The organism is Pseudomonas sp. Irchel s3a10, assembly GCF_900187525.1.
GTDB lineage: Bacteria > Pseudomonadota > Gammaproteobacteria > Pseudomonadales > Pseudomonadaceae > Aquipseudomonas > Aquipseudomonas koreensis_G.
The window spans coordinates 341,439-395,519 of sequence record NZ_FYDR01000005.1 but is presented as its reverse complement, the minus strand read 5'-3'; the positions used below and the strand labels follow the sequence as shown (position 1 = coordinate 395,519).

Sequence of the window (54,081 nt, the reverse complement as noted above, 5' to 3'; positions counted from 1 at the left end):
CTTCCACGCCCGCTCCGAGGTGGTCGAACAGAAGATGCGCGAAGTCTGGCGCAAGAGCCTGGAAATCGCCGGCGTCAGCTACGCCCTGTGCCGCCGGCATACCCAACTCAAACCTGATCAGGCGGCGCTGGGCGGGCTGGTGCATCAGATCGGCGTGCTGCCGATCCTGACTTACGCCGAAGATCACTACGAACTGCTGTCGGACCCGGTCAGCCTCAACCATGTGATCGACCACATTCACCCGCTGCTGGGCGACAAGTTGTTGCGGGTCTGGGAATTTCCCGAGCAACTGGTGGCGTTGCCGGGGCTGTATCTGGATTTCAAACGCGACTCGGCGCACCTCGATTACGTCGATCTGGTGCAGGTGGCGAGTCTGTATTGTCACAAGGACAGCGATCATCCGTTTGCGCGGATTGATCCGCACAGTGTGCCGGCGTTCAGGAAGCTTGGGATCGATACGGAGAACAAGGAATTGTGCGCGGATCTGGAAGAGTCGCGGACGATGTTTTACTGACCTGTGGCGAGGGAGCTTGCTCCCGCTGGGCTGCGAAGCGGCCCCAAAACCAGGCGGCCTCCCTTCATCAGGCAAACCCTGCACTCAAGGATCACGACTGCTACGCAGCCGAGCGGGAGCAAGCTCCCTCGCCACAAAAGCCACCTCGGCTGCTATCCCGCAATAAAACTCACCCGAACCTTCAAACCGGCCTGCTCGCCATCGTGCAAGGTAATCTGCGCCAGATGCGCCCGGCAGATCTCTCCGACAATCGCCAGCCCCAACCCTGAGCCTGCAACCTGCTGATTGCGCCGATAGAAGCGTTCAAATACCCGATCCCGCTCTTCCAGCGGAATGCCCGGCCCATCATCTTCAACCTCAAGCACCGCCGGCGGCGCGACCCGCAGAATCACGTTGCCGCCGGGTGGCGTATGCGCCAGTGCGTTGTCCACCAGATTGCTCAGCAGCTCATTGAGCAACGTCGGCTCACCGCGCAGCCACACCGGCTCATCCGCCTCCAGCGCCAGCGCGACTCCGCGTGCATGAGCCAACGGCGCCATGGCCATGCCCAGTTCGCGGGCCAATTGACTCAGATCGAGCAACTGCGCACCACCCTCGGCTATCGCCCGGGCACCGTTTTCCACCCGTGCCAGCGACAGCAGTTGATTGGCCAGATGGGTCAGCCGGTCGGTGCTTTGCGCAGAGGATTCCAGGGTTGTGCGCCAGGTTTCCGGCTCAGTCGAACGCAGCCCCAGTTCCAGCCGCGCCTTCAACGCCGCCAATGGCGTGCGCAGTTCGTGTGCAGCATCGGCGATGAACTGCGCCTGCCGCTCGAACTGCCCGCGCAAGCGTTCGGTGAAGTGATTGAGCGCGCGCACCAGCGGCCACAATTCATGTTGCACTTCCACCAGCGGCAGCGGCCGCAAATCATCGGGCTGACGCTCCTCCACCGCCGTGCGCAAACGCTCCAGCGGGCGCAGCGCGGCACTCACCGCAAACCACACCAGCAACAAGGCGCCGATCGCGAGCATGCCCAGACGCAGCAGCGTATCGGCCGCCAGACTGCGGGCCATGCTGACCCGCGCCTCATCGGTTTCCGCAACACGGATTTCCGCCATGCCGTTCATGTTCGGTTCGGTGACGGCTTTGAGCAGGCTGACCACGCGCACGTTCTGCCCGCGATAGGTCGCGTTATAGAAGCGCGCCAGCGCTGGATAATCGTCGGTTCTCGGCGTGCCAGGTGGCGGGCCAGGCAGGTTTTCATAGCCGGAAATCAGCTTCTGATGGATGTCGTTGACCTGGTAGTAAATCCGCCCGGCGCTGTCGTAGGCGAAGGTATCCAGCGCCACGTAGGGCACCTCGGCGCTGAGGGTGCCGTCGCGCTGCGACAGGCCGGCGGCGATGGTCCGCGCCGAGGCCAGCAGGGTGCGGTCGTAGGCGGTATCGGCGGCTTCGCGCCCGTTCCAGTACGCGCTCAAACCACTGGCGAGCATCAACACCACCAGCAGCAACGCGAGGTTCCACAGCAACCGCCAGCGCAGGCTGCTGGGCTTATGCATCGCGGCTTTCCAGCAGGTAACCGAGGCCACGGAAAGTCACGATCGCTACCGGTTGGCCGTCGAGTTTCTTGCGCAGACGATGCACGTAGATTTCGATGGCGTCGGGGCTGGCCTCCTCGTCGAGACCGAACACCTGTGCCGCCAGTTGCTCCTTGCTCATCACTCGTCCCGGGCGGGCGATCAACGCTTCGAGCACTGCCTGTTCGCGAGAGGTCAGGGTCAGCAGTTCTTCGCCGAGGCTGAAGCGCCGGGTGTCGAGATCGTAGGCCAGCACGCCACAGCGCTGTTGGCGCTCGCCACCGAGCACACTGCGTCGCAGCAGGGCTTTGACCCGCGCTTCGAGCTCGGTCAGTTCGAAGGGTTTGGCCAGGTAATCGTCGGCGCCGAGATTGAGTCCGTGTACGCGATCCTTCACATCGCTGCGCGCCGTCAGCATCAACACCGGCAGGTTTTTACCACGTGCGCGCAGGCGTGCCAGCACCTCAAAGCCGTCCATGCGCGGCAGGCCGACGTCGAGGATCGCCATTGCGTATTCCTCACTGCCCAGCGCCAGGTCGGCGGCCACGCCATCGTGCAACACGTCCACGGTCAGACCGGTGCTCTTGAGCGCCTGGGCGACACTTTCGGCCAGTTGCAAATGGTCTTCGACGAGCAGAACACGCATGGATCTCTACCTCATTCAGGGATGGCCGACGCCACTCTTTGCCGCGGAGTTTACAGCCGCAACCGCCGCTGTGAAGCCCGAAACCCGCGAAATCCAGCTGAAAGGTTAGTGAAAGGTTAGCCCGTTAGAGTCCGGTCACGGACAGTTTCGACTGCCGTCGCTGCTGCCACACAGCGATACGAAAAACGCCTCGAAGCGTTTTCGACCAATAAGAACAATAAACGGAGTACACCCGCATGCCGTCCTTGCAGACCAAGGCTCCTACGCCTGTTCGTCCTTCTCGTTTGCGCCACGCCACCCTCGCCAGCACTGCTGCCCTCGCCGGTTTTTCGCCGCTGAGCCATGCCGACTTCATCAAAGACAGCTCCGCCACTTTCGAAACCCGCAACATGTACTTCAACCGCGACTTTCGCGACGGCACCAGTGCCCAGCAAAGCAAGCGTGATGAATGGGCGCAGGGTTTCATGCTCAACCTGCAATCGGGTTACACCGACGGCACCGTGGGGTTCGGTGTCGATGCGCTGGGCATGCTCGGGGTCAAGCTTGATTCGAGCCCGGATCGTACCGGCACCGGCCTGTTGCCGACCCACGATGACGGGCGCGCCGCCAACGAATACTCGAAAGTCGGCCTGACCGGCAAAGTGAAAATCTCCGCCACCGAACTGAAAATCGGCAGCCTGATTCCCGAACTGCCGATCCTCAAGCCGAATGACGGGCGCATCCTGCCGCAGACGTTTGAAGGTGGTTTGCTGACCTCCAAAGAGATCAAGAACCTGACCTTCACCGGCGGGCGTCTGGAGAAGGCCAAGGATCGCGACAGCACCGATTTCGAGGACATCGCCCTCAACAACAAGAACAGCCGTTTCGCCGGTACCGCTGCCGGCAAGCATTTCGACTTTGCCGGCGTGGACTACAAGTTCACCGACAAGATCACCGGCAGTTACCACTTCGCCCAACTCGACGAAGTCTATAACCAGCACTTCTTCGGTCTGGTCGCCTCGCGGCCTATGGGCCCGGGCACCTTCGCCACCGACCTGCGCTTTGCCGTCAGTGACGATCAGGGCGCGGCCCGCGGTGGCGAGATTGATAACCGCTCGCTCAACGGTCTGGTCAGCTATGCCCTGAGCGGCCACAAGTTCAGCGCCGGTTATCAGCACATGTCCGGCGACAGCGCGTTCCCGTATGTCGATGGCAGCGACCCGTACCTGGTCAACTTCGTGCAGATCAACGACTTTGCCGGCGCCGAAGAACGCTCGTGGCAGGCGCGTTACGATTTCGACTTCGCCCGCCTCGGCATCCCTGGCCTGTCGTTCATGAGCCGTTACCTGAGCGGTGACAACATCAAGCTCAAGAATGGCGAAGAAGGCAAAGAGTGGGAGCGCAACACCGAGATCAAATATGTAGTACAAAGCGGCGCCCTGAAGGACGTTGCCGTACGCCTGCGTAATGCCACCTACCGTTCCAACTACTCCGCTCGCGATGCCGATGAAGTGCGTCTGCTGGTGAGCTATAGCGTTGCCCTTTGGTAATTGATTGAAATGCCGGAGTGCTGAAGTTCAAAAGATCGCAGCCTGCGGCAGCTCCTACAAAAAAGCCCTACAACAAGAAACCGTGGAGAAACCAATGAATTTGTCACTGCGTAAAGTTGCTCTGGCCGCTGGCGTCATGTTGTTCGCCGGCCAATTGATGGCTGAACCGAAACGTCCGGAATGCATCGCCCCGGCCTCCCCCGGCGGTGGTTTCGACCTGACCTGCAAACTGGCGCAGAGCGCGCTGGTCAACGAAAAACTGCTGACCAAACCGATGCGCGTGACCTACATGCCCGGCGGTGTCGGCGCGGTGGCGTACAACGCGGTCGTCGCCCAACGCCCGGCCGACGCCGGCACGCTCGTGGCGTGGTCCAGCGGTTCGCTGCTGAATCTGGCGCAAGGCAAGTTCGGCCGATTCGATGAAACCAATGTGCGCTGGCTGGCCGCCGTCGGCACCAGTTACGGTGCCATCGCGGTGAAAAGCGATTCGCCTTACAAGACCCTCGACGATCTGGTCAAAGCCCTGAAGAAAGATCCGAGCTCCGTGGTGATCGGTTCCGGCGGCACCGTCGGCAGCCAGGACTGGATGCAGACCGCACTGATCGCCAAGGCTGCCGGGATCAACCCGCGTGACCTGCGTTATGTCGCCCTCGAAGGTGGCGGCGAAATCGCCACCGCGCTGCTTGGCGGTCACATCCAGGTCGGCAGCACCGACATCTCCGACTCCATGCCGCACATCCAGAGCGGTGACATGCGTCTGCTCGCAGTGTTCGCCGACAAGCGCATCGACGAGCCGGAAATGAAAGACATCCCGACCGCGCGCGAGCAGGGCTACGACATCGTCTGGCCGGTGGTGCGTGGTTTCTACCTTGGGCCAAAAGTCAGCGACGAAGACTACGCCTGGTGGAAAGACGCCTTCGACAAACTGCTGGCCTCGGACGATTTCGCCAAGCTGCGCGATCAGCGTGAACTGTTCCCGTTCGCCATGACCGGCCCGGAGCTGGACACCTACGTGAAGAAGCAGGTGGCGGACTACAAGGTGCTGGCCAAAGAGTTCGGCCTGATTCAGTGATCGTCTCTGTCTAGCGGCTGCGGCCTCGCGCATCGAGGCCTCGGCACAGGAGTTTCCCATGCTCGTTCAACGCATTTTCGCGTCGGTACTGCTGCTGGCCTGCGTCAGCCTGATAGTGATGGCCTGGTCTTACCAGGCGCCTTTTTCCTACGAACCAATCGGCCCTCGCGCCTTTCCGCTCCTGATGCTCGGACTGATGGGCCTGGGTCTGGTGTACATGATCTACCGCCCTTCCCCGATCAAACACAGTGAAGAAGACCCGCCACTGGATCGCGACACCCTGAAGAAAATCGCGCTATGCGTGTTGCTGCTCTTGATCTTTGCGGGCCTGTTCGAACCGCTCGGTTTCATTCTCAGCAGCATTCTCGTCGGCATTCCGATGGCACGTCTGTACGGCGGCCGCTGGTTGCCCGGCGCAATCATCATCAGTTTGTTGAGCATCGGCCTGTACCTGTTGTTCGACAAAGTCATGGACGTGCCACTGCCCTTGGGCCTGCTCGACGTTCTGGAGAACTGATATGGATACCCTTGGATATTTGAGTCACGGTTTCGGGGTGGCACTCACCCCTTACAACCTTGTCACTGCATTGAGCGGCACGCTGATCGGCACTATCGTCGGCCTGCTGCCGGGCCTTGGCCCCATCAACGGCGTGGCACTGTTGATCCCGATTGCATTCGCCCTCGGTTTGCCGCCGGAGTCGGCGCTGATCCTGCTGGCGGCGGTGTATCTGGGCTGCGAATACGGCGGCCGGATCAGCTCGATCCTGCTGAACATTCCCGGCGAAGCCTCCACCGTCATGACCACCCTCGACGGATACCCGATGGCCCGTCAAGGTCTGGCCGGTGTCGCGCTGTCACTGTCGGCATGGAGTTCGTTCATCGGCGCGTTCATCGCCACCTGCGGCATGGTGGTGTTCGCGCCGATCCTGGCGAAGTGGGCGATTGCTTTCGGGCCTGCGGAATACTTCGTGCTGATGGTGTTCGCGATTGTCTGTCTCGGTGGCATGGCCGGTGACCGACCGTTGAAAACCTTTATAGCGGCGCTGATCGGCCTGTTCCTTTCCACGGTCGGCATTGACGCCAACAGTGGGGTTTACCGATTCACCGGGGACAACATCCACCTGACCGACGGCATTCAATTCGTTGTGCTGGTGCTGGGGCTGTTCTCCATCAGCGAGATCCTCCTGCTGCTGGAAAAAACCCACCGTGGGCAAGAGGCGTTCAAGGCCACCGGACGCATGATGTTCAACTTCAAGGAAGCGGCGTCGGTGTTCGCCGTTAACCTGCGCTGCGGCGTTCTGGGTTTCATCATGGGCGTGTTGCCGGGTGCCGGTGCGACGCTGGCCAGCGCCGTGGCGTACATGACCGAGAAACGCATCGCCGGGCCGAACGGCAAGTTCGGCCAGGGTGACAAACGTGGTCTGGCCGCACCGGAAACCGCGATCGGTGCCGAAGCTTGCGGCGCGCTGGTGCCAATGCTGACCCTTGGCGTACCCGGTTCGGGCACCACGGCGGTGATGATCGGCGCCCTGTCGCTGTACAACATCACCCCTGGCCCGATGCTGTTCCAGCAACAACCGGACATCGTCTGGGGCCTGATTGCCTCCCTGTTCATCGCCAACATCATGCTGGTGATCCTCAACATTCCGATGATCCGTATCTTCACGCGTATCCTCGCCGTGCCGAACTGGGCGCTCGTCCCGATGATTGCGATCATCACCGCCATCGGCGTGTACGCAGTGCATGCAACCACCTTCGACCTGTTCCTGATGATCGGCATCGGTATCTTCGGCTACATCCTGCGCAAGCTCGATTTCCCGTTGTCGCCGGTATTGCTCGGCTTCATCCTCGGCGGTTTGATGGAGCAAAACCTGCGGCGTGCGCTGTCGATCTCTAACGGGTCGCTGGAGATTCTGTGGTCGAGCGGGATCACGCTTGGCGTATGGGGCCTGATCGTACTGATGTTGCTGGTGCCGATCCTGCGCATCTGGCGCAAACGTTCGGTCGCCCGGCGCGCCGTTGCCGATGTCTGATCGGTCTTTCAAAACCTGGTGGGGAACTCCGCTGGTCGGTCTGCTTGGCGGTTTCATCGCCAGCCAGATCGGCTGGCCACTGCCGTGGATGGTCGGCTCGTTGCTGGCGATCATCCTGGTGCGCTGCCTGACTCCGTGGCAACTCACGGAAATCCCCGGCGGGCGCAAATGCGGCCAATGGATCGTCGGCATCGGCATCGGCCTGCACTTCACCCCGCTGGTGATGGAGCAGGTGCTGAGTCATTTCGGTTTGATTTTCTTCGGCGCACTGGTCACCAGCCTGTCGGCGGTGGTCGGCGTGTGGTTGATGCGCCGTACCGGCGAAGATCGCGCCACGGCATTTTTCTCGAGCATGCCCGGTGGTTCCGGGGAGATGGTCAACCTCGGCGCGCGCAATGGCGCGCTGCTCAGCCATGTCGCGGCGGGGCAGAGTCTGCGGGTGCTGGTGGTAGTGCTGTGCGTGCCGGCCGCGTTCAAGTATCTGTTGGGCGACGGCACACCGATTTCCCACGCCGGCAACGTCGATTGGCACTGGCTGGCGATTCTGTTTCCTACGGGCGCCCTGCTCGCCTGGCTCTGGCAGCGTTTGCGTCAACCCAATCCGTGGCTGTTCGGGCCGCTGCTGGTCAGTGCCACGGTGAGCATTGTCTGGGATTTGCACATCGGTCTGCCGGACGGAGGCAGCCAGATCGGCCAGTGGCTGATCGGCAGCGGCCTGGGCTGTCACTTCAATCGACAGTTCTTCCGCCGCGCACCGTCATTCATGGGCCGTACGCTGATCGGCACGGCGCTGACCATGTTGATCGCCACATTGGCCGCGCTGGGTTTGAGTGCACTGACCCATCTGGATCTGCGTTCGCTGACGTTGGGCATGATGCCCGGGGGGATTGCCGAGATGAGCCTGACGGCGGAGACCCTGCAACTGTCGGTGCCGCTGGTGACGGCGATGCAGGTGATGCGGCTGCTGTTTGTACTGTTTCTGGCGGAGCCGTTGTTCAAGTACTGGAATCGTAATCCCGAGTAACACTGATATACCGAGTTGCCTTCTTCGCGAGCAAGCCCGCTCCCACATTGGTTATGTGCATGCCGCAAAACCAATGTGGGAGCGGGCTTGCTCGCGAAGGGGCCGGCCCGGTCAGCCGATCAGACCGGCGGCAACCGCCACTCGATCGGCGCCTCACCATTCTGCTCGAGAAACTTGTTGGTCCGGCTGAAATGCCCGCAACCGAGGAAGCCCCGATAGGCCGACAACGGCGACGGATGCACCGAGGTCAGCACCAAATGCTTGGTCGCATCAATCAGCTTCTGTTTGCTCTGCGCATGCGCGCCCCACAGCATGAACACCAAATGCGGCTGGCGTTCGCTGACCAGTTCGATGATCCGGTCGGTGAAGAACTGCCAGCCCTTGTCCTTGTGCGCGTTGGCATTGGCGCGCTCGACGGTCATGGTGGTGTTGAGCATCAACACGCCCTGATCGGCCCAGCTCTGCAGGTAGCCGTGGTTGGGGATGTCGATGTTCAGGTCGCGTTTCAACTCTTTGTAGATGTTGACCAGCGACGGCGGCGCCGGCACGCCCGGTTGCACCGAGAAGCACAAACCATGGGCCTGGCCCGGGCCGTGGTACGGGTCCTGGCCGAGGATCACCACTTTGACTTTATCCAGCGGCGTCGAATTCAACGCGTTGAAAATCAGCGGACCCGGCGGATAGATCTCCTTGCCGGCCGCCCGCTCCTGCTGCAGAAAATTGCGCAACTCCGCCATGTAAGGCTGGTCGAACTCAGCACGCAGTGCCTCCTTCCAGCTCGGTTCGAGTTTGATACGGTCGTCAGCAGTCATGGTCATACCCGGCAAAAACAATGGGGCGAACCCTAGGAAAGCCGACCACGCTTGTCAATTGATCTGACGCAGATCCGGCACTTTCCCACACAGCGATCATACTGAACGCTCAATTTCCCGATCGAGGTCACGATGAATCTGCAGTTCGAAGAACTTACCGGCACCGACGGCGCCCGCCTCGGGATCGCCAGCCTGGATGCTGAAAAGTCGCTCAACGCGCTGTCCTTGCCGATGATCAACGCCCTGAGCGACAAACTGCACGCCTGGGCCAAGGATCCGCAAATCGTCTGCGTGCTGCTGCGCGGCAACGGCGCCAAGGCGTTCTGCGCCGGCGGTGAAGTGCGCAGCCTGGTGGAGGCCTGTCGCGCCCACCCCGGTGAAGTCCCGCCACTGGCGGCGCAGTTTTTCGCCGCCGAATATCGCCTGGACTACAGCCTGCACACCTACCCCAAACCGCTGATCTGCTGGGGCCACGGTTACGTGCTCGGCGGCGGCATGGGCCTGTTGCAAGGCGCCAGCACGCGGATCGTCACGCCGAGCAGTCGCCTGGCGATGCCGGAGATCACCATCGGTCTGTACCCGGACGTCGGTGCCAGTTGGTTTCTCTCACGGTTGCCGGGCAAGCTCGGCTTGTTCCTCGGTCTGACCGGTGCACACATGAACGGCCGCGATGCGATCGATCTGGATCTGGCCGATCGTTTCCTGCTTGAAGAGCAGCAACCGCAACTGATCGAAGGCCTGCTGCAACTCAATTGGCAGGAACAGACCGACATGCAGCTCAACAGTCTGCTCAAGGCCCTGCAACAGGAAGCCGTCGGGCAGATGCCCGAGGCGCAGTGGCTGCCGCGGCGTCAGCAGATCGATGAACTGCTAGACGTCAGCGACGTCACTTGCGCCTGGAAAGCCATCAGCCTGCAACGCGACAGCAGTGATCCGCTGATCGCCCGCGCCGCGAAAACACTCAGCGAAGGCTCGCCGCTGACCGCGCATCTGGTCTGGGAACAGATCCTCCGCGCCCGCTACCTGTCGCTGGCCGAAGTGTTTCAGATGGAATACACCCTGAGCCTCAATTGCTGCCGGCATCCGGAGTTCAGCGAAGGGGTTCGCGCACGGCTGATCGACAAGGATCAGAAACCGCACTGGCATTGGCCGGACATCAACAATGTCCCGGAGGCGGTGGTCGAGGCGCATTTTCACAAGGTCTGGGAAGGTCGGCATCCGTTGGCGGATCTGACGGTTTACTGATTGCCCTGCAAATCGCAGGCACAAAAAAAGCGGCGCTCAATGCGCCGCTTTTTATTTGCGGATGATTACCAGCGACCGCCTCGCCCGCCGTGATCGCCCCGATTGCCGTGATGATCACGTCCGCCCCGGTCACGATCCCAGCCACCACCGCGGTGACCGTCCCAACGACCACGATCGTTGCCGTGCCAGCGACGACTTTCGTAGTAACGCGGCGCTGGCTGGTAATACCGCGGCGCCGCCTGGTAGTACCGTGGCGCCGAGTAGTAACGTGGAGCCGGTTGGTAGTAGCGTGGGGCCGCCTGGTAATAGCGCGGGGCCGAGTAATAGGTGCTGCCGCCGCGGTAGTAAGTGCCGCCCGTGTTGTAGTAGGCCGGCGCGGGTGAGGTGTAGACCTGCGAGCTGTAATAACTGTCTGCGTAGGAGTAGGGAGCGCAACCGGCAACGGAAAACATCATCGCAGCAAGTAGAAGAATTCGTCGATACATGGCGGCCTCCTGGACCGCGGGTAGCCGCACCAGCGACGCTGGCAGGCATCAGTCGTTTATTCGGTGACTGACGAAATATCTGACAGCGTTTTCCGAATCTGGTGCGATTCCGTAACAAGTTGAAACATGTGATTGATGAAATCCTGTTCATTTGCAAAACACTGTCATGCAGCCGCTGCTAACAGCCTTCAGAAAGACCTTCGGCCGCAGCAGTACAGCGCAGCCGACCCGGTTTTTGTCTGTTTGGCCTGGGGCAAGTGCCGGGCGCGCAAAGGCTGCAGACCAATGGTGTCAGTCACACTGAGAATCCCCTGTGGGAGCGGGCTTGCTCGCGAAAGCGCTGGGTCAGTCAACTTCAAGGTGGCAGGAACAGCGCCTTCGCGAGCAAGCCCGCTCCCACAGTTGGTCTGCGCAAGGCCCAGGAATACAGGAACGACCATTCGCGCCACTCAGGAAGCAATTATTTCCCGAAAGGGTTGATCGAGTGCTACCACTCAGCAAGCGGATGCACCTTGCACACGCTGCCGTCCCGGGCCGATCATGCGATGTACCAGGCCAAGCAAACCGGCCGTAACCGCACCTGCGTGGAAATGCCTCACTCGTCCTATGCCTGATTCCGACACTAAACCCGACCTTTGCCCGGCCTGTGGCGCACGCAACGACTGCAGTCTGGCCGACCCGCGCACCGCCGATCAGGCCTGCTGGTGCTACGGCGTGAGCATCGATCCGGCCGTGCTTGAAGCCTTGCCCTCAGCGCTGCGCGACAAATCCTGCCTGTGCCCGCGTTGCGCTCAGGTCGAGGCGCAACTGCAAGCAGCGGCGCGGCCGATCCCGTAAGATACGCGGCCCTTTGTCCGCCGATTCCTGACCATGCGCGTCGACCGTTTCCTCAGCAACCTGCCCCGCTACAACCGTCAGCAGGTTCGCCTGTTGCTGGTGGAAAAGCGCGTGCGGATCGACGGAAAAGTCGTCAGCGACCCGCACAGCGAAGTGCTGGAATTCAGCCGCGTCGAAGTCGATCAAGAAGTCCTGCAAACCGGCAAACCGGCGCGCTACTTCATGCTGCACAAACCGCCCGGCTGCGTCAGCGCCACCCGCGATCCGCAGCACCCGACCGTGCTCGACCTGATCAATGAACCGGACAAGGACGACCTGCACATCGCCGGTCGCCTGGACTTCAACACCACCGGGCTGATGCTGATCACCAACGATGGCAGCTGGTCGCGACGCCTGACCCAACCGCAGACCAAACTGCCGAAGGTCTATTACGTCGAGACCGAACAGGAGATCGGGCCGGACTATGCGCTCACGTTTGCCGAGGGCATCTACTTCGCCTTCGAAAACCTCACCACGCAACCGGCGCAACTCGAAGTGCTCGGCCCGAGAGCGGCGCGCCTGAGCATCGTCGAGGGGCGCTACCATCAGGTGAAGCGCATGTTCGGTCACTTCAACAATAAAGTGCTGCGTCTGCACCGCGAATCCATGGGCCCGCTGTCGCTGGATAACGCGCTAAAACCGGGCGAGTACCGTGCTTTGCGCACCGAAGAGATTCATTTGTTCTAAGCCGGCGACCGCTCAGCAGAAGTTGTCGAACAATTTACCAACGGCACTTGCGCGATCCCCATCCCACTGCTTGAATCAGGACGTCGGCCAGATTGTGACCGATTAGTCACACCATACTTCCAAGAAACTTTTTGCCGGTCGTCAGCCCCTTGGGTTGCGCCTCAGCCGGCAGACTGCCCGCCAATAACAACACCCGTCGACCGTAGTCATGGATCGACATGGGCCAGGCAAATTCCAGGCGTATGCCTACCTGTCACAAAGCTCGTGCAATCTCTATTTGCGCGCATACCCGCTTGCTTGCCAGGAGTCTTATGACATGAGGCCAGAAATCGCTGTGCTGGATATACAGGGTCAGTATCGGGTTTACACGGAGTTCTATCGCGCAGACGCCGCAGAAAAGACCATCATCCTGGTCAACGGCTCGATGGCCACGACTGCGTCGTTTGCACAGACTGTGAAAAACCTGCATCCGCAATTCAACGTGGTTTGCTACGACCAGCCCTACGCGGGCAGGTCGAAAATCCACAACCGCCACGAGAAACATCTGACCAAGGAAGTCGAAGGGCAGATCCTGCTGGAGCTGATCGACCACTTCGGCGCCGAACACGTGCTGTCGTTTTCCTGGGGTGGTGCGGCGACCCTGGTTGCCCTGTCACACCAGCCGCGGCGCATCGAGAAAGCCGTGATCAGCTCGTTCTCGCCGGTGATCAACGCACACATGCTTGATTATCTCGAGCGCGGTGTCGATTACCTCGGCCAGCGCGACGGCGACCGCGTCGGGCACCTGGTCAACAGCACTATCGGCAAACACCTGCCGTCACTGTTCAAGCGCTTCAACTATCGCCACGTCAGCAGCCTGGCCGAGCACGAATACGGGCAGATGCACTTTCACATCAGTGACGTACTGCACAGCGATCGTCAGTGCTATTTGAATGCGGCGAAGAAGATCAACGTGCCGGTGCTGTTCCTCAACGGCGAATGGGATGAATACACCGCCGCCGAAGACGCCCGGATATTCGGCAACCATGTGGCGCACAGCACCTTCACCACGCTGCAGGCCACCGGGCATTTCCTCGACATGGAGCACAAGGCCGCTTGCCGCGATAGCCAGAACGCCCTGCTCGGCTTCCTGAAACCGTCACCGCAGTCGAGCCGAACACGTTACGCGTTCGTCCAGGATCACCATGCATTGGCCATTTGAAGAAGTGTCGTCGCGAGCGAGTCTGTGGGGCTGGAAACGAGCATTGCTTGCCCTGCAGATTTGCCCGCGAATGACCATTTTCAACGCTGTAACGCGCTGCGAGCAAAAGAAAAACTTCAAATCCGCGCCCGACTCTGGTACAAAGTCAGCCGCTCTGAGCGGGTATAGTTTAGTGGCAAAACGAAAGCTTCCCAAGCTTTAGTTGAGGGTTCGATTCCCTCTACCCGCTCCACTCAATCGGGTCTCACGTCGTGGTTATGACGGGGGATGCAGGAACAGAAAAAACCGGCCTACAGGGCCGGTTTTTTTGTGTCCGGGATTTACCCGCATTGCCCCGTAAAGGCCTGCAACACACCTATCATCCCAGCGCGACGCCCCAGCCTAGACTGAATCTTGCCACCGAGCCAATCAAAGGACGATGACCGCTCGGTGGTTATAGTATTGATCAAAAAAAATCAGTAGTTATAGTACCCACCAAGCACACCAAAAGGAGGTGTTGTGAATAGCCGCTTTTTAATCGGTCAACTCGTCGCAGACGGTTGGTATCTGGTGCGGGTCAAAGGCAGTCATCACCACTTTAAACATCCCATAAAACCTGGTCTGGTGACGGTGCCGCATCCAAAGAAGGACCTGCTTAAAAAAACGGCCATCAGCATTTTGAAACAGGCGCTGCTTTGACTCATTCCACCGACAGCGTCCAGGAGGTCCACGAACATGCTTTACCCGATCGCAATTTCAATAGGTGATGAAGAACATGCCTGGGGAGTGGAAGTGCCGGATATTCCCGGCTGTTTTTCTGCCGGGGATGATTTGGATGATGCCGTCGCGATGGCTCGTGAAGCCATTGAGGGTCATTTCGAAATTCTGGCCGAGGACGGTGCGTCGATCCCGCCAGCCAGCAAGCTTGGCGTGCATGTAGCGAACCCGCAGTACGCCGGTTGTGCCTGGGCAGTGGTTGATATCGACGTTACCAAATACCTGGGCAAGGCGCAGAAACTCAACATCACACTGCCCGGCTATCTGCTCAACCGCATTGATGAATACGTGCTTCATCACCCGGAAGAGAAAAGTCGTTCGGGGTTTCTGGCTTCGGCAGCGTTGAAGGTCTTGCAGCAAGGTTGAATGCAAATCGGGCCCTCCGCTAGCATTTCTCCATCACCCACCACCCTCCCCCTGCGCGGCCATCGACGAATACGCGTTTTGACTTTCGAGGGACTCCATGGCGCGGCCCCTGTGCCGCTGATGACCGAACTCAAAAGAGCATTTCCACCATGACGCAAAATATTTACGACGACCCGGAGTTTTTCCAGGGCTACAGCCAGATGAACCGCTCTATAGGCGGCCTTGATGCCGCGCCGGAGTGGCCGGCGCTCAAGGCGTTGTTGCCATCAATGCACGATTTGCATGTGGTCGACCTCGGCTGCGGCTATGGCTGGTTCAGTCGTTGGGCCAGTGAGCACGGCGCCGCCCATGTACTGGGGCTGGATGTCTCGGAAAAGATGCTCGAGCGGGCGCGCGAAACCACTGCGGCGGCGAACATTCGCTATGAACGTGCCGACCTTGAACATCTCGACTTGCCGGCCTGCAGTTTCGATCTGGCCTACAGTTCGCTGGCGCTGCACTACATCAAGGATCTGGCCGGACTGTTCGCTCATCTGTACGCGGCACTTAAACCGGGTTCGTATTTTGTGTTCTCCATCGAGCATCCGATCTTCATGGCGCCGCGCAATCCAGGCTGGCTGGTCGACAGCGACGGTCACAAGCGTTGGCCGCTGGACAGCTATCAGATGGAGGGCGAGCGGGTGACCAACTGGCTGGCCGAAGGGGTAATCAAGCAGCACCGCACGATGGGCACGCTGTTGAATTCGTTGATCGCGGCAGGTTTTGCCATTCGCCATGTCAACGAATGGGGGCCGAGCGATGCGCAGGTGGCGGCGCAACCGGCGCTGGCTGAAGAGCGGGAGCGGCCAATGATGATGTTGGTGGCGGTGCAGCGCTAACTCGCGGCATATACATTGTGGCGAGGGAGCTTGCTCCCGCTGGGGCGCGAAGAGCCCCGAAGATCTTGGGCCTGCTTCGCAGTCCAGCGGGAGCAAGCTCCCTCGCCACAGAATTGGTGTTTGCCTTTACCGAGTCGCGACGATAAACAACCGCGGAAACGGCAACAGCACCGAACCATCGGGCAACGCCGGATACGCCTCGGCAACCGCCACCAGATACTGCTGCAGATACTGCGCCCGCTCCTCTTCGGTCAGCGGGTTCAGAAACGGAATCAAGCCACTGCCCTTGAACCACTCCACCACCCCCGCCGCCCCGCCCGGCAGTTGATGGTGATAGGTGGTGCGCCACACATCGACCCGCGAACAGTGCGGGCGCAACATCGAGAAGTAATCGCTGGCACTCGCCATGTCGGTGCGCTGCCCGGCGGCCCCAGCCAGTTTCGCAGCCCATGGGCCGTTGGCGGCAACTTCGCGCATCAGTCGATGGGAAGGCTCGTTGAGGTTGTCCGGCATCTGGATCGCCAGACTGCCACCATCCGACAGCTTGTTGGCAAGTGCCGGCAGCAACGTCGCGTGATCCGGCACCCACTGCAACACGGCGTTGGCGAAGATCACATCGAACGGCCCTTGATCCGCCCAACTATCGATTTGCGCGACTTCGAACTGCAACTGCGGCAGGCGTTTGCGCGCCGCGGCGATCATGTCTGCCGAACTGTCCAGACCCCGGATCTGCGCCAGCTCAAAACGCTGCACCAGCAGCTCGGTGGAGTTACCCGGGCCGCAACCGATATCGACCACCGATCGCGCCTGAACCGGGGGAATCGCCGCGAGCAGATCACGGGCCGGGCGGGTGCGTTCATCTTCGAAAGCGACGTATTGTCTGGCGGACCAACTCATTGCGTTCTCCTGTCGGGACATTCCTGCGGTTCGTCACAATACAGGTAGCGCCGCGGGCAGTTCCAGACGGGCTTATTGCAAGGGATTTCCACACTGGTATTCGAACGAAAAATGCTAAAAAAAAACCGGCCCTCTGGACCGGTCTCTTATTCAATCGTAGTACCCGACTGTCTTTTTCAGGTGATCCGAATATTCGTAAATATCATCGACTGAGCTAATTGGATGTCGTGTTTCATTTTTATCCTGATCGAAGATACCGATGTACTTCTGAGAACGATTGAAATGCAATCGACAGATAGGCTTGCGATTGTTGTCGTCTAACAAAATACCGAAATAGCTCTGCGTATCACGCTGAACGATGCGCTTGGCATCAACCACAGAGCGAACCAACGCACGAACGATGTGGTAACCCTCAAGCTCTTCCAGTGTTGTTAACACCTTGTCTTCTGACTCGTCGCGCGCATCTATCGGATCCGTCCCAACAATTGCTGACGGTGAGGACACCAACACTGGCTGGATTGCGCCACTCATTGCTGATTTGAGCCGATCATTAATCTGGTCGTTTAAAAACTGTGCCACCGCTTTTCTAGTCAACTCATGGAACTGTTCACGTACTTTTTGTGTAATCACCCCATCGTAGACACGTGATGCAAAGACCTTAACGAAATCATCGTCGGGTTTGCTGACCTGAGCGGCTATGACCTTCTTGATTTGACTGACGTACTTCAGCTCCCCTGCCGCGCTGATTATCGAATCAACATCAAAAGCAGATTTTGTCAGCTTGACCAGTTCGGGAACTGAATACTCATCAATATCCAGAAGGTCGAGCTCAAGAAAAGGTTTTTCGTCCATTTTGTTTGGTGCATCCAGATCCGTAAAAAACTTGTAGATCTGGCCGTTGGTAAGGATTGAGATCCGGGCACTGGTGACATGGAAGTAACGAAAGAGCTGAGACGCGTGGTTTATGTGCAACGGTTCACCGATTTTCTTGCACTCGATGAGTATCTGAACTTCGCCCTCTTTCATGATGGCGTAATCAATTTTCTCGCCTTTCTTCGTACCGATATCGCAGACAAACTCCGGTGTCACCTCTGTCGGGTCAAACACGTCGTAACCCAGAACGGTGCTGATGAACGGCATGACAAACGCATTTTTTGTCGCCTCCTCCGTCTGGATCGCAGCTGCTTGCAACCGTACTTTGGCGGCTAGACTGGTTAATTTCTCGAAGAATTCCATGAATGACCTCTGACTAGTAACTGTCCGTGCATTCGCATGCTGGCGAATTGACTGCCAGTTGATCCTAGACGCAAACCCGCACAAAGAAAGTTTTCTACCCCAAAGTGTTCCGATCTACATCCAGACATGACCGTCTTTATTGGCGACAGGCTTTCTCAGTCGAATTTTCGCAACGCCGTCACTGTCTGAACGTCAGGCAATCCCAATAAGGAACACCGCAATGAAATTCGCGAAAATCTCCCAGACCCTGGCCCTCTGGGCCGGCAGCCCGAAAACCTTCATGGGTGCATTGATTCTGATTTTTCTGTGGGGGTTGAGCGGGCCGATTTTTGATTTCAATGACACCTGGCAACTGATCATCAACACCTCGACGACGATCATCACCTTTCTGATGGTGTTCCTGATCCAGAACACGCAGAACCGTGATACCGACATCCTGCATCTGAAGCTTGATGAGTTATTGCGGGTGAACAAGGAAGCCCAGAATGCAATGCTCGGTCTGGAATCGCTGGATCTCAAACAACTGGAGGCGCTGCGCAAGCATTACCGCAGCTTGGGAGAAAGTGAGGTGTTCAACCTTGAGGGGCTGGGGGAGAAGAGCAAGCCGAAGCAGGATTTGAATGACTGCTAAGTAAAGTTGAACAAAGCAAAAGATCGCAGCCTGCGGCAGCTCCTACACCGTTCTATGTAGGAGCTGCCGCAGGCTGCGATCTTTTGATTTATAGGCGGCATCAGCGGCTGGCTTGCAGCGCTCGGGCCATTTCCAGATGGCTTTGCAGCTTTGGCAGTGTCTCGTCAGCAAATGCCTTGATTTCCGGTACGTCGGTCGACTGCGCTTCCTGCTGGATCTGCTGGATGGCCTCTTCGGTCGCTTTCACCTGGCTTGCGGCGTAGGCCTGGTCGAAGGTTTCACCGTCCTTGACCTGCGGGATCATGCTCTTGGCCTTGTCGGCGATTTCTTCACGGGGCGCGACCGGCAGATCAAGTTTCTTCGCGATCTTCGCCAGATGCTGGTTGGCCGTGGTGCGGTCATTGATCACGACAATGGTGTAATCCTTGACCTCTTTGGATTCGGATTTCTGGTGCGCCAGACGGCTGGCTTCGATGTCGGCCATGCCTTTGGCGGACGCATCGTTGATGAAGTCGGCAGGCGACTGGGCGAATGCACTGCCAGCGAACAAACCCAACAGCGTGGCAAAACTGAAACGACGTATCTGGGTGGCCATCCGGCTCATGGTCGCGCCCTCCTATCTCTGCAAATTCAAGCGGGGGCTTGCGCCCCCGCCTCTCAATCAAAACTACCTCACCGACTACTTCGACTTCTGAGCTGGCTTGCGGCCCATTTCGGTTTTCGCAGGCTCTTTGTCGACTGTCGTGGTGGTGGTTTTCCCACCTTTGCGACCGGCTTCAGACGCCTTGGTTCGATCGTTGGCGAAGTTTCCCGAGTTCGAGTTTCTTGAATTAGGCATGATTCTCTTCCTCTTGGTGTTGATCGTTGGCGAGCAGGTGCCCGCCTAGATTGAGAATTGCCGGACTGCCAAAGGTTTAGAAAAGTTGCCCACGCCGCGACGAACGGCGCGCGCTGCTTCAGCTATCCAGCGCCCGATGATTGAGACGTTTGGCGGCGTACATCGCCTGGTCGGCATGCCGGAACAGTTGCTGTTCTTCGCTGCCATGTTCGGGATAACGGGCCACGCCGATGCTCGGTTCGATGTGCAGGTTGTGACCGTCCAGGCGCATCGGCTGCATCAGCACCTGGCGGATTTTTCCGGCCACGCTATCGGCGTCTTCAGCGGCGTGAACGCTGTGCAACAGCACCACGAATTCGTCGCCACCAATGCGCGCGACGGTGTCGGAATCGCGTACGCAGCCCTTGAGCCGACTCGCCACCGTTTGCAGCAGCATGTCGCCGACCGCATGGCCAAAGGTGTCGTTGACCTGTTTGAAGCGATCCAGATCGACGTACAGCAGCGCCATGTTTCCCGAGGTTTCGCGGGCAGCGGCCAGCGCAGCCTTGAGGCGCTCTTTGAGCAAGCCGCGATTGGGCAACTGGGTCAGTTGATCGTACTGCGCCATGCGTTTGAGCCGCGCGTGCAGTTGCTGGCGCTCAATGGCGGTGGCGACCTGGGCGCAGACGTACTGCAGCAGTTCCTTGTCCTGCTCGGTGTAACGCTCGCCGCCCGGCAGACTTTTGACGATCAGCGCACCGATGGTGCCGTTCTTCGAGTTCAGCGGCACACCGAGCCAGCACGGTGAATCCTGCCCCGCCACCAGCGCCGCGAAGTCGGGCGAGGCGTCGGGGCTGTCCGGCGTCAGCAGAATCGGCTGACCGCTGCGGATGACCTCCGCACACAAACGCCCGGTGACGGTGCCCGGTTGCTCGGGCTGCAATTCGTGATCGTCGACGTGATAGGGAAAATTCAACTGCGCACAGTGCTCGTCGTACAGCGCCACGGAGAAATTCAGCGCCGGCAGCCACTCACCGATGATCAGGTGGATGCGCTTGAACAGCGCCAGCAAGTCTTCGGCGACATGCGCCGCTTCGGAAATCGCATACAGCGCAGCCTGACGCGATTCCGCCTGCTTGCGCTCGGTGATGTCGCGGGCCACGGCGATGCGCAGCTGATCGACCTCTGACCAGCGTGCCGACCAGAGGATGTTCACAATGCGGCCATCCTTGCGCACGTAACGGTTTTCGAAATTGTGCTTGGGTTCGCCGCTCATGATGTCGCGGGCGGCGGCGAGGGTGCGCTGGCGGTCTGCGGGATGCACCAGCTCGATCATCGACCGGCCGATCAACTCGTCAGGCGTATAACCGAAAATACGCTCGCAGGCAGCACTGACAAAAACGAAACGGCCCTGCCTGTCCACCGCACAGACGGCATCGAGCAACAGGTCCATATAACTCGCCAACGGCGCGGAATTTCGGCTTTCCATGGTTCAGCGTGGGTGTCCGGACAATGCAGCACTGTTCAACCATCCCTGCCCCCTTGTTCACGCATCCCTGCAGATCATTTCATGCCTTGTTCGGTAGCAATCCCGGCAGTGCATGCACCAGCGCATTGATGGCAAAACCGATGAACATTACCCCGCACAGGCGGGTGATCATCAACTCGTGACGCTGATACAGCGTGCGCACCCGTCGGGCGCCGACAACGCCGATCAAGATAGCGTAAGCCAGCAATCCGCCGAAGAAGCTCAGGGCAATCAGCGCCGGCAGCATCGACCAGTTGAGCAGTTCGGCACGACTCGACAGCAGCGCGGTAAAGGTCGCGACCGCCACCGGGTAGGCCTTGGGATTGGTCAAACCGAACAGGATGCCGTGCCAGAACGGCTGACGCGCCGCGCCCTGCGGCTGATCATCGCGGCGCCGTTTGGCCCGCACCGCCCGCCAGCCAAGCCAGAACAGGTACAAGCCGCTGAGCACGCCCAGCACATCGAACGCGGTGCTGCCGATTTCCCGGGCACCGACGATGGCGATCAGCGCGGTGCTGCACCAGACCACATCGCCCAGCAAGTGCCCACAAAGAAACCCCGCGCCAGCGCGCCGTCCATGCGCCGCGCCGATGCCGAACACCGCCAGCACACCCGGCCCCGGCGTGATGCCGTAAATGAAACCCGAGGCCAGAACGGCCATTAGCAGCGATGGAGTCATGGAAAACCTGCTGGCGCCAGTACAAATGATGGCAAGTCTATATCAGCCCAATGTGTCTGATCACGACGCGTCGTAAAAACGCATGCCTGAGTACGGTTTCAACCGACAGGCTGCCAGTCGCGAGGCGAGATCGCCGACGTGAGCCTCTAGTTTGTGACCATCGGGGTCAAGGAAATAGAACGACGCACCTTCGCTGCGGTTGTCACGCCACTCCCGCACGTTCGCCGCTTTCAGCTTCTGCGCGAATAGCGGGAAATCCGCCTCAGCCAGGCTGAACGCATAATGGGTGTAGTCGACGGACGGCTCGCCGCTGCGCTGCGCATCCAGCGACAGACACAACCACAGCCCCGGCAGCGACAGATAGGCACCGGCGTCCCACGTGGCTTCGACGCGCAGACCCAGCACATCGCGATAGAACGCCAGGCTGCGGGGCAAATCGCTGACAGCGAGGGTCAGGTGGTTGAGGCCGGTGAGCATGGGTCAGTAACCTCTGAGGTCTTCAGGGACGTTGTACTGCTGGCCATCGTACGTCAGGGTGATCTGCTTTTTCTTCAGCTCGGTGGTGTTCGAAACGCACTGACTGCCGGACCGGGTGTTTTTCATTTTGCTGCCGCTGGTTGTGACGATCAGATCGGCAAAACCATTGTGGTTCGTTGGAGCGATCTCGAGCGTTCGGCGGATTTTCTTGCTGTAGCCCTCGCAGTCATTCACGAACTCACCGTTGTTCTTGAAGACCACCAGGCCCTCAAGCACCGGACGTAACTCGTCGCCCTCGCGCACATACAGCGCCAGATCGGTTTTTTCATAGGGAATGGCATGGGAACTGTGCACGAATTTCGCGCGCAGCCCAAACGCGCGGATGTCCGGCGTCAATCGGTAGCGCGCCGTGTCGATGCGTACATCATCCAGGCGCACGGCATCGGAGTTGTAGGCGCCCGGCTTACGGTAGGTGGCGATAGGTTTGGCGTTGCTCGCATTGAGGAGCGCCAGATCCAGATCAAACGCCCCGGCATCGTCACCACCGGAGTCGGCCAGGTAGGTGGATTTGACCGAAATCGCCTGACTCGGGAACGCCGGCCAGACGTTGCAGCGCGACATGGATTTACCGTCGAAACTTTTGGTGATGCAGGCGGCGTGGGCCTGGGTGGTGATGGCCAGCAAACCGAGGGCGATCAGAAGTCTGGTGGGGTTGAGCATGGTTCTTCCTTGATAAGTGTCGTGTTTGGCTGGCGGGTTATAGGCCTTGGAAACCGTTTGGCAAAACGTAGGATTTTCCGTTGTAGTGCAGAGTGGTCAGCACGGGTTTATTGTTCGTGGTCTTCATTTCGCAATTGCCCGGCTCCCCCTCGCCACTCACGCCAGTGGTGACCGATTTCACGATCAGGTCGGCAAATCCGTGAGAGCTGGTTTTGCCTATTTCGATCGTGCTGACAGTGGTCGCACGTTCGCCCGCGCAATTGCCATCCCATTCGCCGCTGAAGCGGTAAACCAGCATCCGATCCAGTACAGGACGCAGTTTGCCGCCTTCTTTCACATAGAGCGACAGCTGGGTTTCATCCAGTGGATTGACGCGCGAGGAGCCTTTGAAAATTGCACGGACGCCAAAGGCACGAATGTCAGAAGTGAGTTTGTAGCGCGCCGTGTCCAATTCCAGGCTCTCCAGCGCGAAGGCGTCAGTCTGGAATGCGGACGGTCGATGATAAGTAGCGAGCGGTTTCGAGTTATCGGCTGACGACACGGATAAATCCAGATCGTAAGCGCCAATTCTGTCGCCTTGGGCGTACACCGGATCCGGTTCAAACTTTGCTATCGCATTGATCGTCAGGGGCGGATCTACAGGCCAATCCTTGCAGACCGAAAAATCCCACTGTCCTGTCACCGCTGGCGGCGTGCACTCGGCCAACACCTGCCCCGCCATCAACCACCCACTCAGGGCCACCCACCCGATCCATCCAGACTTCACTGTCACATCCCACTCCTTGATAACGTTTTCAGCCGCGCACTATCCCCTCCTCAATCCGGCGATTCAACCAGTTCAACGCCTGATCCCCACCCCGGCGTTTATGCCACGCCAGCACAAAGGTGAACGGCGCAATCTCGAACGGTGGCGGCAGCACAATCAGCTCCTGTTGATCAATCTCGCGCACGCTGCGCGACGACACCGTGAGAATCAGATCCGTACCGCTGATCAACTGCGGCGCGACGTTCCAGTGCGGCAGGCTGATGGCGACGCGGCGGCGTTCGCGCAATGAGGTCAGCGCCCGTTCGATTTCCGGGGTGCCGCTGCCGCGCATCTCCAGCAGAACATGCGGGCGCGACAGGTAGGTCGGCAAATCCAGCACACCGTTGGCTGGCAAGCTGCGACGATCCAGCAGGCAGACGTAGCGTTCTTCGAACAGCACGCTACTGCGCAACTCGTTGGGCATTTCCGGGAACACCCCGGCGGCCACGTCGATGTCACCGTTGAGCACACCCTCCAACATACCCTCGCGGCTGGCGTGGCTGATTTGCAGGTCGATGCCCGGCGCCGCGCGGCGCAAGGTGCGGATCAGCCCAGGCAGGATGATGGCCGCGCCGTAGTCGGACATCGCCACACGAAAGGTCCGCCGCGCAGTGGCCGGATCGAACGTGTTCGGCGCCAGCAGCGACTGCACCTGGGCCAACGCTTCGGCCAGTGGCGCAACCAGTTCCAGCGCCCGCGCCGTAGGCACCAGCGTCGAACCGGCGCGCACCAGCAGCGGATCGCCGAGCAAGTCGCGCAGCCGCGCCAGCGCATGGCTGACCGCCGGTTGACTCAGGTGCAGCCGCTCGGCGGCGCGGGTGACGTGTTGCTCGCTGAGCAAGGCGTCGAGGACCACCAGCAGATTGAGATCGATCCGGCGCAGGTCATTCATCTTGTGCATGTTCTGGATGACAAAACGGAATTTAAATCTGCGCGACGAATACCTTAGAGTCCAGCAAAACCTGTTGGAGAGTGATCATGAGTACGTTGCAGTGGGCCGGTTTGTTGCTGTTGGCCGCGTTTGCCGGGGCGGTGGTGCCGTTTCAAAGTGCGATCAACAGCAATCTGGCGCGGGGCCTCGGCCATCCGCTATGGGCAACGTTGGCCTCGTTGCTGGTGAGTGTTTTGGTGCTGTTACCGGTGATTCTGACGTTGCGCCTGCCGCTGCCGTCGCTCGGAATAATCAGCAAGGTACCGCTATGGATGTGGGCTGGCGGTGCGTTTGGCGTGTGCTTTGTGGCGCTGGCGGTGATGTTGTTGCCAAAGCTCGGCGCTTCGGGGTTTGTTGCGCTGGCGTTGGCCGGGCAGGTGATTGCGTCGATGCTGCTCGATCACTTCGGGTTGTTCGGGCTGGTGGAAAAACAGCTGACGATGTCGCGGGTGTTGGGCGCGTTGTTGCTGATTGGCGGGGTGGTGTTGATTCAGTTTGGTGGGGCGACGAGCAGGAATCTGGCACCTGCCGGGTAGGATTCGGAGGCGCCCGACACCCCATCAGAACATCGCCCTACAAGCAAATATCCAATTCCGCTCAGTATTGCAGGAAGTGTCTGATTCAGGCCCGAAGTCGTGTTCCGTAAAGTCTGGCAATACACACAAATTGCAACGACCCACGGATTGCCACGCTCAAGGGATGCCCTGATGAACCATACACAGCAAGCACCAAACCTTTATTCCAACTATCGAAAAGTTATCGCCCTGGCAAACCAGGACTGGGAAAACGCCGAGCTCGGAAAAGTCGCCGGGCTCAATGTCGAGGTCATGGGTTCCAACCACCTGCTCGATCAATACGGACGAGAGTTACAACACTTCTGTACCACGTCCTACCTTGGCCTTGATCACCACCCTGCCTTGCTCGAAGGTGCAATCGCCGCACTGCAGGAAACCGGCACCTTGCGCATCGCCAACTCGAAAAATCGCTGCAAGCTGGGGATTCTCGAAAAATACGAAACCGAACTTTCGCAGTTGTTCGATGCAGTGTGCCTGACGACCCTGTCCTGCAGCGCTGCAAGTGCGGGGATCTTGCCGCTGCTGGCCAGCGGTGTATTGACCGAGAATCGCCCGCCAGTGATGGTCTTCGACCGTCAGGCGCATTACTCGATGAATCACTTGAAAGCTGCATGCGCCGATGAAACCCGTGTGATGACCTGTCCACACAACGATATGAATTTTCTAGAAAAGATCTGCCAGCAATATGGTCGTGTGGCCTATATTGGCGATGGCGCCTACAGCATGGGCGGCGTGTCCAACATGGAAGGCCTGCTGTACCTCAAGGATCGTTACGGGCTGTTTCTTTATCTGGATGATTCACACGCGTTGTCAGCCGTGGGCCATAACGGCGTCGGTCTGATACGCCCGAGAATCCAGACGCTGGAAGATGACTGCGTGATCGTCGCGTCGCTGGCCAAGTCATTTGGCGCCAGTGGTGGACTGGTGATGCTTGGCAACCAGCGCCAGAAAAAAATCATCCAGCGTTATGGCGGCCCGAGCAATTGGTCACAAAGTCTCAACTGTGCGGCAATCGGCGCCGGCCGAGCGTCAATTCGTCTACATTACACCGCCGAATTCGCCGCTCTGCAGGCCCGCCTCCAGGCTAATATCCGCCTCTTCGACAGTTTGATCAGTACAGAGCAATGCCACAGCGCGATGGCAATCCGCTTGATCGACTGCGGCCAGGCGGATCTGGCCAATCGCATCGCCAGCGAGCTGGCCGAGCAAGGCTTTTTCACCAGCGCAGTATTTTTCCCGGTAGTTGCCCAAGGTAAAGCGGCCATTCGGGTAACCTTGCGTGCTGATATGGAGCCGTCGCTGATCCGACGTTTCTGCGATGTAGTCAGCGAATTGTTGCGCACACACCGCGTCGATTTCGACATCTGAGCCAGGGACGATAGATGAACGCCAGCGCCACCCTTCTTATCACCTGCTGCACGGTGTTCCTCGCTCAGTTGGGCATGAGTATTTACCTTCCAGCGCTGCCGGAGATTGCCGGCCATCTGCATGCGGGGCCTGCGCAAGTGGCGTGGGGTTTATCGATTTATCTGGTCGGCATGGCGCTGCCAATGCTGCTTTGGGGATCACTGGCCCAGCGTATCGGGCGCAAACCTGTGTTACTCGCAGCATTGGGGCTGTATGGCGTGGCGAACCTGGCGTTGCCGCTGGGTTCGACGCTGGAGTCGTTCCTGTTACTGCGCCTGATTCAGGGCGTCGGCGCCAGCGGGATTTCGGTGATGGCACGGGTGCTGATTCGCGACAGTTTTCGCGGCGACCTGCTGGCCAAGGCATTGTCATGGATTTCGATTTCGTTCGTGGTGGCTCTAGGCATCGGCCAGTACCTGGGTTCGATCATCCAGGTCACGCTGGGCTGGCAGGCAATCTTCTACTTGCTCGGCATCACGTGCCTGCTGATGGCCATGATCGTATCCCGGGTCAATTTTGCGACATTGGAGGAGGCACAAACCAATGCTTCGGCATGGATGATTTACCGGCGCATCCTGATCCATCGCGCGTTCCTGTTGCCAGCACTGGCCGGAGGCCTCGGCTACGGGGTGATCATCGCCTTCAACACGGCTGCGCCACTGATCCTGCAAGGACCGTTCAATTGGTCTACGGTGGATTACGGTCTGCTCGGCTGGCCGATCAGTGCGGCATACTTTCTCGGGGCACTGGTGGTCAATCGCTTCGTTCTGCGCACGGGTCAACACCGGTTGATGACGTTGGGCGTGGTGCTGGTGATGGCGGGGTGCGGAGTGATGCTGCTGGGCAGTCTGACAGCCAGTTCCGTCGCGCTGATGCTGTGGCTGCCCTATTGCGTAGCGGTGTTCGGACAATCGCTGAACTACCCGATCAGCCTGTCCCGTGCCAACGATGGCGCACCGATTGCGGGTGCTTACGCAATGGCGTTGAGCGGATTTATTCATCAACTGATGGCGGCAATGATCGGCGCGATTGCCAGTCTTGTCGCTAGCCCTTCGGCGTGGCCGCTGGCACTGTTATGCAGTTTGCTTGCTGTCGGCGCGATGCTCTGTGTGAGATTCACGCCGACGCGCGTCAGCCCTTAAAAAGCGTTACGGAAAATCTCCTCGATCTGCCGCTGATCCGCCGCCCGTGGGTTGGTCAGGCCGCACGCGTCTTTCAACGCGTTGGTGGCGAGCACTGGAATATCGCTGAGCTTGGCGCCGAGTTCACGCAGGCCGCCGGGAATATCGACGTCCCTGGCCAGGCAACGGATCGCGTTGATCGCCGCCTGAGCGCCCTCCTCCGGGCTGAAACCACGGATGTCCGCACCCATCGCATGGGCGACGTCAGTCAGGCGTTCGGCGCAGACCAGCGCGTTGAAGGTCTGCACATGCGGCAGCAGCACGGCGTTGCACACGCCATGGGGCAAGTCGTAGAAACCGCCCAACTGGTGGGCCATCGCGTGCACGTAGCCGAGCGAGGCGTTGTTGAACGCCATGCCGGCGAGGAATTGCGCGTAGGCCATGTTCTCCCGCGCGGCGAGATCGCTGCCGTCCCGCACGGCCAGGCGCAGGTTGTTGCTGATCAGGGTCATGGCCTTCAGTGCGCAGGCATCGGTGATCGGGTTGGCCGCAGTTGATACGTAGGCCTCGATGGCGTGGGTCAACGCATCCATGCCGGTGGCGGCGGTCAGGCTTTTCGGCATGGCAACCATCAGCGCCGGGTCGTTGACCGACAGCAGCGGCGTGACGTTACGATCAACGATGGCCATTTTCACGTGGCGCGATTCGTCGGTGATGATGCAGAAACGGGTCATCTCGCTGGCAGTGCCGGCGGTGGTGTTGATGGCGATCAGCGGCAGCTGCGGCTTGCTCGATTGATCGACGCCTTCGTAGTCGCGGATCTGCCCGCCGTTGGTCGCACACAGGGCAATGCCCTTGGCGCAGTCATGGGGCGAACCGCCGCCCAGCGACACCACGAAATCACAACGACTGTCCTTGAGCAGCCCCAGCCCGGACTCGACATTGGCAATGCTCGGGTTGGGTTTGGCGCCATCGAAGATCACCGAATCGATGTCCTGCATCGCCAGTTTCTCGGCGAGCATGGTCGCCACACCAGCCTTCGCCAGCCCCGCGTCGGTGACGATCAGCGCCTTGCGAAAACCGTAGTTGCGGATCGCAACCATGGCCTCGTCGAGGCATCCGTTGCCCATGATGTTTACCGCCGGAATGAAAAAGGTGCTGCTCATGCGCGTCTCCTGACTGGGGCCGAATCGACTGCTCCGATACGGCGGATGTGCACAGGATCGACCGATCGGTCACCACCGATGTTGATCTGGCTCAATGCCCGCTCGTGATAAAGTCGCCGTCCATCCGCCCTTTGTTTTGAGACTGCCCACGCAATGACCGATTTTCTGGACGTCGATGCCACCCTCGAAGACTGGAGCGCCCTGCGCGCCACCGCCGACTTCAACGGTCTGCTGGTGGGCAATGGCGCCAGCCGCGCGGTGTGGGACGATTTTGGCTATGACTCGCTGTTCGAAAACGCGCGCACCGTGGAAGAGAAACCGCTGAGCCCGTCGGAGCTGAGCGTGTTCGACGCGATGCAGACGCGCAGCTTCGAGCAGGTGCTCGGTGCGTTGAAAACCACCAGCCGGGTCAACAAAGCGTTGGCCGTCAGCTCGGCCGCACCGCGCAATCGCTATTACGCGATCAAGGAAGCGCTGATCAACAGCGTGCACGCCGTGCATATCCCGTGGCGCCTGGTGCAGGCCTCGACCCTGGCCACGCTCAACGAAGAACTGGCGCGTTATCACACGGTGTTCACCACCAATTACGACCTGCTCAACTACTGGGCGATCCAGCACCGCAGCGAGGCCATCGACGACCTGTTCAACGGCCCCGACGCCAGTTTTGATCTGAGCGACAGCACCAGCGCCAAACCGCGTCTGCTGTATCTGCACGGCGGTTTGCACCTGGTGCGCAATCAGGACGGCACCGCGCGCAAACTGACCTCGACCGAGGGCACCCTGCTCGGCAGCTTCGCGATCAACAACACGATCAAGACGCTGGACGACGTGCCGCTGTTCGTCAACGAAGGGCCGAGCGCGGACAAGCTCAAGACTATTCGCAGCTCGGATTATCTGTCGTTCTGCTACGAGCAGTTATTGGGGCACGCGCAGAACCTGTGCATCTTCGGTCATGCGCTGGGCGAGCAGGATGCGCACATCGTGAGGGCACTGCGCCTGGCGAAACCGGCGAGTGTGGCGATCTCGATTTATCCGCGTAGTGCGGCGTTCATTCAGCATCAGAAACGCCATTACGCCAAGGTGTTCGAGGGCACCGGGATTGAGTTGCGGTTTTTTGATGCGAAGACGCATGCGCTGGGGAATCCGAAGCTTTCGGTGCCGGTCGAGGTTTGATGTAAACCGGACTGACGCCTTCGCGAGCAAGCTCGCTCCCACATTGGAACGCGAACTACTGTGGGAGCGAGCTTGCTCGCGAAGCTTTTGGGGCCAACTCAATCTTCGGTGCTGTGCACCACCACCAGCAACTGCGCTTGCACCTCGCCCACCGACCTGATCCGGTGCGGCTTCTGCGCGTTGAAATGCAGCGCATCGCCGCGTTCCAGCAGCACCCGCTCGTTCATGAAATCCACCTCCACCTGCCCTTCGTGGACGAACAGAAACTCCTCACCCAAGTGCTCCTTGAAGGTCTTGTCGGTGAACTCGCTCGGCGGGTAGATAATGAACGGCAGCAGGTTGCGTTCGCTGACCTGATGCGCCAGCACCGCATACCCCGGGCTCTGATCGTTGGCCGCCAGTGACTGGCGTTCGTGGCTGCGCACCAGGCTGTAGCTGTCGAGGCTGACGTTGTCTTCGGAGAACAATTCCTCGACCTTCACGTTCAGCGCCTTCGCCAGTTTCAGCGCGGCCGCAATCGACGGGGTGTTCAGCCCGCGCTCGACTTTCGACAGATAACTCTTGGTCATGCCGGATTTTTCGGCCAATGCCTCAAGCGTTACGCCAAGTTTTTTTCTCAACAATTTCAAACGGATAGACATGCGCAGCAGTTATTCCATCAAGGAAACGACGATTGATGCTTGCTTATGACACTTTGTGTCATATAGGCTCTTTCGTGTCATTTGCAATCACCCAAAGGACACCGACATGGCCAAGACATTAGCACTACCCAAAGAGCAACTGGTCAAGCAAGCGCTGACCCAGATGCAAAACACCCTGGCGGATAATACGTGGACTGACCGGCAAAAGCTGGCGCTGACCTGCCGGATCCTGTTCGAGAGCGGTCACGACTCCGGTCTGGCCGGACAAATCACCGCTCGCGGCCCACAACCGAGGACCTATTACACTCAGCAACTGGGCCTGGGTTTTGATGAGATCACCGCGAGTAATCTGCTGCTGGTCAACGAAGACCTGGAAGTGCTCGAAGGCCACGGCATGGCCAACCCGGCCAACCGTTTCCACAGCTGGGTCTACCGCGCCCGGCCTGACGTGAACTGCATCATCCACACCCACCCGACGCACATTGCCGCGCTGTCGATGCTGGAAGTGCCGCTGCAGATTTCCCACATGGATCTGTGCCCGCTGTACGACGACTGCGCGTTTCTCGAAGGCTGGCCGGGGGTGCCGGTGGGTAACGAAGAGGGCGAACTGATTGCCGGTGCACTGGGCGACAAGCGCGCGATTCTACTGTCGCACCACGGCCAACTGTCGACCGGCAGCACGATCGAAGAAGCCTGTGTCATCGCCCAACTGATCGAGCGCGCCGCCAAACTGCAGCTGCTGGCGATGGCCGCCGGCACGATCAAACCGATCATTCCGGCGCTGGGGCGCGAGGCCCATGACTGGGTGTCGAAACCCAAACGCCACGCCGCCGCCTTCAACTACTACGCCCGGCAGAACCTGCGCCAACACGCCGATTGCCTGAACTGATTTCAGCTTTTTCCGGAGACTCATCATGTCCAATATTCACGGCATCATCGGCTACACCATCACCCCGTTCGGCGCCAACGGCGAAGGTCTCGATCTACCGGCCCTCGGCAAATCCATTGATCGCCTGATCGACAGCGGCGTCCACGCCATCGCCCCGCTCGGCAGCACCGGCGAAGGCGCTTACCTCAGCGATGCAGAGTGGGATCAGGTCGCCGAGTTCAGCATCAAGCACGTGGGCAAACGGGTGCCGACCATCGTCAGCGTCTCCGACCTGACCACCGCCAAAGCCGTACGCCGCGCACGCTTCGCCGAAGCCCATGGCGCCGACGTGGTGATGGTGCTGCCGGCGTCGTACTGGAAGCTCACTGAAGCGGAAATCCTCGCGCACTACCGCGCCATCGGCGACAGCATCGGCGTGCCGATCATGCTTTACAACAACCCGGCCACCAGCGGCACCGACATGTCGGTCGAGCTGATTCTGCGCATCGTCAATGGCGTGGAAAACGTGACCATGGTCAAGGAGAGCACCGGCGACATTCAGCGCATGCACAAGCTGCAACTGCTCGGCGACGGTCAGGTGCCGTTCTACAACGGCTGCAATCCGCTGGCACTGGAGGCTTTCGCCGCCGGGGCCAAGGGTTGGTGCACCGCTGCGCCGAACCTGATCCCGCAACTGAATCTGGATTTGTACGCGGCTTCGCTGGCCGGTGATCTGGAGCGGGCACGCGAGCTGTTCTACCGCCAGTTGCCGCTGCTGGACTTCATCCTCAAGGGCGGTTTGCCGGCGACGATCAAGGCCGGATTGCGCGAGACGGGGCTGGAGGTTGGTGATCCGCGCTTGCCGGTGTTTCCGTTGAGCGAAGCTGGGCAAGCTCAGCTAAAAGCAATCCTCAACACCCTGCGCTAACACACACAACCCCATGTGGGAGCGGGCTTGCTCGCGAAGGCGTCGTGTCAGTCGACATCTCCAGTGACTGATCCACCGCTTTCGCGAGCAAGCCCGCTGCCACATTTTTGCTCTTAAGTGTTATTCAGAGCACCGGCAAGGTCTTGTCCTTGATCACTTTGCTCGGCCCATTGGCCTTGACGCTCGCGATGCCTTTGGCACACGCGGCATCGTTGGAGTACGACTCGCTGCTGCCGATGATCTGGTGGTTGGCGGCCTTGAGGTTGAAGTAAGGATGGCCATCCTTGGTGGTCTTCTTCTCGTAGCGTTCATCCAGCGGGCTGTTGCTCTGCACCGAAGCAATGCCGTTGTCGGCAGCCGCGCGGGTGGTGTAGAGCTCGCTGGTGAGAATGGTTTCGGCGTTGGCGGCCTTCAGCACAAACCTGAACTGGCCGTTGCTGCTTTTGCTCACTTCGTACCATCCGGACATGCGCGTTTCTCCTTGGCGGTTAAGAAGTTTTGCGCCTGTGAGTAAAGACCAGCCCGAGACTTCTGTCGCCTGTAGTGGCCTCTTCGCGAGCAAGCCCGCTCCCACACAAAATGGGGTGAACACTCGCTAACCAATGTGGGAGCGGGCTTGCTCGCGAAGGGGTCGACTCACAATCGGCTATTTCACCCCCGCCCGCACCACCGACAACTCCGGCGCACTCCCCCGTCGCTGACTCAGATACCGCGTACAACTCACTCGTAGGAACGAAGCGAAATTCACCACCTCCCCGCGATAATCCATCACCTCTTCATACAGCTTGGCGATCAACTGGTTGGTGGTCATGCCATCGACTTCGGCGATTTCGCTGAGGATGTCCCAGAACTGGTTTTCCAGGCGCAGCGTCGTCACCACGCCGCAGATGCGCAACGAACGCGAGCGGGATTCGTAGAGAATCGGGTCGGCCTTGACGTAGAGCTCGCACATCGGCGAATCCTCGTTACAGGGTGATTTTGGTGCCAAGCAGACCGAGGAAACCGGCCAGCCAGTTCGGATGCGCCGGCCATGCTGGCGCAGTCGCCAGATTGCCCTGAACGTGGCCGTCGGTCACCGGGATATCGATGAACGTGCCACCGGCCAGCCGAACTTCCGGGGCGCAGGCCGGATAGGCGCTGCACTCGCGACCTTCAAGAACGCCGGCCGCTGCCAGCAATTGCGCACCGTGGCAGACCGCAGCAATCGGCTTGCCGGCCTTGTCGAAGGCGCGCACCAGCTCCAGAACTTTCTCGTTCAGGCGCAGGTATTCCGGCGCACGACCGCCGGGGATCAGCAGCGCGTCGTAATCGGCCTCGGCGACCTTGGCAAAGTCGAAATTGAGGGCGAACAGGTGACCGGGTTTCTCGCTGTAAGTCTGGTCGCCTTCGAAGTCATGGATCGCGGTGCGCACGGTCTTGCCCGCAGCCTTGTCCGGGCACACGGCGTGCACGGTGTGACCGACCATCTGCAGGGCCTGGAACGGCACCATCACTTCGTAGTCTTCGACGTAATCGCCGACCAGCATCAGGATTTTTTTCGCGGCCATGGGGAGGACTCCTCTGGGAATGGGCTTGCAGGAGTATTCAAGGTAGACCTTATCCGTTGGGGCGGGTAACAACCGGCTACTACGCCTCCCCGCCTTTGTGGCGAGGGAGCTTGCTCCCGCTCGACTGCGCAGCAGGCGCAAAACCTGTTTGCACAGTTTTCCTGAAAAAAGCGGGGGCCGCTTCGCAGCCCAGCGGGAGCAAGCTCCCTCGCCACAGGGGATCCAACTGTATGGATAACTCTGTGCCTGGCTGTACCAGCCCGAGCGCCCCGGTTTATGGCTTGATTAAGGCAATCCCCTGCCACCTTCTATTCTGGTCCCCCATCATGTCCTCGCGCGAAAACACCGGCATGGCCCTCGGCCTGCTCGGGGTTGTGATTTTCAGCCTGACCCTGCCCTTCACGCGGATTGTGGTGCAGGAACTGCATCCGCTGCTCAACGGCCTCGGCCGGGCGCTGTTCGCGGCGATTCCGGCGGCGGCGCTGTTGCTCTGGCGGCGCGAGAAATGGCCGAACTGGCAGCAGATCAAAGGCCTGAGTCTGGTAATCGCCGGGGTGATTCTCGGCTTTCCGGTGCTGTCGGCGTGGGCCATGCAGACCTTGCCGGCGTCCCACGGTGCCCTGGTCAACGGTTTGCAGCCGCTGTGCGTGGCGCTGTATGCGGCGTGGCTGTCCCATGAACGCCCATCGAAAGCCTTCTGGGCTTGCGCCGCGCTGGGCAGTGCGCTGGTGCTCGGCTACGCGTTGTACACCGGTGCCGGCAGCATTCAGGCCGGTGACTTGTTGATGCTCGGCGCGATTGCCGTCGGCGGTCTGGGTTATGCCGAAGGTGGCCGGTTGGCCAGGGAAATGGGCGGCTGGCAGGTGATCTGCTGGGCGCTGGTGCTGTCGACGCCACTGCTGATCGGCCCGGTGTTGTACCTGGCGCTGCAGCATCAAGGCACTGTGTCAGCCAAGGCCTGGTGGGCGTTCGGCTACGTGGCGCTGTTCTCGCAGTTTCTCGGCTTCTTCGCCTGGTACGCCGGGCTGGCGATGGGCGGGATCGCGCGGGTCAGTCAAATCCAGTTGCTGCAGATCTTCTTCACCATCGCGTTTTCGGCGCTGTTCTTTGGCGAACATGTCGAACCGATCACCTGGGTGTTTGCCTGCGGGGTGATCGCGACGGTGATGCTCGGGCGCAAGACCGCAGTAAAATCAAATGTGGGAGCGAGCTTGCTCGCGAAGGGGCCGTAACAGTCGACATCATCGTTGACTGTCAGTCCGCCTTCGCGAGCAAGCCCGCTCCCACAGGATCAGAGGTAGCCATCCGAACGCAGCAGCGTTTCCAGACAGTGCTCGCTGATGTTGTAGAAGTCCTTGAGTTCCTGAATCTTCACCAGCAACTGAGTCGGGTCCACCGGCTCGGCGCGTTTCACCGCGAGAATCATCTTGTTCTTGTTGGTATGTTCCAGCGAGATGAATTCGAATACTTTGGTCTCGTAACCGCAGGCTTCGAGGAACAGCGCGCGCAGGCTGTCAGTGACCATTTCCGCCTGTTGGCCCAGGTGCAGACCGTATTGCAGCATCGGCTTGAGCAGCGCCGGGCTCTGGATCTGCAGGCGAATCTGTTTGTGGCAGCACGGCGAGCACATGATGATCGACGCGCCGGAACGGATGCCGGTGTGGATCGCGTAGTCGGTGGCGATGTCACAGGCGTGCAGGGCGATCATCACGTCCAGTTCGCTCGGCGCCACGCTGCGCACGTCACCGCACTTGAACACCAGGCCCGGGTGCTCCAACTTCGCCGCGGCGGCGTTGCACAGGTTGACCATCTCTTCACGCAGCTCGACGCCGGTGACCTCGCCTTCGGCCTTGAGCGTGTTGCGCAGGTAATCGTGGATGGCGAACGTCAGGTAGCCCTTGCCCGAACCGAAATCCGCCACCCGCACCGGTTTGTCCAGCGCCAGCGGTGACGAGGTCAGCGCGTGGCTGAAGACTTCGATGAACTTGTTGATCTGCTTCCACTTGCGCGACATCGCCGGGATCAGCTCATGCTGCGCGTTGGTCACGCCCAGATCCTTGAGGAACGGTCGGCTCAAGTCCAGAAAACGGTTTTTCTCACGGTTGTGCTCAGCGGATGGCGCTTCACGCAATTGCTGAGGTTTGCTCTTGAACAGTGAACTCTTGCCCTTTTTGCTGTATTCGAGCTGGGCTTCGTCGGTCACGGTCAGCAGATGCGCATTCTTGAACGCGGCCGGCAACAGCTCGGCAATCAGCGCCACGCCTTCGCTCAGCGGCAGGTTCTTGGTGATGTCGCGGGTCTTGTAGCGATAAACGAAAGACAGGTTGGGCTGCGCCTTGACCGTCACCGCTTTGATGATGATCCGCTGCAGATCCGCCTCTTCGCCCACGTACTTGGCCAGCACCAATTTGATGAAGCCGTTCTGCTCGAGGCTGGTTTGCAGCAGTTCGATGAACTGGGCGTGATGATCGGGCGCTGGCTTGAGGGAGGGGGCAGTAACGGACATGGAAAAGCGGCCTCGGACGGGGCGAAACGGGAATGGCGGGTATTTTAGGGGGGATGGGAGTTGGGGACACGTTCTTATTTACCCAACGGCTTTAAAAGCGCCCTCACCCTAACCCTCTCCCGGAGGGAGAGGGGACTGATTGGGGGATATTGAAGAGGTTCACCGACTTGAAAGAGTGCCTTTGAATCCATAATCGACTCGGTTTCTCAGGCCGATGTCGAGCGCAAGACATCTCGGTCGGCTCCCTCTCCCTCCGGGAGAGGGCTGGGGTGAGGGGCTTCTAGGCCAGCACCACCAACCGATTGGGCAATTCATTCCTCACCTGCGTCACCGGCACGTGCACCTTGAGCAGTTCTCCACAGGCCTCGATGCACGTCACAAATCCCTCGAGCGTGCGCCCCTGCCGCACCTGCTCGGTGAACGCGGCGACGATCGCGTCCCAGCTCTTGTTATCCAGCCGCCGGGAAATCCCTTCGTCCACCAGAATTTCCACGTAGCGCTCGGCCTCGCAGACAAAGATCAGCATCCCGGTGCTGCCGACGGTGTGGTGCAGGTTCTGTTCGAGGAACTGCCGCCGCGCAAGGTTCGATGCGCGCCAGTGACGCACGCGGCGCGGGATCAGATGAGTGGTGATTTTCGGCAGGCGAAACAGCAGGCACAGGACGATGAACAGGCCCCATTGCACCAGCAACAGGCTGTGCATCGTCAGCCAGCCGGTCAGGTAATGGACGATGCCCGGCACCAGCAGCGCCAGCAGACTGGCCCACAGCAGCGGAATGTACGCGTAGTCATCGGCGCGGGCCGCCAGCACGGTCACCAGTTCGGCGTCGGTATCGCGCTCGACCCGGGCGATCGCCTCGGCGACTTTGCGTTGTTCGTGTTCAGTCAGTAATGCCATGTCGAAAAGTGCCTGATCATTATTGTTGTGTGTTCACCAGCCGCCGGACGAACCGCCGCCGCCGAAACTGCCCCCGCCGCCGCTGAAGCCCCCGCCGCCACCGCCGCCGCCAAATCCACCACCGCCGAAACCGCCCCCGCCTCCGGAGCCACCACGGCCGGCGGGAAGGATACCGAGCATCTGGCAGACAAACACGGTCAGAATGAACAACACCACCAGAAACACGAACAACAGCGGATGCCGCGAGACAAAATCGCTCTGCGGATCACCGCTCGACTCGTACACCGTCGACGGTTCGTCCAGCGGATTGCCGCCGAGCACCACCAGCATCGCCGCCACACCGTCGCTGATGCCCTTGCTGAAATTGCCGGCCTTGAACGCGGGGGTGATCACTTGATGGATGATCACCGAACTCTGCGCATCGGTCAGCCGATCCTCCAGGCCATAGCCGACTTCGATGCGCAGTTTGCGCTCGTCACGGGCAACGATCAGCAGCGCGCCGTTGTTCTTGTCCTTCTGACCGATGCCCCAGTGGCGGCCCAGTTGTACGCCGTAATCCTCGATGGTGGTGCCCTGCAGATCAGGCACCGTGACCACCACCAGTTGCTCACCGGTCGCCTGTTCATGCGCCTGCAATTGCTGGCTCAACTGGGCGCGCACCGAGGGCTCGATCATCTGCGCCTCGTCCACCACCCGCCCGCTCAGCGCCGGGAACGTCAACTCGGCCCGGGCGCTGAGGGCCAACAGCCACAGCATCAGCACCAGGCCTATCTTCAACACACGCATGGGCAACCTCGAATCAGAACTTCACTTCCGGGGCCTTTTCCGCGCCGGGGGTGGTGGCTTCGAAGGTTTCGCGAATCGGCAGATCGCTGTACATCACGCTGTGCCAGAGGCGCCCGGGAAAGGTGCGGATTTCGGTGTTGTATTTCTGCACCGCCAGAATGAAATCGCGCCGCGCCACGGCAATCCGGTTTTCCGTGCCTTCGAGCTGCGATTGCAACGCGAGGAAGTTCTGGTTGGCTTTCAGGTCCGGGTAGCGCTCGGACACCACCATCAAACGGCTCAGCGCACCGCTCAACTGATCCTGGGCCTGCTGGAACTGCTTGAGTTTTTCCGGGTTGTCGAGGGTGCTGGCATCGACCTGGATCGACGTCGCCTTGGCTCGCGCCTCGACCACGGCGGTCAGGGTCGCCTCCTCATGCCTGGCGTAGCCTCTGACGGTCTCCACCAGGTTGGGGATCAGGTCGGCACGGCGCTGGTACTGGTTCTGGACCTGGCCCCAGGCCGCCTTGGCCTGTTCGTCGAGAGTCGGGATATTGTTGATGCCGCATGCGGTCAACAAGGTGGCAAGCACCAGTAACGTGGCGACCTGTAAACGCGAACGGTTGATCGGACTGACATTCATCAAAGTGATGCTCCCTGGCATATTTCATAAAAAACCGACCGTGAAACCTTCTGCATCGGCGGTTGGGGCATAATCGGCCGCGCCACTGGATTGCAACGGGCCGATGGGCTAAAAAGAGGCCCTGCGCAAACGCTGCCGAGTGTCGGCGGGCGTTTTTGGCTCGGTCATTTTGAGCCTGCACCCGAACAACAATAGTCGCTCCCTAACTTTTGGCTGGCCGGCATTGCATTGCCGCTTGGGCCCTTGAGAAAAATATTCATGAAGAAGCTGTGTTTGCTGGGCCTGTTCGTCAGCCTGGCCAGTCATCAAGTATTGGCCGCCACGACCCCGGTACCCCTGGAAAACAAGGACGCGTTCATCAGCAATCTGATGAAGCAAATGACCCTCGATGAAAAGATCGGCCAGTTGCGCCTGATCAGCATCGGCCCGGAAATGCCTCGCGAGTTGATCCGCAAAGAGATCGCCGCCGGCAATATCGGCGGCACGTTCAACTCGATCACCCGCCCGGAAAACCGTCCGATGCAGGATGCGGCGATGCGCAGTCGCCTGAAGATTCCGATGTTTTTTGCGTACGACGTGATCCACGGTCACCGTACGATTTTCCCGATTCCGCTGGCCCTGGCGTCGAGCTGGGACATGGACGCCATCGGTCAGTCCGGGCGCGTTGCCGCCAAAGAAGCTGCGGCCGACAGCCTCGACATCACCTTCGCGCCAATGGTCGACATCTCCCGCGACCCGCGCTGGGGCCGCAGCTCCGAGGGTTTCGGTGAAGACACCTACCTGACCTCGCGCATCGCCAAAGTGATGGTCAAGGCCTACCAGGGCGACACGCCGAGCACGGCCGACAGCATCATGGCCAGCGTCAAACACTTCGCCCTGTATGGCGCGGTCGAGGGCGGGCGCGACTACAACACCGTCGACATGAGCCCGGTGAAGATGTACCAGGACTACCTGCCACCTTACCGTGCGGCGATCGATGCCGGTGCAGGCGGGGTGATGGTAGCGTTGAACTCGATCAACGGCATTCCGGCCACGGCCAACACCTGGCTGATGAACGATCTGCTGCGCAAGGACTGGGGCTTCAAAGGCCTGGCCGTCAGCGACCACGGGGCGATCTTTGAACTGATCAAACACGGCGTCGCCCGTGACGGTCGTGAAGCGGCGAAGCTGGCGATCAAGGCCGGCATCGACATGAGCATGAACGACACCCTGTACGGCAAAGAGCTGCCGGGGCTGCTCAAGTCCGGCGAGATCGAGCAGAAAGACATCGACAATGCGGTGCGCGAAGTGCTCGCCGCCAAGTACGACATGGGCCTGTTCAAGGACCCATACCTGCGTATCGGCAAGGCCGAGGATGATCCGGCCGACACCTATGCCGAAAGCCGCTTGCACCGCGCCGAAGCCCGTGACGTGGCACGTCGCAGCATGGTGTTGCTGAAGAACCAGAACGAAACCCTGCCGCTGAAGAAAGACGCGAAAGTCATGCTAGTCGGCCCATTGGCCAAGGCCCCCATCGACATGATGGGCAGTTGGGCCGCCGCCGGTAAGCCGGCGCAATCGGTGACGCTGTTCGACGGCATGAGCTCGGTGATCGGCGACAAGGCCAACCTGATCTACGCCCGTGGCGCCAATATCACCAGCGACAAGAAGATCCTCGATTACCTGAACTTCCTCAACTTCGACGCTCCGGAAGTGGTCGATGATCCGCGCCCGGCCAACGTGTTGATCGACGAAGCGGTGAAAGCGGCCAAGGACGCCGACGTGATCGTCGCCGCTGTGGGCGAGTCCCGTGGCATGTCCCACGAATCCTCCAGCCGCACCGACCTGAACATCCCGGAAAACCAGCGCGAGCTGATCCGTGCCCTGAAAGCCACCGGCAAACCGCTGGTACTGGTGCTGATGAACGGCCGTCCGCTGACCATTCTCGAAGAGAACCAGTCGGCTGATGCGATTCTGGAAACCTGGTTCAGCGGCACCGAGGGCGGCAACGCCATCGCCGACGTGCTGTTCGGCGACTACAACCCGTCGGGCAAACTGCCGGTGACCTTCCCGCGCTCCGTGGGCCAGATCCCGACCTACTACAACCACCTGAGCATTGGCCGGCCGTTCACGCCGGGCAAACCGGGCAACTACACCTCGCAGTATTTCGATGACACCACCGGTCCTCTGTTCCCGTTCGGTTACGGCCTGAGCTACACCCAGTTCACGCTGAGCGACATGGCGTTGTCGTCGACCACGCTGAACGCCACCGGCAAGCTCGACGCCAGTGTCACCCTGAAAAACACCGGTAAACGTGACGGCGAAACCGTGGTGCAGCTGTACATCCAGGACGTCACCGGCTCGATGATCCGTCCGGTGAAGGAACTGAAGAACTTCCAGAAAATCATGCTCAAGGCCGGCGAACAGAAAGTCGTGCACTTCACCATCACCGAGGATGACCTGAAGTTCTACAACGCCCAGCTCAAGTACGCGGCGGAGCCTGGCAAGTTCAATGTGCAGATCGGACTGGATTCGCAGGATGTGACGCAGCAGAGCTTTGAGTTGCTGTAATTATTCAGTAACCAATGCCCGTGTGAGAGGGGCGTTTGTGGGAGGGGGCTTGCTCCCGAATGCGGTGTATCAGCTAAATAAATGCTGAATGACATGCCGCCTTCGGGAGCAAGCCCCCTCCCACATTGGAATCCACTGGTTTCGAAATTGGCGTTAACCGCGTCTGTCGAGGATATTGACCACCAACCGATCCACCCACCCCCAAACCCGCTGCTTCACCCGCCGCCACAACGGCCGGCGCCGCCACTCCTCCAGACTGACCTGCTGACTCAGGCCGAAGTCCTTCTCGAAACTCTGCACCACCGCTGCCGTCAACGACGGATCCAGGGCCTCCAGATTCGCCTCCAGATTGAAGCGCAGGTTCCAGTGATCGAAATTGCACGAACCGATGCTCACCCACTCGTCCACCAGCACCATTTTCAGGTGCAGGAAGCACGGCTGGTATTCAAAGATCTGCACCCCGGCCTTGAGCAGGCGCGGGTAGTAACGATGACCGGCGTAACGAACCGACGGGTGATCGGTGCGCGGCCCGGTCAGCAATAGCCGGACGTCGACACCCCGGGCAGCAGCCTTGCGCAGCGAGCGGCGGATTTTCCAGGTCGGCAGGAAATACGGGGTGGCCATCCAGATGCGCTTTTGCCCGCTGTTCAAGGCGCGGAACAGCGACTGCAGAATGTCGCGATGCTGGCGCGCATCGGCGTAGGCCACGCGACCCATGCCCTCGCCCATGTCCGGGACCTTGGGCAAGCGTGGCAGGCCGACATGCGCCGAAGGTTTCCAGGCCCGGCGATGGCGGTTGGCGATCCATTGGCGGTCGAACAGCACCTGCCAGTCGAGCACCAGCGGGCCGCTGATTTCCACCATCACCTCGTGCCATTCGCTGCTGTCCTGCCCCGGCGTCCAGAACTCATCGGTGACACCGGTGCCACCGACCACCGCCAGACGCTGATCGACCAGCAGCAATTTGCGGTGATCGCGATAGAAATTGCCGACCCAGCGCCGCCAGTTCAGGCGATTGTAAAAACGCAGTTCGACCCCGGCCTTTATCAGGCGCTGACGCAGGTGCAGGGTAAACGCGAGGCTGCCGTAGTCATCGAACAGGCAGCGTACCCGCACCCCGCGCTCGGCAGCCTGCACCAGCGCCTGCACCACGGCCTCGGCGCAGGCGCCCGCCTCCACCAGATACAGCTCCAGCTCGACCTGCTCCTCGGCGCGGGCAATCTCCACCAGCATGCGCGGGAAGAATTGCGGGCCGTCGATCAACAGTTCGAAACGGTTGCCGTCCCGCCACGGGAACACCGCACCGCGCATGTCAGCGCGCCGTGAAGATCAGCACCGCACCCACCGGCACCGACAGACTGATGGCCGACAACCCGGCCAGGTTGCGCAGGGTTTCCAGCCCCGGCGCCAGATCGAAATCCTCGGCGTTGATCACCAGCGGCTCCAGGGTCACCACTTGAAAACGCCGGTCATCGAGACGGGTTGCCAGCAACTCCGCCGGGTATTCATGTTGCTTGCCGTGCAGATTGACGGTCAGCGGCAGACGCAACTCAAGTTGCGCACCGGGGGCCAGATCGTTGATCGGGCGCAGGTCGATCTGGGTGCTGATGGTCGCTTCGGGGAATTGCTCGATCTGGAACAACTCCTTGCGCATGCGCTCGTCGCGCAGCGGGATGCCGCTGTTGATCGAGTCCAGCTCGACTTCGACCTCGGCGCGACCGCTGGGATCGACCTTGCCGTGCAGCACCAGAAAGCGTTGCACTTCAGAAATGTGGGCGTTTTTCGTGCTGACGAACGACAGCCGCGACGACTCGCCGTCCAGATACCAGTTGGCCTGCGCCGGCAGTGCGGCGGCGGCCAGCAGCAGACTGGCAAAGGCTGTATAGAGGGAGCGGTTGAACATTGAATACTCGTGGGGGCGATAAACCTGCACGAACCTTAACCGCCTACGCCGTTATTGCAAACTGATCGCCGCAAATCTATCGATTGGTAAAAGTCCCTGTGGGAGCGGGCTTGCTCGCGAAGGCGGTGAATCAGTTAACACAAATACTGAACGGCACACCGCATTCGCGAGCAAGCCCGCTCCCACAGGGTTATCTATTGACTTGAGGATTGAGGCGGCAACCCTGCCGTTCGCTCAACCACTGGGCACGATTGCTGCGGCCCATGCCGCTGACGGTGATGGTTTTGCTCGCGCTGTCATCGCTGAATTCGCTGGTCGGCAGCCACTGTTTCACATAACCCCGGCAATACTCGGCGTCGTTGTTCATCACATAACGGCACGAACAATATTCCTTTGCCGTGTAGGCACTGATGATGTCCGGAAATGCCCATCGATTTTCCCGTTCGAGCCAGATCCAGCCGAGCAGCATGATCAGCGCCAGCAGCAACACCCGCTTCAACAACTTCATGGCTGCACCGCCTTGAGCACGCGTTTGAGCAGTTCGTTGTGGCGATAGCTGCCGTCGCGGTCATCGGCGTAACGCACGATCACCAGTTTCTCGCTGGGGATCACATACAGCGCCTGGCCCCAGTGGCCGAGGGCGGCGAAGGTCTCGGGCGGAGCGTCGGGCCATGGCGCGGCGGCGCCATCCGCCGGGCGATTGAGCCACCAGTGGCCACCGGGTACCGCTTCGTCCTGATGCGCCTTGTAACCGGTAAATGGCTCACGGTTGAAGGCGATCCAGTCCTTGGGCAGCAACTGCCGGTCGCGCCAACGTCCGTCGCGGGCCATCAGCAGACCGACCCGCGCCAGATCCCGCGCGGTGAGATAGGCATAAGAGGAAGCGACAAACGTGCCGCCGGCATCGCTTTCCCACACGGCGTGGCGGATGCCCAACGGCTCGAACAACGCGGTCCACGGATAGTCGGGATAACGCTGCGGGCCAACCAAGTTCTTCAGCGCCGCCGCCAGCAGATTGCTGTCGCCACTGGAGTAACGGAACGCCTGCCCCGGTGGCGCATAAGCTTGGTGATTGGCGGTGAACGCGGGCATGTCGCGATGCCCAAGGGTGTAGAGCATCGCCACCACCGAGGATTTCAGCGGGGCATATTCGTAGTCTTCCTGCCAGTCCAGGCCGGATGCCCAGTGCAGCAGATCCGCCATGGTGATCGCCGGGTGTTTTTCCAGCGCCGGATAATATTTTGAAACCGGATCATCCCGTTTGAACAGGCCTTCGCCATACGCCACACCAAGTACGGTGGCCATCAGACTTTTGCTGATCGACCAGGTCAGGTGCGGGGTTTCAGCACGGGTCGGGCCGGCGTAGCGTTCGTAGATAACCTGGCCGTCGCGGATGATCAGCAGCGCATCAGTGCGGATGCCTTGGCGGGTGCTGTCGTCGCGGGGTGGGAAGGCGTAGGCCTCTAATGCCTCGACCGCTGCGCCGCTGATTTTCGCGCCAATCGGCCATTGTTCACCGGGCCATTGCTCGGCCTGTACCGTGAAGCTGATCAGCAGCAGAAACAGGGACAGGCTTTTGCACATGGTGAGGGCTCTTGGGGAGAACCTGCTGAGGGTAGTCTTGCCACATGACAGATGTGTGGTGTTTTTGCCGCCGTCTTCGCGAGCAAGCCCGCTCCCACATTTGCAACGCATTCCAAAGGTGGGAGCGGGCTTGCTCGCGAAGAGGCCAGTCAGTTCAACGCCAAAGCCTTGGCCAAGCGCTTGGCCCGCGCCCCCGCCGCCAACTGCATCACCCCCTGATCACGCTGCCACATCTGCGCCCACTCCGGATTACCAGCGCGCAACGCCTGATCGATCTCGCCCTTCAGCGCATCAAACTGCGCAAACAACCCGCCCAACAGCACATGCCCGGCCGGATTGTTCGGCGGCTGGCGGCTCGCCTCCGCGCACCCGGCCAGCAGCGCCAGCAAGCGCAACAACAGCGGCTGCGACCAGCCACTGTCCTGACCGACGCCGTACAGCCACGCGGTCATCGCGCTCAGTACATAGACGTCTTCCAGGGTGCGAAACGGCTTCACATAAGCATCCCAGCCATCCCCCGCGAGCAACTCGCACAACGCGCCGTCCAGATGCAGCCGACCGTGACTGATGTCCGGCATCAGCGGCAGCGCCGGGAGTTTTTCCACGCGCACGCCGGGCTCGCCGGGATAGACCACCGCCAGACTCAGGCGCGGTGTTTCGCCGGGCTCTTCACTGCGCGCGGCGACGAGCAGCCAGTCCGCGGCATCCCCAGCGGTAACGAAATCCTTGCGCCCGCTCAGGCGCAAATCGCTGAGACGGGTCTGCATGTCCGCCGGGCGCAGGCTGCGCTGCTCGGTCGCACACAACGCGCCAAGACTTGGCGGCGCGCTCGGCCAGAGCATGCGCAACGCCGCCTGATACCCCACCAGAAATGCCAGCCCCGGCGTCGCCATACGTCGCCCTCCGGCCACCGCCAGTTCGAACGGCGTCACGTTGCCCACTTGCTGCAACAAGGTGGCGAAACCTTCCGCCAGATCAGCGACGGCGGGCAGACGTTCATGACTTTCGAGCAGGCTGGGCCAGGGCATAAGAGGCTCCTTGAGGGCTGTCATACAAGCATCACCAAACGTTCACGGTGATGACACCGGGGCTACATAGCCTGACTTTGCACAACATGGCTGCATAAAGAAAGTCGATCGGCTGCAACCCATGACGGGTTCAAGGCCCGTACGGAGATTCAAATGACTCAGATCGCCCGCATCAGCGACACCGGCAATGAACGCCGCCTGCAAGCCGAACGCCTGATCGGCGCCGAGGCCTTGCAGCAAGCCCAGGCCTTGCGCTTCAGCGTATTCAGCGGCGAGTTCAACGCCAAGCTGAAAGGCGCGGAGCTGGGTCTGGACATGGATGACTATGATGTTCACTGCAGCCACATCGGCGTGCGTGACCTGAACACCGGGCGTCTGGTCGCCACCACTCGTTTACTGGATCACGCGGCTGCCAGCAGCCTGGGCAAGTTCTACAGCGAAGAAGAATTCAGCCTGCATGGCCTGGCGCATCTGCAAGGCCCGATCCTCGAAATCGGCCGCACCTGCGTCGACCCGGCCTACCGCAACGGCGGCACCATCGCCGTGCTCTGGGGTGAACTGGCCGAAGTGTTGAATCAGGGCGGTTACAGTTATCTGATGGGTTGCGCGAGCATTCCGATGCAGGACGGCGGCGTGCAGGCCCACGCGATCATGCAGCGTCTGCGCGAACGTTATCTGTGCACCGAACACTTGCGTGCCGAACCGAAGAAACCGCTGCCGTCGCTGGACATTCCATCGAACGTAATCGCGGAAATGCCGCCGCTGCTCAAGGCCTACATGCGTCTGGGTGCGAAGATCTGCGGCGAGCCGTGCTGGGACGAAGACTTCCAGGTCGCCGACGTATTCATCCTGCTCAAGCGCGACGAACTCTGCCCGCGCTACGCCAGGCACTTCAAGGCGGCCGTGTGATGAGCCGGTTGCGCGTGTACGCGCGGATCGCGCGAGTGCTGCTGGTGGTGGCGCTGGGCCTGACCATGGCCAGCGTCTTCGGCGTGTTCGAACGTCTGGGCCTGGCGCACTCGATGCAACGTCGGCAGCGCTGGTCGCGGTTTTTCATGGCGCGTCTGAGCCATGCCCTGCCCTTTCGCGTGACCGTGCACGGCGAGTTGCCGCAGCAGCCGATGCTGTGGGTCAGCAATCATGTGTCATGGACTGACATTCCACTGCTGGGCATGCTCACGCCGCTGTCGTTTCTGTCCAAGGCCGAAGTGCGCACCTGGCCGGTGGCCGGTTGGCTGGCGGCGAAGGCCGGCAGTCTGTTCATCCGTCGCGGTTCGGGTGACAGCCAGTTGATCCGCAAACAGATGACCCGTCACCTGCAAACGCAACATCCGCTGCTGATGTTCCCGGAAGGCACCACCACCGATGGCCGCTCGCTGCGCACCTTTCATGGTCGCCTGCTTTCGGCGGCCATCGATTCGGAGGTGATGCTGCAACCGGTGGCGATCCGTTATCTGCGCAATGGCGAGATCGACACATTGGCGCCGTTCATTGGTGACGATGATTTGCTGTCACACCTGATGCGCCTGTTCAGCAACGATTGCGGCGATGTCGAAGTGCATCTGCTCAAGCCGATCGCCTGTCAGGGCCGCGAGCGTGCGGCGCTGGCATTCGAAGCGCAGCAGGTGGTGCAGAAGGCGTTGTTTGGTGAGGTGGCCAAACCTGCCGAGCCACGCCGCGCAGGCGAATTGATCGCCGCCTGAAACACAGATCCCCCCTGTGGGAGCGGGCTTGCTCGCGAAGGCGGTGGTTCAGCCAATGCACATGTTGAGTGACCTACCGCATTCGCGAGCAAGCCGGCTCCCACAGGGTTCTACGGTGTTGCCGAGTGTTGTGCGAAATCCTGAAGCTGCGGATAGAACAAGCGGAAGTCCTCACTCAGCGGTTCATACAACCGCCGCAACTCCTGCATCGCCCCCGCCAGCTCCTCAGGCCGGGTCAGGCGGCGGGAGATCCCGCGCAACACCTGCTCCAGCACTTCAAATTCCTGATACGAACCCAGCCAGTCATTGGCAACCATGTGCGGCGCGATTTTCGCCAGGCGTTCGGGCAATTGCCGTTCATTCGACAGCACCCGATAAACGTCGCGGGTGAAATGCTCCAGCGGCCGATCGGCGTACAGCGTCCAGTCGCGCGCCAGGCAATGGTCGAAAAACACATCGAGGACAATCCCGGCATAACGCCGCCGGGTCTCGGTGAAACGCCCGAGGGCGATGTCCACCAACGGGTGGCGATCGGTGAACACATCAATCCGCCGATGCAGCTGAATCGCCGCTTCAATCTGCGGCGCAAACTGCCCCTGCAGGCGTCCTTTGACGAAATCGCCATACAGACTGCCGAGTAATTGCTCGGGGTGCTGGCCTCCGAGGTGTAAATGTGCGAGATAGTTCATGGGCGCAGCTTAGCACTGCGCGCTTTCATCGTTACAGCACACGTATCGTTATAACCCGATATACCGATTTATGCGGTCGTCAGATCAAATTCATATTGGTATATCGCGAAATACCGATTTAAAGTTCGCCTCATCGCGATATAGCGCTACACATCACGAGCATAAAGCCATGAACCTCGACCTCGACGAAATAATAAAAGCCCTGGCACACCCAGTACGGCGAGACATCCTCATCTGGCTGAAAGACCCCAAAGCCCAGTTTCCTGAGCAGATACACAACCACGAGTACGGCATCTGCGCCGGGCAGATCGATCAACGCTGCGGCCTGTCGCAGTCGACCGTCTCCGCCCACCTGGCGACCCTGCAACGTGCAGGCCTGATCAGCAGCCAGAAAGCCGGCCAGTGGCACTTCTTCAAACGCAACGAGGACGTGATCCAGGCGTTCCTCGACGCCATCGTCAAAGAGCTCAGCGCTCCCACAAGGAATTGATTCAAATGCCCCTCTCGCTACTCATTCTGGCCTTGAGTGCCTTCGCCATCGGCACCACCGAGTTCGTCATCATGGGCCTGCTGCCCGATGTGGCGGCCGACCTCGGTGTGTCGATTCCCGGCGCCGGCTGGCTGGTGACCGGTTACGCCCTGGGCGTGGCCATCGGTGCGCCGTTCATGGCACTGGCCACCGCCAGACTGCCGCGCAAGGCCGCACTGGTAGCGCTGATGGGCGTTTTCATCGTCGGTAACCTGCTGTGTGCCATCGCCAGTGACTACAACGTGCTGATGTTTGCCCGTGTCGTCACCGCGCTGTGCCACGGTGCGTTCTTCGGTATCGGTTCTGTGGTAGCCGCCGGGCTGGTGGCGCCGAACAAGCGTGCATCCGCCGTGGCACTGATGTTCACTGGCCTGACCCTGGCCAACGTCCTCGGTGTACCGCTGGGCACGGCGCTGGGTCAGGAGGCCGGCTGGCGTTCGACCTTCTGGGCCGTGACTGTGATTGGTGTAGTGGCGCTGATCGGTCTGATCCGCTTCCTGCCGGCCAAGCGTGACGAGGAAAAACTCGACATGCGCGCCGAACTCGCCGCCCTCAAAGGCGCCGGCATCTGGCTGTCGCTGAGCATGACCGCGCTGTTCGCTGCGTCGATGTTCACCCTCTTCACCTACGTCGCGCCGCTGCTTGGCGATGTCACCGGCGTCTCGCCAAAAGGCGTGACCTGGACCCTGCTGCTGATTGGTCTCGGTCTGACGGTGGGCAACATCATCGGCGGCAAGCTGGCGGACAAGCGTCTCGGCGCGACTCTGATTGGCGTGTTCGTGGCGATGGCGGTGGTCTCCACCGTGCTGAGCTGGACCAGCGTTGCGCTGATCCCGACTGAAATCACCCTGTTCCTCTGGGCCACCGCTTCTTTTGCCGCCGTCCCGGCGCTGCAAGTCAACGTGGTGACCTTCGGTAAGGCCGCACCGAACCTGGTGTCGACCCTGAACATCGGCGCTTTCAACATCGGCAACGCTCTGGGCGCCTGGGTCGGCGGCAGCGTCATCGCTCACGGTTTCGGCCTGACCAGCGTGCCCCTGGCCGCCGCCGCGCTGGCCGTGCTCGCACTGCTGGTGACCCTGATCACTTTCCGTCAGAACGGCGACGCCGGTCTGGCCCCTGCTACCCACTGATTAACCACTTAACTGACGAGGGTTGTACACATGGCAACTATTTTCGATCCGATCAAACTGGGCGACCTTGAGCTGTCCAACCGCATCATCATGGCCCCGCTGACCCGCTGCCGCGCTGATGAAGGCCGCGTACCGAACGCGCTGATGGCCGAGTACTACGTGCAACGCGCCTCGGCTGGTCTGATCCTGTCCGAAGCTACTTCGGTGACGCCGATGGGCGTCGGCTACCCGGACACCCCGGGCATCTGGTCCAACGATCAGGTACGCGGCTGGACCAACGTGACCAAAGCCGTGCACGCTGCCGGCGGCAAGATCGTCCTGCAACTGTGGCACGTCGGCCGCATCTCGCACCCGTCGTACCTCAACGGCGAAACCCCGGTCGCCCCGAGCGCCATCCAGCCTAAAGGTCACGTCAGCCTGGTGCGTCCATTGGCCGACTACCCGACTCCGCGTGCTCTGGAAACCGCTGAAATCGCCGAGATCGTCGAGGCCTACCGCACCGGTGCCGAAAACGCCAAAGCGGCCGGTTTCGACGGCGTGGAAATCCACGGCGCCAACGGCTACCTGCTCGACCAGTTCCTGCAAAGCAGCACCAACCAGCGCACCGACAACTACGGTGGCTCGCTGGAAAACCGTGCGCGTCTGCTGCTGGAAGTGACTGACGCAGCGATCGACGTCTGGGGCGCCGGCCGTGTCGGCGTACACCTGGCACCGCGCGCCGATTCCCACGACATGGGCGACGACAATCTGGCCGAGACCTTCACTTATGTGGCTCGCGAGCTGGGCAAGCGCGGCATCGCCTTCATCTGCTCTCGCGAGAAAGAAGGCGCTGACAGCCTCGGCCCACAACTGAAAGAAGCCTTCGGCGGCGCGTACATCGCCAACGAACGCTTCACCAAGGACAGCGCCAATGCGTGGCTGGCTGAAGGCAAGGCTGACGCCGTAGCGTTCGGCGTACCGTTCATTGCCAACCCCGATCTGCCGGCACGTCTGAAGGCCGATGCACCGCTGAATGACGCGCGCCCTGAGTTGTTCTACGGCAAAGGCCCGGTCGGCTACATCGATTATCCAGCGCTGTAAACAACATCAACTAACAAGTAAGCCCCGCCTCGAAAGAGGCGGGGCTTTTTTTATTTTCACACATTTAAAGATTCGCCATCAGAACAATATAAACCTAAGCTCCGCCCAGCAACTCATCAATTACAACCCACCAACTTAATCAAGCAAGGTTATATAAAAATGAATGATATAGATCCAAACAAACTTACATTCCTTCTGCAAATCACCAATGCCACGGACTCTACTTTCTGGCTTGAGGATTCCTCTCCAAAGCACCCACCCTTGACGCGTATCGACAAGATCCTCCCCTACCAGACCGTCTTTATGATGTTTGAAGGAGATCCTCATCTGAAGCAGGACATCGTTATTGATTACGATATCAAAAAAGAGGTATTCAGCACTTACGTCTGCTACACCAACTACAAACAGAAAGTACAATTCGACACCACGCTCAGTTATTGCTACAGACAAATGGCGGGGCACCGGCCTCCAAAGGTCGAACTCTTCTGGGATACCAATGCTTTCTCTATTGGCGCCGAACCCATCAACTGCGGCGCGGCATTGGAAAATGAAAACCCGGTTTACCCATACAGTTATAAGATGATCGCATTCATGACGCCGTCGGCCTGATAGAGAGTTACCCGCTTATGCAGTAACGGTACGGACAACGCTGTTGCTCAACGCCCATTTTGCCCGAGTCGTTAACATTCATTCACACAGTCGAAACAAAACCCCTACAAAATACGTAGCTCGCTACCTATCAACCTGCGCAACGTACGTATATAAAAGCACCCCATTACAGAAAGGCTTGAAGCAGGGACATTTCCCCGCTTCAAGTCTTGACACGGACAGATTCAATTACGCATTTTGTTTCATTTGCGCAGGCTGGGGCTCAGGCGCAGCATATCCAGTCCTGTATCGACCCAGCGCTCGGCTTCGGCATGCAATTGAAAGCTGTCCGGCGCCAATAGCCATCCATACAGGAGGCCATCGATATACGCATGAATGCTGATGGCCGCCCGGGCAGTGTCGAGATTTTCCGGCAACTGGCCGCGATTGACCGCATTACGCAGGGTCAGACCGATGCGCAGGTTGCAATCGAGACTGGCCGTGCGGCGCTGCTGGCGCAGATCGCACATTTCATCGGTGAATTCGCACTTATGAAACAGAATCTCGTTGATGCGACGGGTCTTCGGATCCAGGGCGACCTGATGGAACAGATGGATCAACAGCTTGCGCATGCATCCCAGCGGATCGAGTTCGTCCTCGCTCTCGCTGGCCTTGGCCAATTCATCCAGCGGTTCATGCAGGCTGTCGAGCATCGCCTGCACCAGATCGGCCTTGTTGCTGAAATGCCAATAGATGGCACCGCGCGTGACGCCGGCCATCGTCGCGATATCCGCCAGGGTCGTTCGGGCCACGCCCCTTTCATAAAACGCTTTCTCGGCCGCTTCGAGAATCTGGCTGCGCGTTTCCTGAGCTTCCTCTTTGGTACGACGGACCATGGCAGTAAAACCTCAAACAGGATGTTTCAGGGATGGCTGAATATCCGCTGAATAAAGAGGGGGCTGATCTCTCACGAATCGGCTCCCCGGCCTACAATTTCAAACCTTGCGACGCATTTTGTAACAGGGTGGGTACGACGCCAAGCTATTTACAAACAACCATGAACGTAAGTATATTCCTTAGCAAGCTACTTATCCACTCGACCCGATTTTTTTACCCTTTCACACTTCTTGTGCGCAATGTGCGCGCCTGACCCGAGGATCTTCATGCAATTCAAGCCAGCTGTTACCGCTCTGGTCACTGCCGTCGCCCTGGCATCGCTGCTCAGCGGATGTAAAAAGGAAGAAGCGGCCCCAGCCGCTCCGCCTCCTCAGGTCGGCGTCGTCACCCTGCAACCACAAGCGTTCACCCTCACGTCCGAACTGCCGGGGCGCACCAGTGCGTACCGCATCGCTGAAGTTCGACCACAGGTCAACGGCATCATTCTCAAGCGTCTGTTCAAGGAAGGCGGCGACGTCAAGGCCGGCCAGCAGCTGTATCAGATCGATCCGGCAGTCTATGAAGCGACCCTGAAAAGCGCCGAAGCCAACCTGCGTTCGACCAAGTCGATCTCCGACCGCTACAAGCAACTGGTCGACGAGCAGGCCGTGAGCCGCCAGGAATACGACACCGCCGTGGCCAATCGCATGGAATCGGAAGCGTCGTTGCAGAGTGCGCAGATCAATGTGAAATACACCAAGGTCTACGCGCCGATCTCCGGCCGCATCGGCCGTTCTTCGGTGACCGAAGGCGCCCTCGTCAGCAATGGCCAGACCGACGCCATGGCCGTGATCCAGCAACTGGACCCGATCTACGTTGACGTCACCCAGTCCTCGGTAGAGCTGCTGGAGCTGCGCCGCGAGCTGGAAAGCGGTCGTCTGCAAAAGGCCGGCGACAACGCCGCCGCAGTCAAGCTGACCCTGGAAGACGGCAGCCAGTACAAGCTCGACGGCAAGCTGGAATTCTCCGAGGTGTCAGTCGATCAGACGACAGGTTCGGTGACCCTGCGCGCGGTGTTCCCGAACCCGGATCACACCCTGCTGCCAGGCATGTTCGTCCACGCCCAGTTGCAGGCCGGTGTGAACAGCGCCGCGATCCTCGCCCCGCAGCAAGGCGTGACCCGTGACCTCAAAGGCACGCCGACCGCACTGGTCGTCGGTGCGGACAACAAGGTCGAACTGCGTCAGCTCAAGGCCAGCCGCACCGTCGGCAGCCAATGGCTGATCGAAGATGGCCTGAAGGCTGGCGATCGCCTGATCACCGAAGGTCTGCAGTACGTCAAACCGGGTGTTGAAGTCAAAGCCACTGAAGCGACCAACGTTCACGCAAAGAACCCGGCCCCCGCACAGGCAGCTGACCAAGCCGCCGGCGGCAAAGGGGAGTAACCCATGTCAAAATTCTTCATCGACCGTCCGATTTTCGCCTGGGTAATTGCCTTGGTGATCATGCTGGTCGGGGCTCTATCGATCCTCAAATTGCCGATCAACCAGTACCCGAGCATTGCGCCGCCAGCCATTGCGATCTCCGTGACCTACCCGGGCGCTTCGGCGCAAACCGTGCAGGACACCGTGGTCCAGGTGATCGAGCAGCAGCTCAACGGTATCGACAACCTGCGTTATGTGTCCTCGGAAAGTAACTCCGACGGCAGCATGACCATTACCGCGACCTTCGAGCAAGGCACCAACTCCGACACCGCGCAGGTGCAGGTTCAGAACAAGC

General features: G+C 60.1%; 60 protein-coding genes and 1 tRNA gene (2 of these 61 running past the window's edge). 31 read left to right on the top strand and 30 right to left on the bottom strand.

Annotated elements, in window-relative coordinates:
• Nucleotides 1-514 carry the 3' portion of an HDOD domain-containing protein gene (locus CKW11_RS17660; protein ID WP_095138534.1) on the top strand. 308 nt of this gene lie to the left of the window's left edge, so the window shows 514 of its 822 coding nt (coding positions 309-822); the start codon falls outside the window, past its left edge; its stop codon occupies nucleotides 512-514.
• Nucleotides 515-666: 152 nt separating this feature from the next.
• Here the strand turns inward: CKW11_RS17660 and CKW11_RS17655 are convergent, their stop codons facing one another.
• Nucleotides 667-2,052 (bottom strand): sensor histidine kinase, encoded by a 1,386-nt coding sequence (locus CKW11_RS17655; RefSeq protein WP_095138533.1) that lies wholly within the window; start codon nucleotides 2,050-2,052, stop codon nucleotides 667-669.
• Nucleotides 2,045-2,716, bottom strand: coding sequence for a response regulator (locus tag CKW11_RS17650; protein ID WP_003222545.1), 672 nt, complete (start codon nucleotides 2,714-2,716; stop codon nucleotides 2,045-2,047). The genes CKW11_RS17655 and CKW11_RS17650 overlap by 8 nt, the downstream gene beginning before the upstream one ends.
• Nucleotides 2,717-2,952: 236 nt before the next feature.
• Between CKW11_RS17650 and CKW11_RS17645 the strand changes: the two genes are divergently transcribed.
• From CKW11_RS17645 to CKW11_RS17625, 5 genes are all read left to right on the top strand, one after another.
• Nucleotides 2,953-4,245: an OprD family porin gene (locus tag CKW11_RS17645; RefSeq protein ID WP_095138532.1), complete on the top strand. Its 1,293-nt coding sequence runs from the start codon at nucleotides 2,953-2,955 to the stop codon at nucleotides 4,243-4,245.
• Between the two features lie 94 nt (nucleotides 4,246-4,339).
• Nucleotides 4,340-5,317: a tripartite tricarboxylate transporter substrate binding protein gene (locus tag CKW11_RS17640; RefSeq protein ID WP_007963261.1), complete on the top strand. Its 978-nt coding sequence runs from the start codon at nucleotides 4,340-4,342 to the stop codon at nucleotides 5,315-5,317.
• Between the two features lie 58 nt (nucleotides 5,318-5,375).
• Complete coding sequence (locus CKW11_RS17635; protein ID WP_095138531.1) at nucleotides 5,376-5,834, top strand: tripartite tricarboxylate transporter TctB family protein; 459 nt, start codon at nucleotides 5,376-5,378, stop codon at nucleotides 5,832-5,834.
• Between the two features lies 1 nt (nucleotide 5,835).
• On the top strand, nucleotides 5,836-7,350 hold the full coding sequence (locus tag CKW11_RS17630; protein WP_095138530.1) for a tripartite tricarboxylate transporter permease: 1,515 nt from the start codon (nucleotides 5,836-5,838) through the stop codon (nucleotides 7,348-7,350).
• Nucleotides 7,343-8,374, top strand: coding sequence for an AbrB family transcriptional regulator (locus CKW11_RS17625; RefSeq protein ID WP_095138529.1), 1,032 nt, complete (start codon nucleotides 7,343-7,345; stop codon nucleotides 8,372-8,374). The genes CKW11_RS17630 and CKW11_RS17625 overlap by 8 nt, the downstream gene beginning before the upstream one ends.
• 119 nt (nucleotides 8,375-8,493) lie before the next feature.
• Here the strand turns inward: CKW11_RS17625 and ung are convergent, their stop codons facing one another.
• Entirely contained in the window at nucleotides 8,494-9,186 is a 693-nt protein-coding gene (ung, locus tag CKW11_RS17620) for a uracil-DNA glycosylase (RefSeq protein ID WP_007963257.1), read from the bottom strand.
• Between the two features lie 132 nt (nucleotides 9,187-9,318).
• Between ung and CKW11_RS17615 the strand changes: the two genes are divergently transcribed.
• Nucleotides 9,319-10,431 (top strand): enoyl-CoA hydratase/isomerase family protein, encoded by a 1,113-nt coding sequence (locus CKW11_RS17615; protein WP_095138528.1) that lies wholly within the window; start codon nucleotides 9,319-9,321, stop codon nucleotides 10,429-10,431.
• Nucleotides 10,432-10,496: 65 nt separating this feature from the next.
• Here CKW11_RS17615 and CKW11_RS17610 read toward each other — a convergent pair whose 3' ends face one another.
• Nucleotides 10,497-10,916: a hypothetical protein gene (locus CKW11_RS17610; RefSeq protein WP_095138527.1), complete on the bottom strand. Its 420-nt coding sequence runs from the start codon at nucleotides 10,914-10,916 to the stop codon at nucleotides 10,497-10,499.
• Nucleotides 10,917-11,522: 606 nt separating this feature from the next.
• On the opposite strand from CKW11_RS17610, the gene CKW11_RS17605 reads away from it, so the two are divergent.
• The 7 genes from CKW11_RS17605 to CKW11_RS17575 all read left to right on the top strand — a co-directional run bounded on the left by CKW11_RS17605 (nucleotide 11,523) and on the right by CKW11_RS17575 (nucleotide 15,680).
• Entirely contained in the window at nucleotides 11,523-11,753 is a 231-nt protein-coding gene (locus CKW11_RS17605; protein ID WP_095138526.1) for a cysteine-rich CWC family protein, read from the top strand.
• Between the two features lie 33 nt (nucleotides 11,754-11,786).
• The gene (locus CKW11_RS17600) at nucleotides 11,787-12,479 is read left to right on the top strand and encodes a pseudouridine synthase (RefSeq protein WP_095138525.1); all 693 of its coding nucleotides are present in this window, start codon (nucleotides 11,787-11,789) and stop codon (nucleotides 12,477-12,479) included.
• Between the two features lie 316 nt (nucleotides 12,480-12,795).
• The gene (locus tag CKW11_RS17595) at nucleotides 12,796-13,680 is read left to right on the top strand and encodes an alpha/beta fold hydrolase (protein WP_095138524.1); all 885 of its coding nucleotides are present in this window, start codon (nucleotides 12,796-12,798) and stop codon (nucleotides 13,678-13,680) included.
• A 158-nt stretch (nucleotides 13,681-13,838) separates the two neighbouring features.
• Nucleotides 13,839-13,912 (top strand) — tRNA-Gly (locus tag CKW11_RS17590).
• A 266-nt stretch (nucleotides 13,913-14,178) separates the two neighbouring features.
• Nucleotides 14,179-14,358: a type II toxin-antitoxin system HicA family toxin gene (locus tag CKW11_RS17585; RefSeq protein ID WP_007963251.1), complete on the top strand. Its 180-nt coding sequence runs from the start codon at nucleotides 14,179-14,181 to the stop codon at nucleotides 14,356-14,358.
• 36 nt (nucleotides 14,359-14,394) lie between these two features.
• Nucleotides 14,395-14,802, top strand: coding sequence for a type II toxin-antitoxin system HicB family antitoxin (locus CKW11_RS17580; protein ID WP_095138523.1), 408 nt, complete (start codon nucleotides 14,395-14,397; stop codon nucleotides 14,800-14,802).
• Between the two features lie 149 nt (nucleotides 14,803-14,951).
• Nucleotides 14,952-15,680 (top strand): class I SAM-dependent methyltransferase, encoded by a 729-nt coding sequence (locus CKW11_RS17575; RefSeq protein ID WP_095138522.1) that lies wholly within the window; start codon nucleotides 14,952-14,954, stop codon nucleotides 15,678-15,680.
• Nucleotides 15,681-15,806: 126 nt separating this feature from the next.
• Here CKW11_RS17575 and tam read toward each other — a convergent pair whose 3' ends face one another.
• Complete coding sequence (gene tam / locus CKW11_RS17570; protein WP_095138521.1) at nucleotides 15,807-16,577, bottom strand: trans-aconitate 2-methyltransferase; 771 nt, start codon at nucleotides 16,575-16,577, stop codon at nucleotides 15,807-15,809.
• A 150-nt stretch (nucleotides 16,578-16,727) separates the two neighbouring features.
• Nucleotides 16,728-17,813, bottom strand: a complete 1,086-nt coding sequence (locus CKW11_RS17565; protein ID WP_095138520.1) for a type I restriction endonuclease — start codon at nucleotides 17,811-17,813, stop codon at nucleotides 16,728-16,730.
• Nucleotides 17,814-18,033: 220 nt separating this feature from the next.
• On the opposite strand from CKW11_RS17565, the gene CKW11_RS17560 reads away from it, so the two are divergent.
• A complete protein-coding gene (locus CKW11_RS17560; RefSeq protein WP_047598058.1) occupies nucleotides 18,034-18,444 on the top strand; it encodes a low affinity iron permease family protein in 411 nt (136 codons plus the stop codon).
• 100 nt (nucleotides 18,445-18,544) lie between these two features.
• On the opposite strand, the gene CKW11_RS17555 is transcribed toward CKW11_RS17560, so the two are convergent.
• From CKW11_RS17555 to CKW11_RS17520, 8 genes are all read right to left on the bottom strand, one after another.
• Nucleotides 18,545-19,048: a DUF4142 domain-containing protein gene (locus CKW11_RS17555; RefSeq protein ID WP_095138519.1), complete on the bottom strand. Its 504-nt coding sequence runs from the start codon at nucleotides 19,046-19,048 to the stop codon at nucleotides 18,545-18,547.
• 75 nt (nucleotides 19,049-19,123) lie between these two features.
• Nucleotides 19,124-19,282 carry a KGG domain-containing protein gene (locus tag CKW11_RS17550; RefSeq protein WP_003222499.1) on the bottom strand — a complete coding sequence of 53 codons (159 nt, stop codon included), beginning with the start codon at nucleotides 19,280-19,282 and terminating at the stop codon, nucleotides 19,124-19,126.
• A gap of 118 nt (nucleotides 19,283-19,400) precedes the next feature.
• Nucleotides 19,401-20,750 carry a bifunctional diguanylate cyclase/phosphodiesterase gene (locus CKW11_RS17545; RefSeq protein WP_095138518.1) on the bottom strand — a complete coding sequence of 450 codons (1,350 nt, stop codon included), beginning with the start codon at nucleotides 20,748-20,750 and terminating at the stop codon, nucleotides 19,401-19,403.
• Nucleotides 20,751-20,829: 79 nt separating this feature from the next.
• The gene (locus CKW11_RS17540; protein WP_095138517.1) at nucleotides 20,830-21,468 is read right to left on the bottom strand and encodes a LysE family translocator; all 639 of its coding nucleotides are present in this window, start codon (nucleotides 21,466-21,468) and stop codon (nucleotides 20,830-20,832) included.
• A 60-nt stretch (nucleotides 21,469-21,528) separates the two neighbouring features.
• Nucleotides 21,529-21,945, bottom strand: a complete 417-nt coding sequence (gene fos / locus CKW11_RS17535) for a fosfomycin resistance glutathione transferase (protein WP_095138516.1) — start codon at nucleotides 21,943-21,945, stop codon at nucleotides 21,529-21,531.
• A gap of 3 nt (nucleotides 21,946-21,948) precedes the next feature.
• Nucleotides 21,949-22,665, bottom strand: coding sequence for a hypothetical protein (locus CKW11_RS17530; protein WP_095138515.1), 717 nt, complete (start codon nucleotides 22,663-22,665; stop codon nucleotides 21,949-21,951).
• A gap of 37 nt (nucleotides 22,666-22,702) precedes the next feature.
• Nucleotides 22,703-23,437 (bottom strand): hypothetical protein, encoded by a 735-nt coding sequence (locus tag CKW11_RS17525; protein WP_095138514.1) that lies wholly within the window; start codon nucleotides 23,435-23,437, stop codon nucleotides 22,703-22,705.
• 22 nt (nucleotides 23,438-23,459) lie between these two features.
• Entirely contained in the window at nucleotides 23,460-24,371 is a 912-nt protein-coding gene (locus CKW11_RS17520) for a LysR substrate-binding domain-containing protein (RefSeq protein WP_177440012.1), read from the bottom strand.
• A gap of 77 nt (nucleotides 24,372-24,448) precedes the next feature.
• Between CKW11_RS17520 and CKW11_RS17515 the strand changes: the two genes are divergently transcribed.
• From CKW11_RS17515 to CKW11_RS17505, 3 genes are all read left to right on the top strand, one after another.
• Nucleotides 24,449-24,937: a DMT family transporter gene (locus tag CKW11_RS17515; RefSeq protein WP_095138512.1), complete on the top strand. Its 489-nt coding sequence runs from the start codon at nucleotides 24,449-24,451 to the stop codon at nucleotides 24,935-24,937.
• A gap of 171 nt (nucleotides 24,938-25,108) precedes the next feature.
• Complete coding sequence (locus CKW11_RS17510; protein ID WP_095138511.1) at nucleotides 25,109-26,344, top strand: aminotransferase class I/II-fold pyridoxal phosphate-dependent enzyme; 1,236 nt, start codon at nucleotides 25,109-25,111, stop codon at nucleotides 26,342-26,344.
• Between the two features lie 14 nt (nucleotides 26,345-26,358).
• The gene (locus CKW11_RS17505) at nucleotides 26,359-27,525 is read left to right on the top strand and encodes an MFS transporter (protein WP_095138510.1); all 1,167 of its coding nucleotides are present in this window, start codon (nucleotides 26,359-26,361) and stop codon (nucleotides 27,523-27,525) included.
• Here the strand turns inward: CKW11_RS17505 and yiaY are convergent.
• Nucleotides 27,522-28,670: an L-threonine dehydrogenase gene (gene yiaY / locus CKW11_RS17500; RefSeq protein WP_095138509.1), complete on the bottom strand. Its 1,149-nt coding sequence runs from the start codon at nucleotides 28,668-28,670 to the stop codon at nucleotides 27,522-27,524. The two genes, CKW11_RS17505 and yiaY, sit on opposite strands and share 4 nt — an antisense overlap.
• A 153-nt stretch (nucleotides 28,671-28,823) precedes the next feature.
• Between yiaY and CKW11_RS17495 the strand changes: the two genes are divergently transcribed.
• The gene (locus tag CKW11_RS17495; RefSeq protein WP_095138508.1) at nucleotides 28,824-29,843 is read left to right on the top strand and encodes a DUF4917 family protein; all 1,020 of its coding nucleotides are present in this window, start codon (nucleotides 28,824-28,826) and stop codon (nucleotides 29,841-29,843) included.
• A 98-nt stretch (nucleotides 29,844-29,941) separates the two neighbouring features.
• Here the strand turns inward: CKW11_RS17495 and CKW11_RS17490 are convergent, their stop codons facing one another.
• Nucleotides 29,942-30,484 (bottom strand): helix-turn-helix domain-containing protein, encoded by a 543-nt coding sequence (locus CKW11_RS17490; RefSeq protein ID WP_095138507.1) that lies wholly within the window; start codon nucleotides 30,482-30,484, stop codon nucleotides 29,942-29,944.
• 106 nt (nucleotides 30,485-30,590) lie between these two features.
• Here CKW11_RS17490 and CKW11_RS17485 point away from each other — a divergent pair, with 106 nt between their 5' ends.
• Together CKW11_RS17485 and CKW11_RS17480 are read left to right on the top strand one after the other, a co-directional pair.
• Complete coding sequence (locus CKW11_RS17485; RefSeq protein ID WP_095138506.1) at nucleotides 30,591-31,373, top strand: aldolase; 783 nt, start codon at nucleotides 30,591-30,593, stop codon at nucleotides 31,371-31,373.
• 22 nt (nucleotides 31,374-31,395) lie between these two features.
• Complete coding sequence (locus CKW11_RS17480; RefSeq protein ID WP_177440016.1) at nucleotides 31,396-32,280, top strand: dihydrodipicolinate synthase family protein; 885 nt, start codon at nucleotides 31,396-31,398, stop codon at nucleotides 32,278-32,280.
• A gap of 124 nt (nucleotides 32,281-32,404) precedes the next feature.
• Here the strand turns inward: CKW11_RS17480 and CKW11_RS17470 are convergent, their stop codons facing one another.
• The 3 genes from CKW11_RS17470 to CKW11_RS17460 all read right to left on the bottom strand — a co-directional run bounded on the left by CKW11_RS17470 (nucleotide 32,405) and on the right by CKW11_RS17460 (nucleotide 33,827).
• Nucleotides 32,405-32,749, bottom strand: coding sequence for a YegP family protein (locus CKW11_RS17470; RefSeq protein ID WP_095138504.1), 345 nt, complete (start codon nucleotides 32,747-32,749; stop codon nucleotides 32,405-32,407).
• A 177-nt stretch (nucleotides 32,750-32,926) separates the two neighbouring features.
• Nucleotides 32,927-33,232: a ribbon-helix-helix domain-containing protein gene (locus tag CKW11_RS17465; RefSeq protein WP_095138503.1), complete on the bottom strand. Its 306-nt coding sequence runs from the start codon at nucleotides 33,230-33,232 to the stop codon at nucleotides 32,927-32,929.
• 13 nt (nucleotides 33,233-33,245) lie between these two features.
• Nucleotides 33,246-33,827, bottom strand: a complete 582-nt coding sequence (locus tag CKW11_RS17460; RefSeq protein ID WP_095138502.1) for a DJ-1/PfpI family protein — start codon at nucleotides 33,825-33,827, stop codon at nucleotides 33,246-33,248.
• A gap of 326 nt (nucleotides 33,828-34,153) precedes the next feature.
• Between CKW11_RS17460 and CKW11_RS17455 the strand changes: the two genes are divergently transcribed.
• On the top strand, nucleotides 34,154-35,059 hold the full coding sequence (locus CKW11_RS17455) for a DMT family transporter (protein ID WP_095138501.1): 906 nt from the start codon (nucleotides 34,154-34,156) through the stop codon (nucleotides 35,057-35,059).
• Nucleotides 35,060-35,118: 59 nt separating this feature from the next.
• Here CKW11_RS17455 and CKW11_RS17450 read toward each other — a convergent pair whose 3' ends face one another.
• The 4 genes from CKW11_RS17450 to CKW11_RS17435 all read right to left on the bottom strand — a co-directional run bounded on the left by CKW11_RS17450 (nucleotide 35,119) and on the right by CKW11_RS17435 (nucleotide 38,639).
• Entirely contained in the window at nucleotides 35,119-36,333 is a 1,215-nt protein-coding gene (locus CKW11_RS17450) for an SAM-dependent methyltransferase (RefSeq protein ID WP_095138500.1), read from the bottom strand.
• Nucleotides 36,334-36,613: 280 nt separating this feature from the next.
• Nucleotides 36,614-37,231: a TPM domain-containing protein gene (locus tag CKW11_RS17445; RefSeq protein WP_095138499.1), complete on the bottom strand. Its 618-nt coding sequence runs from the start codon at nucleotides 37,229-37,231 to the stop codon at nucleotides 36,614-36,616.
• 33 nt (nucleotides 37,232-37,264) lie between these two features.
• Nucleotides 37,265-38,017, bottom strand: coding sequence for a YgcG family protein (locus CKW11_RS17440; protein WP_095138498.1), 753 nt, complete (start codon nucleotides 38,015-38,017; stop codon nucleotides 37,265-37,267).
• Nucleotides 38,018-38,030: 13 nt separating this feature from the next.
• Nucleotides 38,031-38,639, bottom strand: coding sequence for a LemA family protein (locus CKW11_RS17435; protein WP_095138497.1), 609 nt, complete (start codon nucleotides 38,637-38,639; stop codon nucleotides 38,031-38,033).
• 258 nt (nucleotides 38,640-38,897) lie between these two features.
• Between CKW11_RS17435 and bglX the strand changes: the two genes are divergently transcribed.
• Nucleotides 38,898-41,189, top strand: coding sequence for a beta-glucosidase BglX (bglX, locus tag CKW11_RS17430; RefSeq protein WP_095138496.1), 2,292 nt, complete (start codon nucleotides 38,898-38,900; stop codon nucleotides 41,187-41,189).
• A gap of 153 nt (nucleotides 41,190-41,342) precedes the next feature.
• Here bglX and CKW11_RS17425 read toward each other — a convergent pair whose 3' ends face one another.
• From CKW11_RS17425 to CKW11_RS17405, 5 genes are all read right to left on the bottom strand, one after another.
• The gene (locus tag CKW11_RS17425) at nucleotides 41,343-42,500 is read right to left on the bottom strand and encodes a phosphatidylserine/phosphatidylglycerophosphate/cardiolipin synthase family protein (RefSeq protein WP_095138495.1); all 1,158 of its coding nucleotides are present in this window, start codon (nucleotides 42,498-42,500) and stop codon (nucleotides 41,343-41,345) included.
• A gap of 1 nt (nucleotide 42,501) precedes the next feature.
• A complete protein-coding gene (locus CKW11_RS17420) occupies nucleotides 42,502-43,092 on the bottom strand; it encodes a YceI family protein (protein WP_095138494.1) in 591 nt (196 codons plus the stop codon).
• A gap of 190 nt (nucleotides 43,093-43,282) precedes the next feature.
• Complete coding sequence (locus CKW11_RS17415; RefSeq protein ID WP_095138493.1) at nucleotides 43,283-43,600, bottom strand: amidase; 318 nt, start codon at nucleotides 43,598-43,600, stop codon at nucleotides 43,283-43,285.
• Nucleotides 43,597-44,676: a serine hydrolase gene (locus tag CKW11_RS17410; RefSeq protein WP_095138492.1), complete on the bottom strand. Its 1,080-nt coding sequence runs from the start codon at nucleotides 44,674-44,676 to the stop codon at nucleotides 43,597-43,599. The genes CKW11_RS17415 and CKW11_RS17410 overlap by 4 nt, the downstream gene beginning before the upstream one ends.
• Nucleotides 44,677-44,825: 149 nt before the next feature.
• Complete coding sequence (locus tag CKW11_RS17405; RefSeq protein WP_095138491.1) at nucleotides 44,826-45,704, bottom strand: acyl-CoA dehydrogenase family protein; 879 nt, start codon at nucleotides 45,702-45,704, stop codon at nucleotides 44,826-44,828.
• Nucleotides 45,705-45,857: 153 nt separating this feature from the next.
• Here CKW11_RS17405 and olsB point away from each other — a divergent pair, with 153 nt between their 5' ends.
• The gene (gene olsB / locus CKW11_RS17400; protein ID WP_095138490.1) at nucleotides 45,858-46,613 is read left to right on the top strand and encodes an L-ornithine N(alpha)-acyltransferase; all 756 of its coding nucleotides are present in this window, start codon (nucleotides 45,858-45,860) and stop codon (nucleotides 46,611-46,613) included.
• A complete protein-coding gene (locus CKW11_RS17395; protein ID WP_095138489.1) occupies nucleotides 46,613-47,407 on the top strand; it encodes a 1-acyl-sn-glycerol-3-phosphate acyltransferase in 795 nt (264 codons plus the stop codon). Before olsB ends, CKW11_RS17395 begins: the two co-directional genes overlap by 1 nt.
• Nucleotides 47,408-47,517: 110 nt before the next feature.
• On the opposite strand, the gene CKW11_RS17390 is transcribed toward CKW11_RS17395, so the two are convergent.
• Nucleotides 47,518-48,096 carry an ACP phosphodiesterase gene (locus tag CKW11_RS17390; protein WP_095138488.1) on the bottom strand — a complete coding sequence of 193 codons (579 nt, stop codon included), beginning with the start codon at nucleotides 48,094-48,096 and terminating at the stop codon, nucleotides 47,518-47,520.
• 169 nt (nucleotides 48,097-48,265) lie between these two features.
• On the opposite strand from CKW11_RS17390, the gene CKW11_RS17385 reads away from it, so the two are divergent.
• The 4 genes from CKW11_RS17385 to CKW11_RS17370 all read left to right on the top strand — a co-directional run bounded on the left by CKW11_RS17385 (nucleotide 48,266) and on the right by CKW11_RS17370 (nucleotide 51,447).
• Entirely contained in the window at nucleotides 48,266-48,586 is a 321-nt protein-coding gene (locus CKW11_RS17385; protein WP_003222436.1) for a helix-turn-helix transcriptional regulator, read from the top strand.
• A gap of 5 nt (nucleotides 48,587-48,591) precedes the next feature.
• Nucleotides 48,592-49,758 carry an MFS transporter gene (locus CKW11_RS17380; protein ID WP_095138487.1) on the top strand — a complete coding sequence of 389 codons (1,167 nt, stop codon included), beginning with the start codon at nucleotides 48,592-48,594 and terminating at the stop codon, nucleotides 49,756-49,758.
• A gap of 30 nt (nucleotides 49,759-49,788) precedes the next feature.
• Nucleotides 49,789-50,838, top strand: coding sequence for an alkene reductase (locus tag CKW11_RS17375; protein ID WP_007963183.1), 1,050 nt, complete (start codon nucleotides 49,789-49,791; stop codon nucleotides 50,836-50,838).
• A 159-nt stretch (nucleotides 50,839-50,997) separates the two neighbouring features.
• On the top strand, nucleotides 50,998-51,447 hold the full coding sequence (locus CKW11_RS17370) for a hypothetical protein (protein ID WP_095138486.1): 450 nt from the start codon (nucleotides 50,998-51,000) through the stop codon (nucleotides 51,445-51,447).
• A 242-nt stretch (nucleotides 51,448-51,689) separates the two neighbouring features.
• Here CKW11_RS17370 and emhR read toward each other — a convergent pair whose 3' ends face one another.
• Complete coding sequence (gene emhR, locus CKW11_RS17365) at nucleotides 51,690-52,322, bottom strand: efflux system transcriptional repressor EmhR (RefSeq protein ID WP_007963181.1); 633 nt, start codon at nucleotides 52,320-52,322, stop codon at nucleotides 51,690-51,692.
• A gap of 267 nt (nucleotides 52,323-52,589) precedes the next feature.
• On the opposite strand from emhR, the gene emhA reads away from it, so the two are divergent.
• Nucleotides 52,590-53,747, top strand: a complete 1,158-nt coding sequence (emhA, locus tag CKW11_RS17360) for an efflux RND transporter periplasmic adaptor subunit EmhA (protein WP_095138485.1) — start codon at nucleotides 52,590-52,592, stop codon at nucleotides 53,745-53,747.
• A gap of 3 nt (nucleotides 53,748-53,750) precedes the next feature.
• On the top strand, nucleotides 53,751-54,081 hold the start of the coding sequence (gene emhB / locus CKW11_RS17355) for an efflux RND transporter permease subunit EmhB (protein ID WP_095138484.1). 2,834 nt of this gene lie beyond the right edge of the window; 331 of the gene's 3,165 nt are visible here — the first part of the coding sequence; it begins with the start codon at nucleotides 53,751-53,753; its stop codon lies beyond the right edge, outside the window.

Excerpts from the sequence above, each read along its gene's own strand:
- CKW11_RS17375 (WP_007963183.1), top strand. The coding sequence starts at position 49,789 with ATGGCAACTATTTTCGATCCGATCAAACTGGGCGACCTTGAGCTGTCC.
- CKW11_RS17595 (WP_095138524.1), top strand. The coding sequence starts at position 12,796 with ATGAGGCCAGAAATCGCTGTGCTGGATATACAGGGTCAGTATCGGGTT.
- CKW11_RS17540 (WP_095138517.1), bottom strand. The coding sequence starts at position 21,468 with ATGACTCCATCGCTGCTAATGGCCGTTCTGGCCTCGGGTTTCATTTAC.
- olsB (WP_095138490.1), top strand. The coding sequence starts at position 45,858 with ATGACTCAGATCGCCCGCATCAGCGACACCGGCAATGAACGCCGCCTG.
- CKW11_RS17435 (WP_095138497.1), bottom strand. The coding sequence starts at position 38,639 with ATGAATGTCAGTCCGATCAACCGTTCGCGTTTACAGGTCGCCACGTTA.
- CKW11_RS17650 (WP_003222545.1), bottom strand. The coding sequence starts at position 2,716 with ATGCGTGTTCTGCTCGTCGAAGACCATTTGCAACTGGCCGAAAGTGTC.
- emhR (WP_007963181.1), bottom strand. The coding sequence starts at position 52,322 with ATGGTCCGTCGTACCAAAGAGGAAGCTCAGGAAACGCGCAGCCAGATT.
- fos (WP_095138516.1), bottom strand. The coding sequence starts at position 21,945 with ATGCTCACCGGCCTCAACCACCTGACCCTCGCTGTCAGCGATTTGCCC.
- CKW11_RS17390 (WP_095138488.1), bottom strand. The coding sequence starts at position 48,096 with ATGAACTATCTCGCACATTTACACCTCGGAGGCCAGCACCCCGAGCAA.
- CKW11_RS17425 (WP_095138495.1), bottom strand. The coding sequence starts at position 42,500 with ATGCGCGGTGCGGTGTTCCCGTGGCGGGACGGCAACCGTTTCGAACTG.
- CKW11_RS17580 (WP_095138523.1), top strand. The coding sequence starts at position 14,395 with ATGCTTTACCCGATCGCAATTTCAATAGGTGATGAAGAACATGCCTGG.
- CKW11_RS17565 (WP_095138520.1), bottom strand. The coding sequence starts at position 17,813 with ATGGAATTCTTCGAGAAATTAACCAGTCTAGCCGCCAAAGTACGGTTG.
- CKW11_RS17625 (WP_095138529.1), top strand. The coding sequence starts at position 7,343 with ATGTCTGATCGGTCTTTCAAAACCTGGTGGGGAACTCCGCTGGTCGGT.
- CKW11_RS17455 (WP_095138501.1), top strand. The coding sequence starts at position 34,154 with ATGTCCTCGCGCGAAAACACCGGCATGGCCCTCGGCCTGCTCGGGGTT.
- CKW11_RS17630 (WP_095138530.1), top strand. The coding sequence starts at position 5,836 with ATGGATACCCTTGGATATTTGAGTCACGGTTTCGGGGTGGCACTCACC.
- CKW11_RS17460 (WP_095138502.1), bottom strand. The coding sequence starts at position 33,827 with ATGGCCGCGAAAAAAATCCTGATGCTGGTCGGCGATTACGTCGAAGAC.
- CKW11_RS17450 (WP_095138500.1), bottom strand. The coding sequence starts at position 36,333 with ATGTCCGTTACTGCCCCCTCCCTCAAGCCAGCGCCCGATCATCACGCC.
- tam (WP_095138521.1), bottom strand. The coding sequence starts at position 16,577 with ATGAGTTGGTCCGCCAGACAATACGTCGCTTTCGAAGATGAACGCACC.
- CKW11_RS17485 (WP_095138506.1), top strand. The coding sequence starts at position 30,591 with ATGGCCAAGACATTAGCACTACCCAAAGAGCAACTGGTCAAGCAAGCG.
- CKW11_RS17385 (WP_003222436.1), top strand. The coding sequence starts at position 48,266 with ATGAACCTCGACCTCGACGAAATAATAAAAGCCCTGGCACACCCAGTA.
- CKW11_RS17545 (WP_095138518.1), bottom strand. The coding sequence starts at position 20,750 with ATGGAAAGCCGAAATTCCGCGCCGTTGGCGAGTTATATGGACCTGTTG.
- CKW11_RS17380 (WP_095138487.1), top strand. The coding sequence starts at position 48,592 with ATGCCCCTCTCGCTACTCATTCTGGCCTTGAGTGCCTTCGCCATCGGC.
- CKW11_RS17515 (WP_095138512.1), top strand. The coding sequence starts at position 24,449 with ATGAGTACGTTGCAGTGGGCCGGTTTGTTGCTGTTGGCCGCGTTTGCC.
- CKW11_RS17640 (WP_007963261.1), top strand. The coding sequence starts at position 4,340 with ATGAATTTGTCACTGCGTAAAGTTGCTCTGGCCGCTGGCGTCATGTTG.
- ung (WP_007963257.1), bottom strand. The coding sequence starts at position 9,186 with ATGACTGCTGACGACCGTATCAAACTCGAACCGAGCTGGAAGGAGGCA.
- CKW11_RS17655 (WP_095138533.1), bottom strand. The coding sequence starts at position 2,052 with ATGCATAAGCCCAGCAGCCTGCGCTGGCGGTTGCTGTGGAACCTCGCG.
- CKW11_RS17465 (WP_095138503.1), bottom strand. The coding sequence starts at position 33,232 with ATGTGCGAGCTCTACGTCAAGGCCGACCCGATTCTCTACGAATCCCGC.
- CKW11_RS17635 (WP_095138531.1), top strand. The coding sequence starts at position 5,376 with ATGCTCGTTCAACGCATTTTCGCGTCGGTACTGCTGCTGGCCTGCGTC.
- CKW11_RS17420 (WP_095138494.1), bottom strand. The coding sequence starts at position 43,092 with ATGTTCAACCGCTCCCTCTATACAGCCTTTGCCAGTCTGCTGCTGGCC.
- CKW11_RS17600 (WP_095138525.1), top strand. The coding sequence starts at position 11,787 with ATGCGCGTCGACCGTTTCCTCAGCAACCTGCCCCGCTACAACCGTCAG.
- CKW11_RS17530 (WP_095138515.1), bottom strand. The coding sequence starts at position 22,665 with ATGCTCAACCCCACCAGACTTCTGATCGCCCTCGGTTTGCTGGCCATC.
- emhA (WP_095138485.1), top strand. The coding sequence starts at position 52,590 with ATGCAATTCAAGCCAGCTGTTACCGCTCTGGTCACTGCCGTCGCCCTG.
- CKW11_RS17610 (WP_095138527.1), bottom strand. The coding sequence starts at position 10,916 with ATGTATCGACGAATTCTTCTACTTGCTGCGATGATGTTTTCCGTTGCC.
- CKW11_RS17510 (WP_095138511.1), top strand. The coding sequence starts at position 25,109 with ATGAACCATACACAGCAAGCACCAAACCTTTATTCCAACTATCGAAAA.
- CKW11_RS17605 (WP_095138526.1), top strand. The coding sequence starts at position 11,523 with ATGCCTGATTCCGACACTAAACCCGACCTTTGCCCGGCCTGTGGCGCA.
- CKW11_RS17370 (WP_095138486.1), top strand. The coding sequence starts at position 50,998 with ATGAATGATATAGATCCAAACAAACTTACATTCCTTCTGCAAATCACC.
- CKW11_RS17445 (WP_095138499.1), bottom strand. The coding sequence starts at position 37,231 with ATGGCATTACTGACTGAACACGAACAACGCAAAGTCGCCGAGGCGATC.
- CKW11_RS17550 (WP_003222499.1), bottom strand. The coding sequence starts at position 19,282 with ATGCCTAATTCAAGAAACTCGAACTCGGGAAACTTCGCCAACGATCGA.
- CKW11_RS17440 (WP_095138498.1), bottom strand. The coding sequence starts at position 38,017 with ATGCGTGTGTTGAAGATAGGCCTGGTGCTGATGCTGTGGCTGTTGGCC.
- CKW11_RS17575 (WP_095138522.1), top strand. The coding sequence starts at position 14,952 with ATGACGCAAAATATTTACGACGACCCGGAGTTTTTCCAGGGCTACAGC.
- CKW11_RS17555 (WP_095138519.1), bottom strand. The coding sequence starts at position 19,048 with ATGAGCCGGATGGCCACCCAGATACGTCGTTTCAGTTTTGCCACGCTG.
- yiaY (WP_095138509.1), bottom strand. The coding sequence starts at position 28,670 with ATGAGCAGCACCTTTTTCATTCCGGCGGTAAACATCATGGGCAACGGA.
- CKW11_RS17560 (WP_047598058.1), top strand. The coding sequence starts at position 18,034 with ATGAAATTCGCGAAAATCTCCCAGACCCTGGCCCTCTGGGCCGGCAGC.
- CKW11_RS17520 (WP_177440012.1), bottom strand. The coding sequence starts at position 24,371 with ATGCACAAGATGAATGACCTGCGCCGGATCGATCTCAATCTGCTGGTG.
- CKW11_RS17615 (WP_095138528.1), top strand. The coding sequence starts at position 9,319 with ATGAATCTGCAGTTCGAAGAACTTACCGGCACCGACGGCGCCCGCCTC.
- CKW11_RS17410 (WP_095138492.1), bottom strand. The coding sequence starts at position 44,676 with ATGTGCAAAAGCCTGTCCCTGTTTCTGCTGCTGATCAGCTTCACGGTA.
- CKW11_RS17405 (WP_095138491.1), bottom strand. The coding sequence starts at position 45,704 with ATGCCCTGGCCCAGCCTGCTCGAAAGTCATGAACGTCTGCCCGCCGTC.
- CKW11_RS17395 (WP_095138489.1), top strand. The coding sequence starts at position 46,613 with ATGAGCCGGTTGCGCGTGTACGCGCGGATCGCGCGAGTGCTGCTGGTG.
- CKW11_RS17415 (WP_095138493.1), bottom strand. The coding sequence starts at position 43,600 with ATGAAGTTGTTGAAGCGGGTGTTGCTGCTGGCGCTGATCATGCTGCTC.
- CKW11_RS17470 (WP_095138504.1), bottom strand. The coding sequence starts at position 32,749 with ATGTCCGGATGGTACGAAGTGAGCAAAAGCAGCAACGGCCAGTTCAGG.
- bglX (WP_095138496.1), top strand. The coding sequence starts at position 38,898 with ATGAAGAAGCTGTGTTTGCTGGGCCTGTTCGTCAGCCTGGCCAGTCAT.
- CKW11_RS17505 (WP_095138510.1), top strand. The coding sequence starts at position 26,359 with ATGAACGCCAGCGCCACCCTTCTTATCACCTGCTGCACGGTGTTCCTC.
- CKW11_RS17495 (WP_095138508.1), top strand. The coding sequence starts at position 28,824 with ATGACCGATTTTCTGGACGTCGATGCCACCCTCGAAGACTGGAGCGCC.
- CKW11_RS17490 (WP_095138507.1), bottom strand. The coding sequence starts at position 30,484 with ATGTCTATCCGTTTGAAATTGTTGAGAAAAAAACTTGGCGTAACGCTT.
- CKW11_RS17645 (WP_095138532.1), top strand. The coding sequence starts at position 2,953 with ATGCCGTCCTTGCAGACCAAGGCTCCTACGCCTGTTCGTCCTTCTCGT.